The sequence below is a fragment of the Parvibaculum indicum genome, assembly GCF_011762095.1.
In the GTDB taxonomy this organism is placed as follows: Bacteria; Pseudomonadota; Alphaproteobacteria; order Parvibaculales; family Parvibaculaceae; genus Parvibaculum; species Parvibaculum indicum.
In genome coordinates, this window is sequence record NZ_JAASQO010000007.1 from 168,702 (window position 1) to 224,956 (window position 56,255).

The following is a 56,255-nucleotide window of genomic DNA, read 5'->3' on the forward strand; positions in this document are numbered from 1 at the left end:
AGGAAACCGGTCGAGAATTACGATGCCGAGTTCGGCGGGCTCATCGTGCCGCTGAAGTTCCGAAGCGAGGCGGGTACGCTTTCGTTCTTCAGTGCGACCACGGTCTTCACGACGGCCGTGGATATCACCTTTTCCGAACTGATCATCGAGACCTTTATGCCCGCCGACGATTTCACGGCAGCGGCGGTGCGCGAGATGGCGGAGCGCGCAGAGTGAGGCAAGGTCCGATTTCGCCTACGTAAACGCTCCCTTTGCCGATAAGCTCTTCCCAACAAGACAAGAGGGAGGAGAACATGTCGGACAGCAACACCGTCGATATTCAGGGAAATGTCGCGCCCGGCTTCGAGGCCGTGCGCGACGCCTTTGCAGCCAATTTTACCGAACGGGGCGATGTCGGCGCTTCCTTTGCGATCTGGAAGGATGGCGACTATCTGGTCGATCTGTGGGGCGGCCATTCAGACGCAGCGCGCACGAAACCCTGGCAGAGGGATACGCTGCCCAATGTCTGGTCGACGACCAAGGCCGTCGCCGCGCTCTGCCTCGCCCGTCTGGTGGAACGGGGAGAACTCTCCTATGACGACCCCATGGTCCGGTACTGGCCGGAATTCGGCACACATGGCAAGGACCGCCTTACCGTCGGACAGGCCATTTCGCATCAGGCCGGCCTTTCCACGCTGCGCGAGCCGCTCACGGCAGAAAACCTCTACGACCATGACGACATGGCTGCCCGCATGGCGGCGGCCGAGCCTCTCTGGGAGCCCGGCACGCGGTCCGGTTACCACGCACTCACTTATGCCTTTATCACCGGTGAACTCGTCAAGCGCATCACCGGCAAGACAATCGGCCAGTTTCTGCGGGACGAAATCGCCGGTCCTTGGGAGGTCGACTTCTTCATCGGCCTGCCGGAGAGCGAAGAACCCCGGATCGCCGAAATGATCGCCGCGCCGAACGCGCAACCGCTCGATGCCGCCAACCTCAACGACATACAGAAACTGACCTTCGCGAACCCTGCGCCTTCCGCGACCGCGCCCAATGAACGCGCCTGGCGGGCGGCCGAGATATCCTCCGCCAATGGACGGGGTACGGCGAGCGCGCTCGCGAAGCTGTTCGGCGCCGTCGCTGCCGGCGGCACGCTCAACGGCACGACGCTTGTCGGCAAGGAGACACTTGCCCGCATGTCCGCCGAGCAGATTTCCAACGAGGACCTTGTTCTGGGGCTTCAGGGAAGCTGGGGGGCGGGCGTCTTGCGCAATGCGGGCGGCATTCTCTATGGCCCCAATGAGCCGACAATCGGCCATTCCGGCTGGGGCGGTTCCTTCGTGGCCTGCGACCCTGTCGCCGGCATCGGTATTTCCTACGTCATGAACCAGATGGGGCCGGACCTTGCCGGGGATCCGCGCGCCATGTCGCTCCTGGCTGCATCCTACGACGCTCTTTGAAGGCGTCGGCGGCGCCGTGCTTCACGAGCGCCGCCGGACCTCCTATTCCGCCGCGGCGATGGATGCAGGCTTCCCCGTTTCCACGTTCCGGCCACCGGCGTCCAGCCGCGCCCTGGAATTGTACTCGGCGAAGTCGGGGTGCCGCGTCTCCCACCAGTAACGGAAGGTGTAGTTCGCCCAGTTGTTGGTGACCCGCCCGCTCTCGGTCTTGTACCAGCTGGTGCAGCCGCTGGCGAAAACGGAGTTCTCGTTGTCCGCCTGAACGCGGTCGTTATAGCGCTTCTGCGCCTCCGCTTTCACGTCCAGATAGACCAGGTCGTCTTCCTGCAGCTTTTCTACGAGCCGGGTGATGTAATTCGCCTGGCACTCGATCATGAAGATGATCGAGTTGTGCCCGAGATTGGTATTGGGTCCATAGAGCATGTAGAAGTTGGGAAAGCCTGACACGCCCATGCCGTAATGAGCCTGTGCCCCATCATGCCAGGCCTCCTTCAGATCGCGGCCGCCAAGCCCCGTTACCTTCATCGGCCCAAGGAAATGGGTCGTATCGAAGCCGGTGCCATAAACGATGGCATCGAGCGTGATCTCCGAGCCGTCCTTCAAGCGGATGCCGTTTTCGGTGATACGCTCGACGGGTTCCGTGATCACATCCACATTGTCGCGCGCCATGGCCGGCCACCACTCGTCGGAAAAGAGCACACGCTTGCAGCCCGGCTCATAGTCCGGCGTGAGCTTTGCCTGTTTTTCCGGGTCGGTGACGTGCTCCTTCATGGCCTCAATGGCGGCTTCCTTGATCTTTTCCGCGCCCTTGTGAAAGGTCAGCCACAGGAGTTCGCCCTGCCAGTAAACTTTCCAGCGCTGCAATTTCATCAGCGGCGGCATGACGCGGTAGAGCGCCTTTTCCCAACCGGCAAATTCGCGCTGCGGACGCGGCAGCACCCAGGCGGCGGAGCGCTGGAACATGCTTACCTTCCCGGCCGTCCTGGCGATTTCCGGCACGAACTGAATGGCGCTGGCCCCGGTGCCGATGACGCCGATATGTTTCCCGGCGAGATCGTAGTCATGGTTCCACTTCGCCGAGTGCCAGCTTTCTCCCTTGAAGTCCTCCCGGCCCGGAATATTCGGATAAAGGGGGTGATGGAGCTGCCCCGATCCGGCAACGAACACGTTGGCCTCGAACTCACGGTCGCCGCTCTTCAGGCGCCAGAGCCCCGCCCGCTCGTCGAAACGAGCCTCGTCGATTTCCGTATTGAGGCTCAGATGCGGGCGCAGGCCGAATTCATCCACCACACGTTCCAGATAGGTCTTGAGGTCGGTAGAGCGCACATATTTCTTTTCCCAGTCCGGCTCCATCGCAAAGGAGAACTGGTACATGTGCAAAGGCACGTCGCAGGAGCAACCGGGATAGGTGTTCTCCCGCCAGGTCCCGCCGATCTCGCCGGCCTTCTCATAGATGGTGAAGTCGTTGAAGCCTGCCTGCTTCAGCTTGATGCCCATACAGATGCCGGCCACACCGGCACCCAATATGGCGATACGCGGCGCAGGCGCCGCTTCGATCTTTTCCGCTACCGACATTTTCCCTCCCACCCGGCGCAGTGCCGGGGTCGTATGAAATGCAGGCAGGATATGGCCGCTTTTTCTTCGCGCCGCGGCCTATTCCGGCCGGTCTTCTGATATTAGTAGCAAAAAGCGTATCGCCTTTTGCGGTGAGCGCAACCGCGCAACTCCAGAAGCAGAGGACACCCCATGGCAACCGGCCCCGACGCAACGTCAGCACCCGCCACCACAGACCTTTCCGACGAGTTTTCCGACCGGCTTCAATATGCCGAACCGGTTTTTGCCGATTTCGGCGGCGTGCTGGCTTTTTGCGGCGAGATCGTCACGCTGGCCGCTTTCGAGGACAATACGAAAGTCCGCGAGGCCGTGGAAAGGGAAGGCAAGGGCCGTGTGCTCGTGGTGGATGGCGGCGGGTCCATGCGCTGCGCCCTTTTCGGCGGCAATCTCGGCGAGCTGGCGGAGCAAAACGGCTGGGCCGGGGTAATCGTCAATGGCTGCATACGCGACACCGCCGAGCTCGAAGACTGCGCGATCGGCATCAAGGCCCTGGCGGCGCATCCGCGCAAGAGCGAGAAGCGGGGCCTCGGCGAATTTGGAAAAGCGTTTCGGTTCGCGGGCGTGACTTTCCGCCCGGGCGCATGGGTCTATGCGGACGGAGACGGCATTGTCGTCGCCGACGAGAAGCTCGCCTGAGGCACCGGACTCCCGGCGGGCGTCAGAAAATCAGGTCTTTAAGCTTCCACAACGCCAGTACGACCGTCGCCGCCGAGAGCAGCATTCCGCCGCTGACGAATATCACGTCAACCGGCCGAAGAGGTTCCATCTCGTCGAAGTCGCCTTGCCCATCGCGCTGATCGAGACTTTTGACCGGCCGCACACCCATTTGCCGCATGTCACCCTATCCTCCGAAAACATCCCCACCCCCGGGGACATGCCCTACATCGTGCCAGAAGAAATGCGCAGGGACTTTATGACAGGAAAATAACATCCGGCATGGTTACCAATCCATTCGAATTGGTGTTCAAAGTAAAAAAAGGGCAAACAAGTGGGGCTCCCGCTATTCCGCACCGTGGCAGCCTGTCCCGGCGGAGGAATATTGCGGGCTCTTTCCGGGGACATTAAGGCGAATCACCCTCACACCCCGGTCTACTCAGCGGCCACCCGTAATCTTCGACACGTAACCCGGCAAAGCGAACGCCGCCTTGTGGACCTCGGGCGTGTAATATTGCGTCGAAAGCCCCGCGGCTTCATAGCGGTTGACGAGTTCCTCGACGGACACGTCCAGCAGGGACGCATTGTCGGTGCCCCAGCCCATCGCCATCGGCCCACCGACATAGGTCGGAATGGTCGCGAGATAGCAGGTGCCCATTGCAAAAATCCGGCGGAACTTTTCCATGGTGCCGGCCAGCTCTTCCGATTGCATGAAGGGCACGCCGTTCTGGGTGACGACGACGCCTCCTTCATTCATGCATCCGGCACAGGCCCGGTAGAATTCCTCACGAAACAGCACCTCGCCGGGACCGATCGGGTCCGTCGAATCCACGATGATGACGTCATAGCGGTCTTCGGTCTCTTCCACGAATTTCGCACCGTCGGCGAAAACGAGGTTGAGACGCGGGTCGTCGAATGCGCCGTTGGAGACTTCGGCCAGGTGCTTCTTTGCAAACTCCGTCACCGAAGGGTCGATCTCGACCATGGTGACGTGCTCGACCGTCTTGTGCCGCGTCACCTCGCGCAGGATACCGCCATCGCCGCCGCCGATGATGAGCACACGCTTTGCGCCGCCATGCGCAAGGATCGGCACATGGGTCATCATCTCGTGATAGATGAACTCGTCGCGCATGGTGAGCTGGGTTACGCCGTCAAGCGCCATCATCCGGCCGAACAAGGCATTCTCGAAGATCACCAGGGATTGCTGTCCCGTCGTTTCTTCATAAATGACCTTGTCCGCGCGAAAGGTGCAGACGAAACCCTCCTCTTCATAGAGGGTTTCGTCGATCCAGCGTCCGCCTTTGTCGTCCTTGAACGGCATCAGACCATATCCTGTCCGCGCAGGTGTTCGCCGACACGAATGTCGGACGGGCTGAAGGCTTCGCGCAGCACTTCGATGGCGTTGTGGGGCTCGGCTTCGCCGCACATGAACACGTCGAGCGCGGCATAATCCGCCTCGGGCCAGCTATGGATGGAGATATGGCTCTCCGACAGCACGGCCACGCCCGACACGCCGCCATTCGGCGTGAAGTGATGCAGATGGATATGCAGCAGCGTCGCCTTGGACACTTCCACGCAGCGCCTCAGCGCCTTCTCGATATGCTCGATGTCGTCCAGACGGCTCGCGCCGACCAGATCGATAATCAGATGCGTACCGGCATAGCGAACACCGTCGCGCTCGATAAAGAAATCGGTGCGCTCGTCGGACGACGTGTAGGGCCCGGCTTCGACGGTATCGGCCTTTTCGGCCTCTTCCGACGGCGCCTGAACAGGAAACTCGAGTACTTCCGCCTGGGTGCTGCTTGAATCGCGGTTCAAGTCGATCCCCAATTGGAAGAGGGCATTGGATTCGGTCATAGTGCCTCTCCCCAACCAGTAGATGGACCTTGGCTTGCCGGACGCCGCCCCACGCAACCATTGCCTGTATGGGATCGCCCGCCGGGGCCTTGGATAAATTATTACGATTTCGCGGATGAAACGCGCTCACGCCCCTCGCTCGGGGCTATGTCCGGGTGCGAGGCCGAATGCACCTCGCTTCAACAGTCATGAGCTTGTCGGAGTTTCCGAACGTATCGCCCTGACGGATGACCCGGTTGATCCGGGGCGTCAGCCCCTCGGTCTTGAACCGGCCATATGCAATCTCCCTCGAAACCCGGCGGGTGGCCCGAAACGGTCGGCGCCGCCGAAATTGTCCAAAGAGACGCGTACGCCGTTACTTAACCGTGTGGTGGCCAGTGGCACGTGCGATTGCGTTCGAGCGGAGAAATAATGGTCATGAACAGCGCTGTCAATCGGCGTTGCGCCCGGGAAGCGAAATTTCACAATGTGACACTCACACCCACCGCTTCAGCGCGGCAGCTGCCGCGTAACCTCCCGGGCGGCGCGAATGCCGGACTGAAGGGCGCCGTCCATGTAGCCGGCCCATTCGGTCGCCGTTTCGGTGCCCGCCCAGTGGAGGCGGCCGACAGGTGCGCGCAGCGCCTCGCCGAAGCGCGTCAACACGCCGGGCGCCATATGAGCGACATAGCACCCCCTGCTCCACTCCTCCGCCGTCCAGTCCTGGTCGACATAGTCGATGGGCTCGCGTGCCTCGGGGCCGAAATAGTCGGTGAGGGCCTTCACGACCTCGTTGCGACGGATGTTATCCCCCATCGAACTCATCGCGGTAGCATGGTCGCCATCGATGAAGCCGACCAGTATGCCGACAGATTCATCCTCCGGCGTCTGATCGAAAACGACATTGAAGGCATGAGCATCGCTGACCGCCATGCCTGCCAGGCCATTCTTGCGCCAGAAGGGTTTGTCATAGGCAACATGCACCTTGATAACCGAGCCCATGGGCATGCGTTGCATGAGCCCGTCGCGCAGCGAGGGCAGCGGCGCGTCGTAATGGATGCGGGAGGCGAGCGTCGGCGGGATGGCGATGATCGCGCGGGTGGCACGGAACGCCCCCTTGTCGGTCCGGAGTTCCACGCCGTCATCGTCCTGACGGATCGCGCGCACCGGCGTCTCGAATTGGACGGGCGATCTGAGACCGTCGGCCATTTTCCGGGCAATGGAGTGAGCGCCGCCAAGGAATTTCGCCTCCTGCGCGCCGCCTTTCACGCCGATCAAATCCTCGACGCCGTGACCGCCGCGCAAATATTCCAGGAAAAAGAGATAGGACATCTGCTCCGGCTCGGCGCAGAAGACGGCGCGGCAGACGATGCGGGCGAAGGTCCGCGCGCCTTCGGTCCGAATGTTCTTCCGGATCCAGCTCTCAAGCGTCTGTCCGTCCCAGTCCATGGCGTTGGGCGCCGTCCAGGGCGCGTCGGCGGGCAATGTCATCATTTCCCGGTCCCAGCGCTTCTGGACCAGGCCGAGTTCCAGCAGGGCGTGAAGCGGCAGAGCGGGGATATCGCCCGAATAGGTTCGGTGCTTGCCCTTGTAGTGCAGCACCTGCTTGCCCTTGTCGTACTGGAGATAGGTTTTCACGCCCTGGGCTTCGGCCTCGGCCAGAAGCAGCTTCTGGGTCGGACCGACCCATTGCCCGCCACGATCGATCGTCTGGCCGGCAATCTCGCCCGGCATGAGGCGTCCGCCGACACGGTCCCGCGCTTCCAGAACGATGACGGATCGCCCTTGCGCTTCCAGTTCCATCGCCGCCTTGAGGCCTGCCATGCCCGCCCCGACCACGATGACATCCGCGCTCTTGCTCTCACCCGTCATAGCCCCTCCTTCATTGCGCGGCCGCCGCCGCGAACCGGCTTGCAAATATTTTTATGAACGTGTTCAATTAATTCAAGCAGAAAATCGGTGACGATGCCAGCGACCCAGAAAACAAGCCGGGGCCGGCCCCGGAAAAGCGAGGCCGAAGAGGCCGCCCTCAGAGCGCGGGTGATCGAGGTGGCGCGCGATCTCTTTGCCCGTGGCGGCTATGAGGGTGTCTCGATGCGCCGCGTGGCGGAGGCCACGGGGTGCTCGGCGGGACAGCTTTACACGCTGTTCGGCGGCAAACGGGATCTGTTGCGCCATATCTGGGAGGACGCCTTTTCGGAACTCGCCGACAGGCTTCGCGAGGCCTCGGCCGAGCGCGATCCGCTGCGGCGCCTTCGCGCCCTGGGCGATGCATGGTGCCGCTACTGGCTTGCCAATCCCGATCACTATCGCTCGATCTTCCTGATCGAAGACCGTGTCAGCGAACCGGGCGAGCGCTATTTCGTGGAGACGAGCGAGAGCCTCGGCGCGCTGGACCTCATCGCCGAAGCCGTTTCCCAGAGTATGGAGGCCAGGCTGCTCGCGCCCGGCGATGAGGCACTGGTATCGCAGCTCTTCCTGTGCGGTTTGCAGGGCGTGGTGTTCAACCTCATCACGATTCCCGAGTTTCCCTGGACGGCGAAAGAGCAGATGGCCGCCCGCATGATTACGGCACTTATCGGCGGTCTTTCCCCGGATTGAGGCCGCAGGACCGGCCCGCGCGGGCGGTCGCATCGTTTCTTGTTGCGAGTCATTATCAGTTGCAATACGGTTTCCGGATCAGCCACCGCGTCATGCAGGAGCCCGGAATGAAGCCGCTGGACCGCCCTCTCCAACCTTCCCGCCAAAGCCGTCAGGCGCCGCCCTACCACGCTGCGCAATCGATGAACGATCTGGGGTTCTGCGAGCAATTCACGGTATGGGCCGTGCGGACGCAATGGCCGCATGGCGAGGCGGCCGAGGAAACGCGGCTGATCGACGATGCCTTCGCGGCGCTGGACCTGCCGGAAGGATGCCATCTCGTGGCGGACTTCACGAAGGCGCTGAGGCAAACGATCAGCCGGCCGCTCGGCATTCCCGATCCGACCACGCCCCGGCTGACGGATGACGAGGCGCAGATGCTTCGTTTTCTGGCGGGATTGCAGGGCCTTGCCCGCTGCGAAGGCTCGCCCTGCCTTGCCTCGCCGGCCTGGCGGCCCGCGCTGCGGCTCGTCATCGCGCTGAACGCGGCGGGCCTTCATTTCGGTGGACGCTGGTATGAGAGCGCCTCGTTCCCCGAGGCGCTCCCTCAATTGCACTGAGAAAGAACCATGGTTGGGGCAAGAAAGAACAGAGGTTCGGGCAAGATTCAACCGAAGGTGCGCGCAGACGCCATGGCCCCCATGCGGCCCGCGATCTCGAAGAACTCGGCGACGGTCTCCTCGATGATTTCCCCGGCCGATTTCACCTCCGAAATGAGTCCCGCGGTCTGACCGGCCAGACCGACGGCGGCCTCCATGTCGCCGCCGAAATAGAGATCGAGAATCCGCGTGAAGGTCTCGGGCGGCATCAGACCGTCTTCGTGAATCTTCGCCGTGCGTTCGGTCTTCAGGGCACGGATGCAGGGCGTGGATTTCTTGTTGAGGACATAGGTGCCCGTTTCCTTCGCCTCGACGATGGCGGTCTTGTAGTTCCGGTGGACGGGGCTTTCCTTCGCGCTCACGAAGCGGGTGCCCATCTGCACGGCTTCCGCGCCCAGCGCGAAGGCCGCCGCCATGCCCTTGCCGTCGCAGATGCCGCCCGCGGCGACGAGCGGAATATCCGTGCGCTGCCGGATCGCCTGCAGGAGGACCATGGTGCCGACTTCCTCGGGGTTCTTGAAGCCGCCGCCCTCCGAACCTTCGACGACGAGACCGTCGATACCCGCCTCGACGCATTTCATCGCGGCGTCGACGGTCGGGACCGCGTGATAGACGGTTATCCCCGCCTCATGCAGCGGGCCGATGAATTTCGCCGGACTGCCCGCCGAGGTGGTGACGAATTTCACGCCGGACTCCTCGCAGACGAAACGCATGATGGCGTCGTCCTTCAGGAAGCGGATCGGCAGATTGACGCCGAAGGGCGCGGCGGTGAGATCGCGCATCTTCAGGATCTCGGCCTTGCAGGCTTCCGTCTCGCCGGACGAGGTTTCGATGATGCCGAGCCCGCCGGCCTCGCAGACGGCAGCGGCGAGCTGCGAGCGGGCGATCCAGCCCATGGGCGCCTGGATGATCGGATATTTCGCGCCCGTATGGGCGAGTACGCGGTTCATGACTTCCTCCCTTTATTGAATTCGTTTGGGAGGAGTAAGCCCGATCGGGCCGCAAATGAAAAGCGGGACGCCCCTGGAGGAGCGCCCCGCCTTTGCCTGTCAGCGTTGCGACCGCTTATTTGAAGCGGCCATAGGCCCTGTTACTTGAAACGGCCATAGGCCTTGGATACGGCCTCGTAGAGATCCTTGGCCGCGCTTTCGACACCGCCACGCACATCGTCGAATGCGCCTTCGCCCTGCTGTGCGAGAACGCCGAGGCGCTTTTTCAGCCGGTCGCGGTCGACGCGGAGCTGCTTGAGCACCCGGCGATAATCGCGTTCGGTCTCCCTGAGTGCCCTGGCGGCATCCTTCTCCGCCTTGTCCACCTGTTTGGAGAGCTGCTGGACCTGCTTTTCGAGATCCTTTTTCAACTGCCGCTTTTCGACCGACAGGCTGGGCGCAGGCTTTTTCGCAGCGGTCTTGCGCGCCGCGGGCTTCTTCGCCGCGCTCTTCGCCTTGTTCGCAGCGGGCTTTTTTGCCGCGGTCGCCTTTGCCCCGGAAGCGGGCTTCTTTGCCGTCGACGCCTTTGCAGCGGCCGGTTTCTTCGCCGCAGGCTTCTTGGCCGCGGAGGTTTTCTTCGCCGCCGCGGTCTTGCCGGTGGCGGGCTTCTTGGCCGCCGTCGTCTTGCGGGCGGCCGCCGTGCGTGTCGTGGCGCTACGCCCCGACGTGCGCCGCGCAGCCGAAGTGCGGCCCGCCGTCGCCGCTCGCTTCCTTCGTGTATCCGTCATGAGTCCCTGCCTCTTGTCACTGATGTCCAGCCCGCAAGCGCACGCATTCCTTCCGCGTACACTCCGACGACAAGAGAGTGACGCGAATGCGAAACCCGTTCAAGCACGGACAACGAGCAAGGGCCACTTTTGCATATGGCAAAAGCGGCCCGATGCGACCGACGCCGCCAACAGGAAGCGAACGGAATGTCAGTCGGCGGCCAAAGCGGACGGCGCATGCTTTTCGCCGCGCACCAGACGGCCCGGCAGTTCGCCGGTCGCTTCGCCGTGCCGGTAGACGATCTTGCCGGAGACGATGGTGGCGTCATAGCCGTCCGCTTCCTGCATCAGGCGGCGCGCGCCGGACGGCAGGTCATAGACCATGCGGGGCTGGCGAAGCTGCAACCGGTCGAAATCGATGACGTTGAGATCCGCCTTGTAGCCGGGCGCGACGACGCCGCGATCCCTGAGCCCCACGGCTTCCGCCGTATCCTTCGTCTGGCTCCTGATGACGAAGGACAGGTCGAGCCGCTCGCCCCGGCTGCGGTCGCGGCACCAATGGGTGAGCATGTAGGTCGGCACGGAGACGTCGCAGATCGCCCCCACATGGGCACCGCCGTCGGACAGGCCGAAGATCGTGTTGGGGTTGCGGATCATGGTCAGGCAATTGTCGAGATTGCCTTCGGTGTAGTTGTGCATGGCGAAGAAGATGAGCGCCCGGCCGTCCTCCTCCATCATCATGTCGTAGACGATCTCGTCGGGATTGCGGCCCTCGCGCTTGGCCTGCGCGGCAATGCTCTTTTCCGGCCCGGGCTCGTAATCGGGCGGCGTGCCGAGCTCGAACATCTTGTGATAGGCGCCGGCAAGCGAGTTCACGAAGGGATGGCCCTTTTCCGGCGGCTCCGCGATGAGGCGCGCCCGGAAGGCCGGATCGCGCATGATCGCCACGCGCTCGTCGAGCGGCTTGTCGGCAATGGCCATATAGCTCGGGCGGGTGATGAAGGGATGCACCGAGCCCTGCAGGCCCATCATGATGCCCACCGGACGGCCCTGAACCTGCGCCTTGATCGGCAGGCCGCGCCCGGCCGCGGCATCGAGGCGCGTCATCAACTGACGCCACTGGTCCGGGATCACATCCGCCTGCACCATGGAAAAGCTCAAGGGACGGCCCGACACCTCGATCAGCTTCTCGACCAGCGAGAATTCGTGATCCATCTGCTGGAAGTCGGACACCCATTGCAGGACGCCGCTGCCCGCATCGCGCAGGCCCTCGGCAATGGCGATCATCTCGGCGTCGGCCGCGCCGACGGTCGGCGTCAGGTCGCCATCCGCCGTCCGGTGCACCATGGTCCGGGTGGTGGAGAAGCCCAGCGCGCCGGCCCGGATCGCGTCCGCGGTCAGTTCCTTCATGCGCGCGATCTCTTCCGCGGTCGCCGGCTCGCGATGCGCGCCCCGCTCGCCCATCACATAGACGCGCAACGCGCCATGCGGCAATTGCGCGGCCACGTCGATGTCGTGCGGCAGGCGCTCGATGGCGTCCATATAGTCGCCGAAACTTTCCCACTCCCAGGAAAGACCTTCATGCAGCGCCGCGCCGGGAATGTCCTCGACGCCTTCCATGAGGCGGATCAGCGTTTCATGGTCGCTCTTGCGCACCGGCGCGAAGCCGACGCCGCAATTGCCCATCACCACCGTGGTGGACCCGTGATAAGCGGAGGGCGTTACGCGGCTTTCCCAGGTGACCTGACCGTCGTAATGCGTGTGCACATCGACCCAGCCCGGCGTGACGATGCGGCCCTTCGCATCGATTTCCTCCGCGCCCGAGGCGCTCACCTCGCCGACTTCGGTAATCACCCCGTCGCTGACGGCAATGTCGGCCTCACGGGGATTGCCGCCCGTACCGTCGAACAGAACTCCGCCGCGAATAACCAGATCCGGCCGCGTCATGACATCCTCCCTCATATGTTTTTTCGGGAGTCTAGGTCCGGGGTCTTCCGGGGGCAAGGCAGAGCGCGGGCGCGGCGGAAACGGCCGGGTTTCGAGGGATGCCGGTTTCGAGCTGTGCGTTTCAGGGCGCAGGTTTCACGGGCGCCGCGCGACCAGATGCACCGCGACGGCGCCCATGCTCATCAGCAGGATCACCGCCGCCATCGGCCATGCCGTCCCGTCGTTCAGGGCGCTGACGAGCGCGCCGGCAAGCCCGGCCAGCGAGAACTGGATGATGCCGGTCAGGGCGGCGCCCGCCCCGATATAACCGCCGGCCCGGGCCATGGCGATGGCCGTTGCGTTGGAAATGATGAAGCCGAGGCTCGCGATCATGCAGAAGAGCGGCACCATCAGCCCGGCCAGACCGCCGAGGGAAAACCAGACGCACAGGGCCAGCGCGAGCGATGTCGCCAGATGAACGCGCAGGGCGACGCGCAGCAGATCGCGCGGCGCAAAACGCGACAGAAGGAACGCATTCGCCTGCGACGCGGCGATGATCCCGGCGGCATTCATCGCGAATATGAGGCTGAAGGTTTCCGGCGACACGCCCACCAGATCGATGAAGACGAATGGCGAGCCGGCGATATAGGCGAACATTGCCGACATGGCGAGGCCGCCAACCAGCGAAAACCCGGTAAACTGCCGGTCGAGCGCCAGCGACTGAAAGCCCCGCAGGACATAGACGAAGCCGCCCGAGGAACGGTCTTCCTCCGCCAGCGTCTCTCCCAGGCCGAACAGCACGGCCAGAAAGCAAGCGACGCCGAAACTGGCGAGGAACCAGAAAATCGCCTGCCAGCCCCATGCCGCGACGAGGAAACCGCCGCCGACCGGCGCCAGTATGGGCGCGACGCCCATGACCAGCATCAGCATGGAATAGACCCTGGCGGATTCGCGCTCGTCGAAAAGATCCCGCACCATGGCGCGTGCGACGACCACGCCCGCGCAGCCGCCCAGCGCCTGCACGAAGCGGGCGGCCGTCAGCATTTCGATGCTGTCCGCCTGCGCGGCGACCAGCGACGCGGCGATGTAGACGGCAATGCCGCCCAGAAGGGGTTTCAGCCGCCCGTAGCGGTCGGAAAGCGGCCCCAGCACGGGCTGCCCCACCGCCATGCCCAGGAAGAAGACCGCCAATGTGCGCTGGACGGCGCCGGCGGTGGTTTGCAGGTCGTCCTTGATCGCCGGAAAGGCCGGCAGATACATGTCGATCGACAGCGCGCCGAATGCCGTCAGGGCGCCGAGGATGACGACGAAAAGCAGCATGTTATGCCGGGCGTCGGGGCCGCTCATGCGCGGCGCTCATTTTCGGGAGGGGTCATTCGGGACAACGCATTTGCTGAACACAAAGGGCATGACGGAAAACCGCCATGCCCTTTCATAATGCAGATGAGGCGTCGAAGCGACTGCCGGGACCGATATTCCCCGGATCCCTAGATCTTCTTGGCGCCCTGCCAGTAGCCGTCGCGGATGACGCGGCGGAGTACCTTGCCGGAGGGCATGCGGGGCAGCTCTTCCACGAAGTCGATGCTGCGCGGGCGCTTGTAGCCGGGGAGGTTCTCGGCGGCGAAGGCGAGGAGTTCGGCGCGCATCGCATCGTCGGCGGCGAAGCCTTCATTGAGCTGGACGACGGCTTTCACCTCTTCGCCCCATTCCTCGTTCGGCGCGCCGACCACGGCGGCGTCCGCGATTGCCGCGTGTTTCAGCAGTTCCTGGTCGATTTCGGCCGGGTAGATGTTCACGCCGCCGGAAATGATGACCTCCGCGCTGCGGCCGGTGAGGAAGAGATAGCCGTCGCTGTCGAAATAGCCCATATCGCCCATGGTGTAGTAATTGCCGCGATAGGCGCTGTCGGTCTTTTCGGGCGCCTTGAAATATTCGAAGCGGCCGTCCTCCGGCGCCTTGAAATAGACGGTGCCCACTTCATCCGCCGGCAGAGGATTTCCGTCCTCGTCCTGGATCTGCACCTCGACGCCGGGCAGCGGCCGCCCGCAGGACCCTTTCCGTTCGAGCCATTCTTCCGACGCGATGAAGATGCCGCCGCCTTCCGTCGCCGCGTAATATTCAAAGACGACCGGACCGAACCAGTCGATCGCGCCTTCCTTCACATGGACCGGGCATGGCGCCGCGCCGTGCAGGATCCAGCGCAGGGAGGAGGTATCGTATTTCGCCTTCGCCTCGTCGGGCAGTTGCAACATGCGGTGAAGCATGGTGGGCACGACATGGGTGTGGGTGATGCGATGTTCCTGGATGAGGCGCAGCGTTTCCTCCGCGTCCCATTTGTCCATCAGCACGACGCCGATGCCGTTATTGAGCGGAAAGCTCATGTTCAGGGCCAGCGGCGCGGCGTGATAGAGCGGGCCGGTGACGAGCGCCATGTCGCCTTCCGGGCGGAAGGCCGCCGTCTCCGTCAGCTTGACGACCAGAGGCGCCGCGCCCGGGGCCTGCCGCCGGTAGACGCCTTTGGGATGGCCGGTCGTGCCGGAGGTGTAGAGCATCTGGGAGCCGAGGACGGGGTCTTCGATGTCGTGACCGTCTTCCGCCGCGAGCGCCGCGTCATAGGCGTCGAAGCCCTCGACGGGGCCGCCCACCGCGAGCTTTGCGACCAGCATGGACGACATGGCCGCCGCTTCCTGCGCGCTGCCGGCAAAGCGCGTATCGGCGATGAAGGCCTTCGCCTCGCAGTTTTCCACGATGTAACCGACCTCGCCGCCGGACAGGTGCCAGTTGATGGGCGTGACGCGGAAGCCGCCGCGCTGGCAGGCCACCATGACCTCGATGAATTCCGGGCGGTTGGAACAGAGCAGCGCGACCGCGTCGCCCGCTCCGAGGCCGGCCCGCCGCAGCGCGCGGACGAGCCGGTTCGCCTGTGCGTTCAGCTCGCCGAATGTACGGCTTCCCATTTCGGAGACGACCGCCATCCGGTCGGGCGCCTGCGCCGCGTGCCAGGCAACGACCATCCCGTTCGCCGCCGCTTCCTCGCGCGACGGCACGGTTTGCGTCATATTCATGTCCCATTCCTCCCGTTTATCCCCGTGGCGATTGTCGCCACTATTCTTGGTTTTGGTTTTGCTTGAGGGTATTGGACAGGCGGCCTTGCCGTTAGGTCAAGCCGTTTTGCGTAACCCTTGTCCGTAATTGTAACCGGAGCGTTCGATGCGCCTTTCCGTTCTCGCCAGCCTTGTCCTTGCCGCCCTGGCCGGCGCACAGGCTCTTCCGGCCCGCGCCGCCGAAGACAACGGGTTCGTTTCCTTTCAGTCGGACAATGATTTCTATCTCTTCATCGGCAGCGACAGGCACTATACGAACGGCGTTCGGGCTTCCTGGCTGTCGGCGCCGCGCCGCGACCTGCCGAACTGGCTGAAAGGCGTTTCCGCGCCGCCGGTCATCCATGGGGAAGTGGATACCGAAAAGACGCGCCACCGCGTCGGGATCGGGCTCAGCCAGGCAATCTTCACGCCGGAAGACACCGAAACGGCGCTGCCCGTGCCCAATGACCGGCCCTATGCGGGCTGGCTGCACCTGACCTTCCTGCTGCAGAGCGAGCGAACCATGAAGAACGACCGCCATGAGGCGTTCCAGGATCGCTGGCAGCTCGACCTCGGCGTGGTCGGCCCGGCCGCGTTCGGCGAGGCGGTACAAAACGGCTGGCACAGGGCGTTCGGCTTCCGCCATATCAATGGCTGGGGCAACCAGCTCAAGAACGAACCCGGCGTGAACCTGACCTTCGAGCGCGCCTGGCGTTCGCCGCTGCTTTCCACGCCGCGCGTGATCGGCTTTGCGACGGACCTCATCCCCTATGGCACGCTGGCGCTCGGCAATGTCAGCACCTATGCCGGCGCCGGGGCGACCTTCCGCATCGGGCCGACGCTGCCCGACGATTTCGGCCCGACGGGCATCTATCCCAATGACGGCGGATCGGACTGGTTCGAGAGCAGCGCACCCGGCATTTTCGACTGGTATCTCTTCGCAGGCGGCAATGTGCGCGCCGTCGGCCACAATATCTTTCTCGACGGCAACAGCTTCCAGGACAGCCTGAGCGTGGACAAGAAGCCGGTGGTGGCCGACCTCAAGGTGGGGGCGGTGGCGGTGTTTCAGGGCGTCCGGATCAGCCTGACCAATGTCTATCGCACGAAGGAATTCTACGGCCAGCGCAAGGCGGACCAGTTCGGCTCGCTTTCGGTGACATTCGGCCTCTGAAGGAAACGCGCACCCCCCGCGCACATGACGCCGCGCCCCGATGGTGCTAGTCAGGTAGCGGAGTGCTTACCGGGGGATCGTCATGTCATTGCCGCTTATTTCAGCCGACAACACATTCGGCCTGCTTTTCGTCTTTCTGGGGCTTGCCGCTTTCGGCTTCTGGGCGGAGAAGACGCGGCTCGGGCAATGGATCTCGGGCGTCATCCTGACGATCCTGGCCGGCATGGCGCTTTCCAATCTGCGCATCGTGCCGTTCGGCTCGCCGGTTCACGACGCGGTGTGGGGCATCGTGGTGCCGATGGCGATCCCGCTGCTGCTCTTTCGGGCCGACCTCAAACGCATTCTGCCGGAAGCGGGACATCTCACCATCGCCTTCGCGATCTGCGTGCTGGCGACGGTGGCGGGCGTCTTCGCAGGCTTTGCGCTCATCGATATGGGACCGCAGGGTAATCTCGTCGCCGCATCGCTGGGCGCAAGCTGGATCGGCGGCTCGATGAATTTCGCCGCCGTCTCGCAGGCCACCGGCCTTTCGCAGAACGGCGCGCTGACGGCGGCCTCCGCCGCCGCCGACAATGTGGTGGCCACGCTCTTCATCACACTGCTGCTCGTCCTGCCGGGCTGGCACTGGCTGGTGCGGCGCATCCCCTCCAAGATCATCGAGGCGGAAGAGTATGAGGAAGAGCATGAGGAGGAAACGAAGCGGCCCGAACTCGACATGGGTGCGCTTTCCATACAGCTCTTCATCGCCGCGGCCTGCTGTTTCGTCGGCTTCCAGACGGCGGCGCTTCTGGGCATCGCGCAATATGGCGTGCTCTTCGTCACCATCAATGCGCTCCTCGTCGCCAATCTCTTTTCCGGGCCGATGCACAGGCTGGAAGGCGGCTTCGATCTCGGCATGTTCTTCATGTATCTCTTTTTCGGCATTATCGGGTCGGGCGCCGATGTGATGCTGATGATCGAGACGGCGCTGCCCATCTTCGCCTTCGTGGTCGTCATGGCGGGCGTGCATCTCGCCATCGTGCTGGCGGGCGCAAAGCTCCTGCGGATCGACCTGGCGGAAATGCTGGTGATTTCCAACGCGGTGACGCTGGGTCCAGCGACCGCGGCGGCCATGGCGGCGGGACGGCGCTGGCGGCAGCTCGTCATGCCCGGCGTGATGCTGGGCGTACTCGGCTATGCGGTGGCGAATTTCATCGGCGTCGGGCTCGCCGGCATATTGGGCTAGCTTCGTTGCCCGTCCGATAGCGCGCTGCTACACAGGCGGGAACCAGAAACACATTCGAGGGAGAACCCCATGTCCGAGCCCGTCATTCTCGTCGAGAAGGAAGGCGAAACCGCCATCGTCACGCTGAACCGCCCCAATGCGATGAACGCGCTGTCGCGGGAGCTGCGCGAGGCCATCGCCGAGACCTTCGAGAAGCTGGAAGCGGACCCGGAGGTCCGGGTCGCCATCCTGACCGGCGCGGGCAAGGCGTTCTGCGCGGGCCTCGACCTCAAGGAACTGGGCGGCGAAGGCGGAGAAGGCGGCGTCAACGCGACCGTCAACGACAAGGACCCGGTGACCTCCATCGGCAAGTTCTCCGGCCCCGTGATCGGCGCCATCAACGGCGTGGCGATCACCGGCGGCTTCGAGCTGGCACTGGCCTGCGACGTGCTGGTCTGCTCCAGCAATGCGCGCTTTGCCGACACCCATGCCCGCGTCGGCATCCTGCCGGGCTGGGGCCTCAGCCAGAAGCTGTCGCGCGCCATCGGCATCTACCGCGCGAAGGAACTCTCTCTCACCGGCAATTTCCTCTCCGCCGAACAGGCCGATGAATGGGGGCTCATCAACCGCGTCGTGGCGCCGGAAGAATTGCTGCCAGTTTGCAAGCAATTGGCCTCGGACATGCTCTCCGTCGTGCCGGAATGCCTGTCGGGCTACAAGGCGTTGATCGACCAGGGCTTCGGCGAACCCTTCGCCGACGCGCTGAAGACGGAGCGGAAAGTCTCCTCCGCCGCCAACAAGTCGGTCGGCGCGGACGCCATCGCCGAGCGCCGCAAGGGCATCCAGGAGCGCGGGAAACAGCAGACAAGCTGAGGTTTTCCCGTCCCCTTTTCCCTCCCCTTTTTCTTTTGGGGCCCGTTTCCGCTACACTTCCTCCCAACAAGAACATTCTTTTTGGGAGGAAAGAGGCCATGCACGATCTCGTGATCAGGAATGGCACCGTCTATGACGGGCTGGGCGGCAAGCCCTTCGAGGGCGACGTCGCCATCGACAATGGCGTCATCACCGAAGTCGGTACGGTGAGCAATAGCGGGCGCGAGGAAGTCGACGCGCGCGGCAAGATCGTCACGCCGGGCTTTGTGGACATTCACACCCATTATGACGGCCAGGTCACCTGGGACCCCTATCTCCAGCCCTCCACCTTTCACGGCGTGACCACCGCCGTGCTCGGCAATTGCGGCGTGGGCTTCGCGCCCTGCAAGGCGGAGCGGCATGACTGGCTGATCGGCCTGATGGAAGGCGTGGAAGATATTCCGGGTACAGCGCTTGTCGAAGGCATCAAGTGGAACTGGGAGAGCTTTCCCGACTACATGGATGCCGTGGAAGCCTCGCCGCTGGCGCTCGATGTGGGCCTGCAGGTGCCGCATGCGGCGCTGCGCGCCTATGTGATGGGCGAGCGGGCGGCGCGGCTCGAACCCGCCATGCCCGACGACATCGAGGCGATGGCCAAACTCGCCGCCGACGCCATCGAGGCGGGCGCGCTCGGCTTTTCCACCTCGCGCACCGTGAAACACAAGGACCGCAACGGCGCCAACACGCCGACGCTGAAAGCCGAGGAGGACGAACTTCACGGCATCGCCCGCGCCATCGGCGCGACGGGCAAGGGCGTGTTGCAGCTCATCGCCGATTTCGAGGATGTCGACCGGGAATTCGCGATGATCCGCGGCATGTCGGAAGTCTCCGGCCGTCCGCTGTCGCTCACCATCGAGCAGGACGACCGCTGGCCGCATCGCTGGGAGCGCGTGCTGGAGCTGATTTCAGCGGCCAATGCGGAGGGCGTGACCATGCGCGGCCAGGTGCCGCCCCGCCCGACCGGCGTGCTGCTGGGGCTCACCTCCTCGCTCAACCCCTTCATCATGCACCAGACCTTCCGCCAGATCTGGGGGGCGCCGGTGAACGAACAGGTGAAGGCGCTGAACGATCACGAGTTCCGCCAGAAGCTGCTGGCCGAAACGCCGGAATATCCGGTAGGCGAGATCGTGACCATGCTGTGCACGGATTACCACAAGATGTTCCGGCTCGGCGATCCGGCCAATTACGAACCCGCGCCCGAGGACAGCGCCGCGGCGGTGGCGGCCCGCGAAGGCAAGGAGCCGCGCGAGGTGCTGCTCGACTGGATGCTGGAAAAGGGCGGCCATGCGCTGATGTATTTCCCGCTGATGAACTATCACTGCGGGAGCCTGGACGACGTCTACAAGATGATGACGCATCCCAACAGCGCCTTCGGGCTGGGCGACGGCGGCGCGCATTGCGGCATTCTCTGCGATGCGAGCTTTCCTTCCACCATCCTGACCCATTGGGGACGGGACCGGACGCGCGGACCGAAGCTGCCGCTGGAATGGCTGATCGCCAAGCAGACGCGGAACAATGCCGAAGTGGTCGGCCTTCACGACCGCGGGGCGCTGCTGCCGGGCCTCAAGGCGGATGTGAACGTCATCGATTTCGACGGCCTGACGCTTCACTCGCCCGAAATCGTGCATGACCTGCCCGCGGGCGGCAAACGGCTCATTCAGCGGGCGGACGGCTATACGGCGAGCATCGTTTCCGGCCAGATCGCTTTCCGCGAAGGCGAGCCGACCGGCGTCCTCAACGGCCGGATGGTGCGCGGCGCGCAAGGCCTGCCGGCAGGCGTTTCCATGACCCGCGCCGCGGACTGACGACATGCCCGGAAGGAGGCGCGCGCCCTCTTTCCGGACATCCTTCAATAGCCATTTCCATGCCATAATTCCGCCACCGGAAGGCTGGATACAAACAAGCGACAGGGAGTAGCGTCCAGTACGCTGCTCCCTTGCCTTATCCGGCGCGGGCGCCGGAGGCGGGGGGCCCTCCCTGCTTGCTTTCCTTTTGTTTTCCGGGTCGGGTGTACATGGCGAAAGATCCTTCCGAAACGAATCCGCGCAGTTGGCGTCAATCCGTTTTCGTCAGGCAGACGGCTTTCGTGTTTCTGGTTCTGCCGCTGGTCATCGTCGCCAATCTCGCCGTATGGGCGGCGCTCAACCAGCCCTATCAGGCCGAATCCTGGACCGGGGAAATCGTCGGGCTCTCCTACAGCCCGTTCCACGACAATCGCGAGCCGACCAAGGACGTGCAGGCGACGGCGCCGGAGATCGACAAGGACATGAAAGTCCTGTCCAACACGGTGCAGGCGATCCGTACCTATTCGGTGGCGCAGGGACAGGACCAAATTCCCGACATCGCCGGCAAATACGGCATCTCCGTCGCGCTCGGCGCGTGGATCGGCACGGACGACGAATCGAACCTCAAGCAGATCGAGCGGGCGACGGAACTGGCGCTGAGGCGCAATGTGGTCCGCGTCGTGGTGGGGAACGAGGCGCTGCTGCGCGGCGACGTGACGGTGGAGGAGATGATCCGCTATCTGAAAATCGCCAACAGCAAGATATGGAAGCCGGTTTCCACCGCCGAGCCCTGGCATGTCTGGCTCGAACATCCCGAACTCGCCAAGCATGTGGATTACATCGCGGTTCATATCCTGCCCTATTGGGAAGGCGTCCCCATCGACCAGGCGGTCGATTACGTGTTCGACCGGCTGGACGACCTGCATGAAGCTTTCCCCGACAAGCAGATCGTCATTACCGAAGTGGGCTGGCCGAGCCGCGGCAAGGTGCTGCCGCGCGTGGCCTATCCCGGTATGCCCGAGGCCGAAAGGGGCGGCGAGGCGACGCCCTCCATCGTCAATCAGGCCCGCTTCCTGCGCGCCTTCCTGAACCGGGCCAAGGACCACGACCTCACCTATTACGTGATCGAGGCGTTCGACCAGCCCTGGAAAGGCGCCGACGAAGGCGCGGCGGGCTCCTATTGGGGCATCTTCAACGCTGAGCGCGCGCCGAAATTTCCCATGGCGGGCAGCATTTCCGAACAGCCGGGCTGGCGCGTCTGGGCCGCCATCGCGGCGGGCCTGTCGCTCGTGCCGGCCATGCTCTTCATCCTGCGCCAGCGCCATGTCCGCGTGGCGGGCATCATCACCTTCGCCCTGCTGACGCAGATCGCCGGATCGGCCGTCGCCTGGGCCGGGCTGTCGGTGGCCGGGCTCTATTTCACTTGGGCGGGCGCCATTGTCTGGAGTTTCCTGTTCTTTGCGCAAGGGCTGCTGCTCATCGTGCTGATGGCCGAAGCGATCGAGTTCGTGGAAGTCATCTGGACGCGGCGCGGCGAGCGGCATTTCGAGCCTTTCGAGCCGTCGCATCCGACGCCTTCGCACAAGGTCTCGATTCATGTGCCGATCCACAACGAGCCGCCGGAGATGGTGCGCGAGACGCTGGACGCCCTGTCGCGGCTGAACTACGAGAACTATGAAGTTCTCGTGCTCGACAACAACACGACGGACCCGGATATCTGGCAGCCCGTCTGGGAGCATTGCCAGAAGCTCGGCCCGAAATTCCGTTTCTTCCATCTGGAAAACTGGCCGGGCTTCAAGGCAGGGGCGCTGAATTTCGGTCTGGAAAAGACCGCGCCGGACGCCGACATCATCGCCGTCATCGACAGCGACTATCAGGTGTCGCCGGATTGGCTGAAGCGCATGGTGCCCTATTTCGACAAGCACGATGTGGGCTTCGTGCAGGCGCCGCAGGACTATCGCGACGCGCATGAAAGCGTGTTCAAGGATATGTCCTATTGGGAATATGCGGGCTTCTTCCATATCGGCATGGTGCAGCGGAACAATTTCAACGCGGTCATTCAGCACGGCACGATGACGCTGGTGCGCAAGGACGCGCTGAAGAAAGTCGGCGGCTGGGCGGAATGGTGCATCTGCGAGGACGCCGAACTCGGCATCAAGCTCTACCGGCACGGCTATGACAGCGTTTACGTGAACCATTCCTTCGGCAAGGGCCTCACGCCGGACACGCTGGCGGGCTATATCTCGCAGCGCTTCCGCTGGGCCTATGGCGCGGTGCAGATCGTGAAACATCACTGGGACGCGCTGGCGCCCTGGTCGCGCAAGGGCGGGCTTACGCCCGCGCAGCGCTATTATTTCCTCGCGGGCTGGCTGCCCTGGTTCGCGGACGGGCTGGCGCTGATGTTCACGCTGGCGGCGATCGTGCTGTCGGCCTGGGCGCTCTACAACCCGGCATCCGTGGTGCTGCCCGTGGCGGCCTTCCTCATTCCGACCATCGGCAGCTTCGCGTTCAAGTTCATCCGCTCGCTCTGGCTCTATGCCGTGCGCGTGCGCGATTGCAGCTTCATCGAAAGCGTCGGCGCCGGCGTGGCGGCCCTTGCGCTGACCCACACGGTCGCCAAGGCGATGCTGAACGGCATGATCACGACCAGCAAACCGTTCATCCGCACGCCGAAATGCGAGGACAAGCCCGCGCTCGCGGCCGCCTTCATTCAGGTGCGGGAAGAAGCGATCATTCTCGCGCTTCTCTGGGGCCTGACGGCGGCGCTCTTTTTCAACCCGCATTTCGCGGACAGCCATTCGAGGCTGTGGCTCGCCGTGCTGCTGGTGCAGTCCGTTCCCTATGCCAGCGCGGTGCTGTTCTCCTTCATCAATGTGATGCCGTCCCTTTTCCGGCGCGCGAAAGAGGACCAGGCCGCGCTGATGTCGGCGGATTGACCTCACTTGCCATAATCGCAACACATTGCAGCCACGCCTGCGGCCCGGATGGGGTCATTTGTTGATCCCGCCGCTTTCTCCTTGCCCGTGCGCGTCAGACCGTTAGGCTTTTCATATCCGGATCGGGAAATAACTCCCCATACGGATCGATTGAAACAAACGCAGGAGACAGACATGGTCATTCGCAGTGCGCTGATCGCGGCTTCCCTAATCATCGCCGCGCCCCTTCTGGCGGCATGCGACGATGACGGCCCGGCCGAACAGGCGGGCGAGAAGGTCGACAACGCGATCAATGACAGCAACGACACCATGGAAGAAGCCGGCGAGAGCATGGACAATGCCATGGACGACATGCATGACGGCATGGAAGACGCCACCGGCAATCAGTAAAGGCTGCGCTTGAAGCCCAGCGCATTCTTCCTTCAGTAACTCCACGAGCCAATGAAAGGACATGACATGCTTGGATGGGCACTGACGTTTCTGGTCGTTGCGATCATCGCCGCCGTGTTCGGTTTTGGCGGCATCGCCGCCGCCTCGGCCTCGATCGCGAAGATCATCTTCTTCATCTTCCTGGCGCTGTTCGTCATCAGCCTGATCGCCGGCGCCGTACGCGGTCGGCGACCGCCGCTCTAATCGATGAGCGGAGCAGGAACGAAAAAGGGCGGTCCCATGGGACCGCCCTTCCTTTTGTGGATATCGCGAGGGCTCAGCCCTCGCCCTCCGCGTATTTCTTCATGTCCTCGCGCAGTTCCGTCTTGAGGATCTTGCCGTTGGGATTGCGCGGCAGCGGGTCGTGCCGCAGCTCGATCTTCTTGGGCACCTTGAAGGCGGCGAGCAGCTTTCCGACATGCTGGCGCAGCTCGTCTTCCGTCACCTGCTTGCCGGGCGCGACCTGCACCACGGCGCCGACTTCCTCGCCCAGCACCTTGTGGGGAATGGCGACGACGGCGGCGTCCATCACAGCCGGATGAGCGTAGAGCGCGTCTTCGACCTCGACGCAGTAGATGTTCTCGCCGCCGCGGATCAGCATGTCCTTGGCGCGGTCGAGGATGTAGACGAAGCCTTCCTCATCCATGCGGACGAGGTCGCCGGATTTGAACCAGCCGTTCTCGAAGGACTTTTCCGTCGCTTCGGGCTTGTTCCAGTAGCCCTTCACGATGTTCGGGCCCTTGATCCAGAGCTCGCCCACCTGGCCGGGGGGCACGTCCTTGCCGTCCTCGTCGACCACCCGCAGGTCGCAGGTCGGCACGGCGGGGCCGGCGCTGTCGGGTTTCGCCACATAGTCCTCGGCGAGGTTCTGCGTGGTGATGGAGGAGGTTTCGGTCAGGCCATAGCCGTTGGAGGGATGGACCTTGGGAAACTGCTGCTTGATGCGCTTTACCAGGTCCGGCGCGGAGGGCGCGCCGCCATAGCCGATGGCCTCCACCGAGGAGGTGTCGAACTTGTCGAACATCGGGCTTTCCAGCACCTGCCAGACCATGGCGGGCACACCGCCGAAGGTGGTGACGCGCTCGCGGTCGATCAGCTCCAGCGCGTGTTCGGGGTTCCATTTGTGAATGATGACGAGCTTGCCGCCGGAGAAATAGTTCGGCACCAGGATGGAATGGCAGCCCGTGGCATGGAAGAGCGGCACGGAGAGCAGCATGACCCGCTGCGGCCCGTTCGGGTCGGGCGCGGGCGGCATTTCACCCCGGCGCAGGAAGGAGCGCGCCTGACCGGCGGCGGCGTTGAGCAGATTGTTGCAGATGTTGCGATGGGTGCCGAGCGCGCCCTTCGGCTTGCCGGTAGTGCCGGAGGTGTAGAAGATCGTCGCATTGTCCTCCGGCTCGATCTGCGGATCGGGCAGCGTCTCGTCGGGCAGCTTCGCATAGTCGCCCGGCTTGCCGATGATGTCTTCCAGCGCCTCGGCCACGCCGAGTTCGTCGGCGGGGGTGCGGGTGGCGATCAGCCCTTCGAGGCTGAGGCTCTTCACATGCGGGCGCAGGCGGTCCAGCCGTTCGTGATCGACGACCACGACCTTTGAGCCGCTGTCGGAAATCGCATATTCGAGTTCCGGGCCGGTGCCCCAGGCATTGATCGGCACGATGACGGCGCCGATGGCGGTGGCGGCCCAGAAGACCAGCGACCATTCGGGGAAATTGCGCATGATGAGCGCGACGCGGTCGCCCTTCTTCACGCCGTATTTTTCCATGAAGGCGCGGCCCAGCGCGGTCGCCGCGCGGTAATGGTCGGCATAGGTCAGCCGCTCGTCCTCATAGACGATGAATTCGCGGTCGCCCCATTGCTTGCCCTGATCGAAAACGAAGCGGAGGTTCGGGGGCGTCTGCTTGTAGACGCGGGTCGGCACGCCGGCGATGTCGACCGTCGTCATTTCGAGCGGCGAGCCGGAGCCGGTCAGCAGCTTGTGGGCGTCGTCGATACTCATGGCCGGCCAGCCGGGGGCGGCAGCAGCGTTGTCGGACATTTCGTTACTCTCCCTTGGGAGCCCCCCTTTTTACCCAGGGGGCGGAACCGTTTTACTTGTTTTGCCTTCTGATACCGTTTTTGCCCGGGATTTTGAAGAAGGCAGACGCAAAATGGCCCGGCGACGGGTGCGTCACCGGGCCATGAGTGCAAATTGAGGGTGTCTCTGCCTAAAAACCGAGCGCTTTCAGGATGCCGCCCTCTTCCTCGACGCAGGCCGCGAAGGAGGGCCGCCCCTTGATGCCCGCGAGATAGCGGGTCAGTTCGGGATAGGCGGCGGCCTCCGGCGCCACGCCCGCATGGGCCAGATTGCAGAACTGAGTGGCGATGGAGATGTCGGCAATGGAAAAGGCGTCGCCGGCGGCAAAGTCGCGACCCGCCAGCTCCATTTCCAGATAGTCGAAGAAGCGCGGCAGCTTTTCGGCAACCGTCTTGTCCGCGGTCTCGCGGTCCGGCTCCTTGCCCATCAGCTTGTTCACCACGAGGGGGCGGAAGACGCCCATGCCCGCCGTGGCGGCCATCTCGCTGTCGCAATATTCCTCCAGCCAGAGCGCGCGGCCATAATCACGCGGGTCCGCCGGATAGAGGGAGGGACCGCCCTCTTTCTTTTCCAGATAGGCGCAGATGACGGAGCTGTCGGGGAATGTGACGTTCTGCCCGTCGCTCTCGTCGCGCAGCACGGGAATGCGCTTCAGCGGCGAGATTTCGGCAAACCAGTCCGGCGCGGGGAAGATGTTCACCTGCTCCAGCGTGTAATCGAGCCCCTTTTCGGCCATGAAGACGCGCACCTTGCGCACGAAAGGCGAAAGCGCCGCGCCATAGACGGTATAGGTCATGAATTTCCTCCCCAAATTTCCGTTGGGGCGAAGGTAAGCACCGCCGGGCCGCCGGATGCAACGCAAATCGCACCCGGCAAGCTCCCATCCGCGCTTATTTTGGCACTCAGGGCGTCACAATATTGAAATTGGGCGCGGGGGCCTCGACCATGCCGGTGAGCTTTTCATAGAGCGTGGCATCGCCCCCGATGGAGATGCCGGCGAATTGCGAGATGGGCATGCCCGCCAGCAGGGTTAGCACAAGCTCCATCCAGGCGAGCTTCACCGTCGCACCCGCGGACTTGTCCTCGATACCGGCCTCATGGATGAGGACGCCGTTCGCCACGGTGACGAGGTGAGTCTCCTTGCGGTCCGTCAACTCGATATTGATGCTGAAATTCGCCGCCGAGGCCTTGTCCGGATTGGTGCGGACGGCCGCGATGTCGAGCAGCATGGGCGTCGTCATCGCCATGAGCACGTCGGCGTTCGGCGCGGCGGGCATGAGATCGGCCACACCGTCCGTCAGTTCCTGCGCGCCGGTGAGATACATGTTGCGCCAGGTACCCGCCTCGGCCTCAAAGCCGAGTTTGGTGTAGACGCTTGCGAGCTGCGCACGCGCCTGCCCGTTTTCGGCATCGGCGAAGACGGCATGGTTGAGCAGCGTCGCCGCCCAGCGCAGTTCGCCCTCTCCTTCCGCGTCCGCCGCGAGCTTCAGGACGGCGTCCATGCCGCCCATCGCCTCGACATAGCGTTTGCCCGCGGGCTCCGGCGGCAGCGGGTTGAGATTGGCGGGGTTGCCGTCATACCAACCGATATAGCGCTGATAGATGGCCTTGGAATTGTGGCTGACCGTGCCGTAATAGCCGCGATTATACCATTGCTTCGCCAGCACATCCGGCAGCTTCAGCACTTCGGCGATTTCGGTCGGCGTGAGGCCGGTATTCATCAGCCGGATCGTCTGGTCGTGCAGGAACTTGTAGGCGTCGCGGTGCTTCATCAGGAAGTCCACGATCTCCTCCGTGCCGAAACGCGGAATGCCATGGGCGGCGAACATGACATCGCTCTTCACCGCGAAGAGGCGGATCGACTCGGTGAGGTAATCGGCCCATGCCTTCGAGTCGCGCACCAGCGCGCCGCGCGCGGGCAGAAGATTGTGCATGCAGAGATTGGCGTTCTCGGCCATGAAGACGGCGCGGAATTCCGGCAGGTAGAAGTTCATCTCCGCAGGCGCTTCCGTGCCCGGCGTGAGCTGGAAGACCATTTTGATGTTGCCGACGGTGATCTCCTGCCCGGTATGGGTGACGTCGACGGTGGGCGCGATGAGCGAAATCTGGCCGAGCGACGGGCGGGGGCCGAGGCCGCAGGTCGTCTCGCCGCAGGGTCCGTGCTCCAGCGTGAGGCCGAACTGGTAGCGCGCGCGGCGCAGCATCGCGGGACCGGCGATGATGTTTTCCGAGACCGCTTCCTCGAGGAAGCCGAGCGGGGCGATGACCGACACCTTGCCCGCCGCGACATCTTCCGGCGTCGTGACGCCGCCCACGCCGCCATAATGGTCGGCATGGCTGTGGGAGTAGATGACGGAGAGGACGGGCTTTTCGCCCAGATGTTCGGTAACGAGCTCGAAGGCCGCGCGGGCCGCCTCGATGCTGGTGAGGGGGTCCACCACGATCCAGCCCTCGCCCGCATCGATGAAGGTGACGGTGGAGGTGTCGAAGCCGCGCACCTGATAGATGCGGTCCATCACCTTGAAGAGGCCGTGTTTGGTGAGGATCTTCGCGTGGCGCCAAAGGCTGGGGTTCACCGTGTCGGCGGCGTCGCCGTCCAGAAATTCGTAAGCCGACAGGTCGTAGGCGTTCCCTTCCGCGCTGTCGCGGGGGATGACCGGGTCCTTGCGGGTCGCGATGAAGCCGCGCTCGGCGAATTCGAAATCCCGGCGGTCGTCATTGGCGACCAGACGGCGTGCTTCGTCCAAAGAACTCATTGCTGCCTCCCTTGATGCCCTCGAAGGGGCGTTATGGGGGCAGATGCTAGCCGCCGGCCGAGGCAAAACTGTTACCTGGGTAACAATCTGGATTTCCCGGCAAATGCTCGGAAATGTCGCTCGAAAGCGGTCTCTCCGGCGGGGCGACTATCGGGATGTTCAAAAGGGGGGAGATGGTACAGCCACCCCGGTTCGAACGGGGGACCTCTAGATCCACAATCTAGCGCTCTAACCAACTGAGCTATGGCTGCACAGGTCCGCGGGCGGGCTTTCCCCGGACGGGACGCCGCTTTCCGCGAGTGGCCGGGAACTTAATTCCGCAACGCGCGGATGACAAGACCTTCGGCGCGGTCTTGTGGGGTTTTACCCAGCTTTTCCCGCGATTTAGCGGGACGCCCCCTCAGGCGAGCCCGTTGGCCACGAAAATCGAGACGACGCCCAGCGGCGCCATATAGCGGATGAGGAAGCGCCACCAGCGGAACCAGGCCGCATCCGGATCGGCATTCAGCGCCTCCGCCGTGGCCTCCGCGCTCAGCGCCCAGCCCGCGAAGAGCGCGATGAGCAGGCCGACCGTCGGCATGACGAGGCTGGTCGATGTGAGGTCCAGCGCATCGAAGATGGTCTTGTCCGCGAAAATGTCGATGCCCGAGAACGGGTGGAAATCCGACCAGATATTGAAGGAGAAGGCGCTGCCGAGCCCGACGAACCAGGCCGCCGCGCCCATCGCCGCCGCCGACACCTTGCGCTTCACGCCGAGACTTTCCTCCGCCCAGGAGACGACCGGCTCCAGCAGCGAAATGGCGGAGGTGACGGCAGCGACCATGAGAAGCAGGAAAAAGGCCGCGCCGAGTTCGATGCCGGTGCCGAGCTTGCCCAGCGTGATGGGCAGCGTGACGAAGATGAGGCCGGGACCGGAGCCGGCTTCCAGCCCGTAGGAAAAGACGAGCGGGAAGATGACGAGCCCTGCGAGAATCGCGACCATCGTATCGGCGATTGCGATGATGATACCCGAACGTGCGATGTTCTCGCTCTTATCGAGATAGGCGCCATAGGTCATCATCGCGCCCAGCGCCACGCTGACGGAGAAGAAGCCCTGCCCGATCGCGGTCAGGAAGGTGAGGGGCGTCACCTTGCCGAAGTCGAAATGGAAGAGGAAGGTCACGGCCTTCTCGAAGCCGGGCGTGGTCGAGGAATAGATCGCCATGCCGACCAGCAGGATGAAAAGCAGCGGCATCAGCACCGTCACCGCCTTTTCGATGCCGGCATGCAGGCCCCAGATGACGATGCCCACATTGATGCCGATGAAAAACGTGTGCCAGAGCACGACCTGACCGGCATCGGCGGTGAAGGTCTGGAACAATGCAAGCGAGGCATCGTTGTCCATGCCGGTGAAGGTGCCGGAGACGGCATAGAAGAAATAGCGGATGGCCCAGCCGCCGATCACCGAATAATAGGAGAGCACCACGAAGGCCCCGAGCGTGGAGCCGATACCGATGACGACCCAGAATTTGCTGCGGCCCGCCTTCTGCGCCACGGCGCGCATGGCGTTGATCGGGCTTTGCTGCCCCATGCGGCCCAGCATGACCTCCGCGATCAGGATGGGCAGCGCGATCAGCGCCGTGGTCACCAGATAGATGAGGATGAAGGCGCCGCCGCCATTCTCGCCGGTGATGAAGGGAAAACGCCAGATATTGCCGAGACCGACGGCGCTGCCGATCGCCGCCATGAGAAACGCAAAACGCGACGACCAATGTTCATGCCGGACCTGAGCGGCCATGTTCTCCCCCGATCTTCTGTGCAATCCACCCCTTGGGTGACAAAACTCTACGCAATCGCGACGGGTTTGTCAGCGCCCGGCCCTTGAACTGCCCCGGGGGAAAGACGCAGATAACCATGTTAAATTCTGTTCAGGGAATCGAGCCGAGGCGGGAGAGGAACATGACCGACGAGATTCAAACGGCATTCGTGGAGGCGAACGGGCTCAACTTCGAGACCGATATGTGCGGCAAGGGAGAAAAGCTCGCCCTGCTGCTGCATGGCTTTCCCGAAAGCAAGTTCAGCTGGCGCCACCAGCTTCCCGTCTTCGCCGCGCATGGATATACGGCCTGGGCGCCCAATCTGCGCGGCTACGGGCAAAGCTCGCGCCCGCTCGGCAAGGAGAATTATACGCTCGACCACCTGACAGACGATGTGGCGGCGCTGATCGACGCGGCGCGGGCGCGCGGCGTGACGGGGCCGGTGACGCTGGTCGCGCATGACTGGGGCGGCGCCATCGCCTGGCAGTTCGTTTTGCAGAAGAAGCGGCCGCTCGAACGCTTCATCGTGATGAACCTTCCGCACCCGTCCCTCTTCATCAAGGGCGCGCGGACATGGCAGCAGATGAAGAAGTCCTGGTACATTCTCTTCTTCCAGCTTCCCTGGCTGCCGGAGAAGGTGACGCTTGCCGGCCGGGCGCGCGCCATCGGCGAGGCCTTTTCAGGCATGGCCATCGACAAGAGCCGTTTCCCGAAGGACGTGCTGGAACATTACCGGCGGAATGCGCTCATTCCCGGCGCGATGACGGCGATGATGAACTATTACCGCGCCAATTTCGGCGGCAGCCCGCCCGCGGAATGGAAAGACCCGCCCAAGGTGGACGTCCCTACGCTGATGATCTGGGGCGAGGCGGATACCGCGCTCGGCAAGGAGCTGACCTACGGGACCGACAAGCTGGTGACGGATTTCACGCTGCGCTACCTTCCGGAGGTCTCGCACTGGGTGCAGCAGGAGGCGCCGGAAAAGGTCAACGCCATGATCGCGGCCTGGCTCGAAGGCAAGCCGGTGCCGGAGGCCGGCGAGATCGAGGTGAAGCGCGCGGCGTGAGGGAAGACGTGGATGGCCCGGACAAGCCGGGCCATGACGCATATGGAATACGACCATGTCATCCCGGCACTTGTTGCCGGGATCCATTAGCGCATCGGCAAATACGAAATGCGAGTGGGTCCCGGGGATTGGCCTCGTCCTTCGAGACGGACCTATGGTCCTCCTCAGGATGAGGCGCGAACGCCATCCGCACTCGTCATTCCGGGCCTGACCCGGAATCCATATGACCGTCCGGCTTCCCGCAAAGGCAGAATGGACCCCGGCTCAAGGCCCGGGTGACGTGACAAGTAGTCGGGAAATCACTCTCTACTGCTGCAACTGCGGCAAATCCTTGTAGAGGTCCAGCGCTTCGGGGTTTGCCAGCGCTTCCTTGTTCTTGATCGCGCGGCCATGCACCACGTCGCGCACGGCGAGTTCGGTGATCTTGCCGGATTTGGTGCGCGGAATGTCCTTCACCTGCACGATGCGGGCGGGGACATGGCGCGGGCTGGCGCCTTCGCGGATGCGGGTGCGGATCTTCTTTTCCAGCGCCTCGTCGAGCGTAACGCCGTCGGCAAGGGTCACGAACAGCACCACGCGCACATCGCCATCCCATTCCTGACCGATGGCGATGGCCTCCGTCACTTCCGGCAGGCGCTCCACCTGCGCATAGATTTCCGCCGTGCCGATGCGCACGCCGCCGGGGTTCAGCGTCGCATCGGACCGGCCATGGATGACGAGGCCGCCATGCGCGGTGATTTCCGCGAAGTCGCCATGGCACCAGACGCCGGGAAAGCGCCCGAAATAGGCACCGGCGTATTTCTCGCCATCGGGATCGTTCCAGAAGCCGACGGGCATGGAGGGGAACGGCTTCACGCAGACGAGTTCGCCCTTGCTCGCCTCGCCCTGCCCGGGCTCGAGCGGTTTTCCGTCCTCGTCCCAGACATCGACGGCCATGCCGAGGCCCTTGCACTGGATCTCGCCGCGCCAGACGGGAAGGATGGGCGAGCCCAGCACGAAGCAGGAGACGATGTCGGTGCCGCCGGAGATGGAGCAGAGCGCCACATCCTGCTTGATGTCGCGATAGACGAAATCGAAGCTCTCCGGCACCAGCGGCGAGCCGGTGGAGAGGATCATGCGCAGCGACGACAGGTCGTGCGTCTCGCGCGGCTTCAGACCCGATTTCTTCACCGCATCGATGAATTTGGCCGAGGTGCCGAAGACGTCGATCTTTTCCGCGTCGATATAGTCGAAGAGGACGCGCTCGTCGGGCGCGAAGGGCGAGCCGTCGAAGAGGCAGAGCGTCGCTTCCGCCGCGAGGCCGGAGACGAGCCAGTTCCACATCATCCAGCCGCAGGTGGTGAAGTAGAAGAGCCGCTCGCCGGGCTTCAGATCGCAATGGAGCTTGTGCTCCTTCAGATGCTGAAGCAGCGTGCCACCCGCCGAATGGACGATGCATTTGGGCACGCCCGTCGTGCCGCTGGAAAACATGATGTAGAGGGGATGACCGAAAGGCAGGCGCGTGAAGGAAAGCGCCGGATCGCCCGCTCCTTTCAACAGCTCGGACCAGTTTTCCGCCCTGGGGACATCGGGCATCCCGTCGCCGAGGAAGGGCACGATGACGGCATGTTCGAGCGTGGGAAGCCCGGCCACGATCTCTTTCAGCTTGTCGCCGCTCGGCAGTTCCTTGCCGGCATAGCGGTAGCCATTGCAGGCCACCAGCACTTTGGGCTCGATCTGGCCGAACCGGTCCAGCACGCCCTTCACGCCGAAATCGGGCGAGCAGGAGGAGAAGACCGCGCCGAGGGAGGCGGTCGCCAGCATGGCGATAATGGTTTCCGGACAGTTGGGCATGAAGGCGGCCACGCGGTCGCCCGGTTCCACGCCCCAGCCTTTCAGCACGGCGGCGAAGCGGGCGACATCGGCACGCAGTTCGTCCCATGAAAGAGGGGCGCGCGTGACGCCTTCATTGTTGAAGAGGATGGCGGGCTCGCCGCCCGCCCGCCGCAGCAGGTTTTCGGCGAAATTCAGCCGCGCATCGGGAAAGAAGCGCGCGCCGGGCATCAACTCGCCCTGCTCCAGCACCGTCCCGCCCTTTTCGCCGACGACGCCCGCGAAGTCCCAGATCTCGTTCCAGAAGGTCGCGATATTCTCGATCGACCAGTCATGCAGCTCGTCATATCCGGTCAGATGAACGGCGTGGCGCTCGCCGAGCCGGTCCATGAAGGCGCGCAGATTGCTTGCCGCCACGGCGTCGGGCGAGGGGGTCCAGATCGGCGTCGCGCCGGCGGAGCTGTCGGTCATGGTCATCCTGAAACTCAAAAAGGTTACGGGAAGGGGCGGAAGGGGCCGCCTTCGCATTCGCAGCAAGCCTAGACCGATTTCCGGGCGGGAGAAAAGAACGCACCCGCTCATAAAACCGGACGGCCCGGCGGCCCCGCCGGATTTGCCTCACGCGCTCCCGGTATTTTCCGGCACGGCATCGCGGATGCCGGCGAGCTGGACGGCATGAAGCGCGCGGAAGCGGCCGCCCTTGCGGGCCATCAGCGCCGCATGGCTGCCCTCCTCCACGATCCCGCCATCCTCGAAGACCAGAATGCGGTCCATGCGGCGGATGGTGGAGAAGCGGTGCGCGACCACGATGGTCGTGCGGCCTTCCATCAGCCGGTCCATGGCGTCCTGGATCAGCTCCTCCGTTTCGCTGTCGAGGCTCGAGGTCGCCTCGTCCAGCACCAGGATCGGCGCATCGGCCAGGAACGCCCGCGCGATGGCGATGCGCTGGCGCTCGCCGCCGGACAGTTTCACGCCGCGCTCGCCCACCAGCGTGGCATAGCCCTGAGGCATCTTTTCGATGAACTCATGGGCATTGGCCAGACGCGCGGCCTCCTCGATGTCGGCGGCGGTTGCGTCGGGTTTGGCATAGGCGATGTTTTCCGCCAGCGAGCGGTGGAACAGCATCGGCTCCTGCGGGACGAGCGCGATCGCCCGGCGCAGGCTTTCGCGGGTGACGCCCGCAATGTCCTGTCCGTCGATCAGGATGCGACCGCCGTCGAGATCGTAGAGCCGCTGCATCAGCTTGACGAAGGTCGTCTTGCCGCTGCCGGAACGGCCGACCAGCGCGATCTTCTCGCCGGGCTTCACATGCGTTTCGAGGCCGCGATAGACCGCGCCCTTGCCGTTCGGATAGGCAAAGGAGACATGCTCGAAGCGGATATCCCCGCCCCGCACCGCAAGCGGCGCGGCATGGGGGCCGGCGGGCTCGGCCGGTTCGTTCTCGGCAAAGCGGATCACGTCCTCGATCTCGTTGGCCGCGCGCTGCAGGTTCTGCACATGAAAGCCGACATCGCGCATATAGCCGGAGATGAGGAGATAGCTCGTCATCGCATAGGCGACATCGCCCGGCGTCGCCACGCCTTCCACCCAGTAGCGGATGACGAGACCCAGCAGGCCGAGCTGGAGCAGGATGAGCACGCCCATCTGCGCCATCATCACGAAATCCATAGTGCGCCAGGCATACATGGCCTTGAGCGACCAGTCGCGGGAGAGGGTTCCGAGCCTTGCATCCTCGCGGGTTTCCGTGCCGAAGGACTTCACCACCGCGTTGCAGGTGACGGCATCGGCAATGGCGCCGCCCACGGCGGAATCGGCGGCCACGCTCAAGCGGTTGCGCGGCACGACGAAACGCCTCAGCAGCAGGATGGTGACGAGCACATAGGCCGCCGTCCCGGCCAGCACATAAAGCCCCACCAGCGGCCAGTGGAACATGAGGCTCGCCGTGACGCCGACCATGACGAGGGCCGTGGGCAGGAAGCCCATGAAGAGCGTGTCGGCCAGCGCGTCATAGGCCCACATGCCGCGCGTGATCTTGCGCACGGTGGCGCCCGCGAAATTGCTGGAATGCCAGTCGGTGCTGTAGCGCTGTACGCGGTGGAACGCCTCGTCGACGATGGCGCGCATGACGCGGGTGGCGAGCATGCCCCAGAACACCATGGAGGTGCGGCGGCAAATCTGGAAACCGACCGTCTGGCCGACGAAAAGGGCCAGCGCGATCCAGGCGGCCCGCATCTCGGCCGCGGCCGGCGGGAACCCGGCCTTCGCCACCGCGTCGACCAGCCGGCCCGAAACGATGGGAAAAAGCACGTCGAACACGACGGAGGCCAGCATCAGGCCCAGCGTGGTGAGCGCAACCAGCGGAAAACGGCGCCAATAAGACCAGAGGAAAGCTGCGATGCGGACGGCCCCGACACCCTTTGCGGCACCGAGGGGCTCGTTCATTTGAATGGTCATGTCGTTCGACCGCCGGCGGGCAAGCAGGCGGTCTCCTTTTGAAGACGGAATCGAATCCGGCGGCACGAGGCCGCGCGTGTCGGCAATACCGGGAGAGAATCAGAGAACGATTTTCGATATTCGCGGCCAGATATGGCGGCCGGTACGAAGGAAAATCGCGGGGAGAGACGCCCGGTAGGAACCCGGGCGGAGCGGAAAGCTCAGCGCGCGCCCGGGAGCATCATCGGCTCAATGCATACATCCGCGTATTTCATTTGCTGCTCCCTTCTTTGTCCGGTGTGTGACCGGTTCATCGAAACGCTGCGCTGCAACCGTGGAGACGATTGCATATTCTTACGAATACACATTCCCCGCGCCATTTGGAAGCGCGGACACGCATTATCTTCCGCACTGTGACAAATATTTCACGGGCTATTGCACAAAGAGCTTATGTACCGCCGCGCGGCGGCGCGGTGTTTCGCAGCGGGACGCGGCTTGCTATGGTTTCGCGCCGGATTTTTCCGCCTCCCGCCGGAGGCGTCAGCCAGGAGCTTTTCAATGTCCCGTGTGATCGCGATTCTCGCAGGCATCATCGTCATCCTCATCGCCGTGGTCGTCGCCGTGCCGATGTTCATTCCGATGGAAACCTACAAGGCGCAGATCCAGAAGATCGCGCAGCAGCAGACGGGACGCGACCTCAAGATCGACGGGGATATGTCGCTCTCCTTCTTTCCGAGCATCGGGGTGGAGGTGAACGACGTCGCCTTCGCCAATGCCGCATGGGGCAAGGCCCCCGAAATGGCGACGATGAAGTCGATGCATGTGTCGCTGAAACTCCTGCCGCTCTTTTCCGGCAATGTGGAGGTGGACAGTTTCACGCTGAAGGACCCGGTCATCAATCTGGAGGTCCGCAAGGACGGCACGCCCAACTGGCAGTTCGAAACCGCGGCGGCGCCTGTGCCCGCCGAGGCCGCGCCGGAGGCGACGGGCGATGCGGGCGGCGGGGCGAGCCTCAACCAGGTGAAGCTGGGCGAGGTCTCGATCAGCGGCGGCACGGCCAATTACACCAATGCGCAGACCGGCGCGGCCTACAGCTTCAAGGACGTGAACCTCGACCTTTCGCTGCCGAGCCTGGACGATCCGTTCGAGGCGGAGGGGTCGGTCGTGTGGAACGGGGACAAGATCGACGTCGATCTGGCCGCGGCGCGCCCGCGCGCGCTGACCGATGGCGGCGAGACGCCGGTTTCGCTCTCGGTCTCCTCGCCCAAACTCGACACCAGCTATGAAGGATCCTTCAAGCTCATCGACGGGCTCGCCTTCGGCGGCGACGTCTCGCTCGACGTGCCGTCCGTGCGCGAGCTTGCCGCATGGGCGGGCAATCCGATGCCCGCCGGAAACGGGTTCGGCAAACTCTCCATCACCGGCAAGGCGACCGGCGCCCAGGACCGCTACAGCTTCAAGAACGCCAAGATCGCCTTCGACGGCATGAACGCGGAAGGCAATCTCGACGTGCGGACCGGCGGCGCGCGGCCCCGGATCGGCGGCGACCTTTCCGTCGACAAGATCGATGTGAATACCTATTCGGCAGGCGGCGCCGGCAGCGGCGGGGCCTCATCGGGCGGCGCCTCTTCCGGCGGCGGCGGCGATGCGGGCTGGAGCACCGCGCCCATGGATTTCTCCGCGCTCAAATCCGTCGATGCGGATCTCGACCTCAAGGCCGGCAAGATTCTCGTTCAGGCCATCGAAATCGGCGAAAGCGCGGTGAATGTGAAGCTGAACAACGGCGTGCTCAACGCCAATCTCACCCGGCTTGCGCTTTACGGCGGCGCGGGCAACGGCACGCTGAAGGTGAACGGCGCCAGCTCGACGCCGCAGATCGGCGCGAATTTCAATATTTCCGGCGTTCAGGCCCAGCCCCTTCTGCAGGCGGCGGCGGGCTTCAACCGGCTCACCGGCAGCACGGCCATGGATATTGCCGTGACGACGGCGGGCAAGAGCCAAAAGGCCATGGTGAGCGCACTGAACGGCAAGGGCGCTTTCAAATTCACGGACGGCAAGGTCAAGGGCGTCGATCTCGCCAATCTCGTCCGCACGGTACTCTCCGCCACCAAATCCGGCTGGGACGCGGGCGGCAGCCAGGATACCGACTTCTCCGAACTCAGCGGCAGCTACACCATCACCAGAGGCATTCTGAAAAACGACGATTTGCGGCTGATGAGCCCGCTGATCCGCGTGACGGGCGCGGGCACGGTGGATATGCCCGCCAAGACGCTCAACTACCGCGTCCAGCCGAAACTGGTCGGCACGCTGGAGGGACAGGGCGGCACGACGGACGCCAAGGGTATCGAGGTGCCGATCCTCATTCGCGGGCCCTGGTCCAGGCCGAGCTTCACGCCCGACCTTGCCTCCATGCTTTCCAATCCGGAGCAGACCAAGGAGACGATCGACACGATCCGCAAGGAAGGCATCAAGGGCGTTCTGAAACAGTTCGGCGGCGGCTCCGGCGGCGACGCGGCGAACGACAACGGCTCGTCGGATAGCGGCACGACGGAGGAGAAGAAGGTGAGCCCGAAGGATGCGCTGAAGAGCCTGTTCGGGAACTAGGCCTAGACCTTCCGGAGGTCGTCCAGCCGGGCGACTTCCTTCACCCCGTCGGCCCGGGTCATTCTGAGGCCCGCCTTCGGATAGGTGCAGATGTCGACGGGCGCGCGCGTGCCGCCCATGAGATAGACGAGATCCTCGCCCGCCCCTTCCGGCACATGCATGACATGGGCGGGCGAGTTTTTCGGGAAGGCCATCACATCGCCCGGCCCGACCTCGATCCGGTCGTCGCCGATTTCGGCGATGCCCCGACCGGAGAGGATCATCAGGAATTCCTCATCCTGTCCGTGGAAATGGAATTCCGTGCTCTCGCGCCCCGGCTCCAGCCGGACGATATGGAGGCCCATATCCTCCAGCCCCGCCGGATCGCCCAGGGTGCGGGTCATGCGGACGGCATTTTCGTTGAACTGATGCCGGTGAAGGCGCTCCGGCATGGCGGCGATTTCGGCCGCCGAAAAGTAATATTGGCGGGTATTTTCATCTTTTCCGCTCATTTCCATCCCTTTCCAGCGTGCCTGTGTCCGCCCCGGCCTTTGTGTGAAAGCGCTTGCGCGACTAAACTGCCCAAGACCCGATTCCCCGGGGGGTTATCGATCGGCACATGCTTTACAATGCGCTGTCAACACTCGCCAAGTTCGTGATCGCCGCCGTCGCCGTCGGCGCGCTGCTGAATGCGTTCGACATTTCGGCGCAGGAGGTGCTGGGCGATCTCGGGGTCACGCCGGATGCGATCATCGCATTCGTGCAGGACGGGATCGACTGGGCGCTGCCCAATTTCCTGCTCGGCGCGATGGTGCTGGTGCCGATCTGGGTCGTGATCTTCCTGCTGAAGCCCCCGAAAATCGGCCGCTGACGGCCATTTCGACAGGGTGTCGCCCCGCCTGCCCGATGGCTAGACTTGGCGCCATCAAAATCACGATTCGGGAGACGAACGCATGGGCAGGCTCACAGGCAAGAAAGCCATTATCACGGGCGCGGGCAGCGGCATCGGCCGGGCAAGCGCCCTGCTGTTTGCACGGGAGGGCGCCTCGCTCGTCATCATGGACAGGGCGGAAGACGCCGTGGACAAGACGGCAACGCTGGTCCGCGACGAGGTGAAGGGCGCCGACATCATCTCCGTCGCCGGGGACGCAGGCAATGAAGACGACGTGTCGGCGCTGATCGCCCATTGCGTCGAAAAGCTGGGCGGCGTGGATGCGATCTATGCCAATGCGGGGATCAGCGGCGGCATGGTTCCGCTGCCCGAACAGACCGCGGATTACTGGCAGGAAATCCTGCGGATCAACCTGATCGGCCCTTTTCTGGCGATCAAGCATGTGACGCCGCATATGACGAAACAGGGCAAAGGCTCCATCGTCTGCACGGCCTCGGTCGCGGGCTTGCGCGCCAATGCGGGCGGCCTGCCCTACTCCGCCAGCAAGGCGGGCGTCATCAGCCTCGTCCAGACCTCGGCCAATGCGCTTTACGGCACGGGGGTGCGCGTCAATGCAATCTGCCCCGGCCTCATCGAGACGGGCATGACGAAGCCGATTTTCGACGGCGCGCGGGCGCGGGGCTCGGAAGACAAGATCGGCCAGCTCAACCCCACGGCGCGCTATGGCCATCCGGAAGAGATCGCGCAGATGGCGCTCTTCCTGGCCAGCGACGACGCCTCCTATGTGAACGGGCAGGCCTATGCGGTGGATGGCGGGCTTTCCAGCACGCATCCCTTCGCGCCGAGCCGACGGGGCGCCTGAGCCCGCCGGGCTAGACGACCGCGCTCACGCTGGTTGAAGCGGAGGCGTTGGCGAGCGTTGCGCGAAGCCTGCACGGGCCCAGCGCGAAACCGCCAACGCCTTTTTCATGCATCACGACCTGCTCGCCCAGCGCAAACCAGTTTTCGCCATCGGGGCTTGCCTCCAGCGAGACGGAGGCCCCGTCGAAATCGCCCCATACCCAGAAAGCGCCCGAGCCGCCCTGCCAGTCGATCGGCGTGGAACTCATATCCGCCGCCGCCCCGGCCAGAAGTTTCGTCATGTCGTTCTCCCATAAGGCTGTTTCAACCGCGCGGGACAAGCTCCCGTGCACGGACAGTATGGAGAGAGATGGAAAGGCGGGGATAAATGGCGCCTATTCGCTCCGCAGGCGCCATATGCCGGCGATGGCGGCGACGCAGCCATGCCCGGCTTCTTCCGCCGCCCGGATGAAAGGCTCCTCCGGCGCCACCGCCGCGGCCTCGCCCAGCGCAGCGAGGAGGCGCTGCTCGGTACGGGCGCACATATCGAACAGGACGGCCTCTTCATCCGTGCCGAGCGTCATGCCCGCGAAGAGCGCGATCCGGCGCAGCGTTTCCGCATCCTCGTCGGGCGTCGCGGGCAGAATATCCCTGTCCCTCAGATTGCCGTTCCACGCCTTGGAGGCGGCGGCCAGCGCATCCGCCCTTTCGTTGAGAAAGGCGCGCAGATCGCCATGCGATACCTCGCGGGCATGTTCGTAAAAGGTCGCCGCCGCTTCCAGCGCGACGCCGAGGCTCGTCAGGGCCGTTTCCTCGGGGCTGCGAAACAGGTTGTTCATGGGGCGGCGAACTCCTTCGATGCCAGAACCTTCAGCGCCCGGTGTTTTACCTCGAAGGTGACGGGCGTTTGCGTCAGCCTTTCACCATCGGCGTGAACCGGCAAGGGGCGGCGGGTGTCGAGCCGGAAGCCCGTTCCCGAGGCGACGACGGCCTCCGGCGACAAATCCACGCGGCCCAGCCCGATCAGGGGTCCGTGCAGGATCAGGGCGAAGGTCGAGGCCGGTTTCAGCGCATAGAGATAGATCCTGCCGTCGTCGATGCGCGTTTCGTGATGAACGACCATCCCGCCGCCGAAATAGCGGCCATTGCCTGCGAGAAGCTGCACGCAGCGCATCTTCAGCGATTTCGCGCCGGGCTCGTCGAGATTGAAAACCTCCGCCCGGAACGGCCGGGTGAGGCGCACCGCCTTCAACGCGCTCACAATGTAGCTGACGGCACCGAATCGGCTCTTTTGTTCCGGCGTCTGATATTTCGTGACCTGCGCCGTCAGTCCGACGCTGGCCGCGTTCACGAAGGGCTTGCCGTTTGCGAAGCTCACATCGACATCCGCCAGAATGCCGGTGTCGAGCAGCGAGAGGGCGTCGTCTCCTTCCAGCGGGATGCCGAGAGAGCGCGCAAAATCGTTTCCCGTGCCGCGCGGCACGACCAGCGAGGGCACGGACGCCTCCATCAGGCAGGACAGGAGGCCGTTGACCGATCCATCCCCGCCCGCGACGACGATGAGATCGACATCGCCCGATTTTTTACGCACGACCGCGCAGGCTTCCTCGATGGACGAGGTGTCGGGGGCGACGACCTCGCGGCCCGTATCGCGGAGGCGGTGCGCGATGCCGCTTTCGCTTGCCCCGCCCGCCTTCCGGTTTTCCAGAAGCAGCAGACGGGGAAAGGCCAGCGCGCCGGCGGAGGCCGGTATGTCTTTCGTCGCATCATCCATGAACGCGAGTATGGCAGGCGAAACCGGCCGCGAATATTGCGAAAACCCGGCGAAAGCGTGGCACCGGCTCAGCCGTTCATGCGAATGACCGGCTTGCCGACGCTTTTGCGCTCCAGAAGGGATTGAAGCACCGTGCCTGCTTCTTCCAGCGGGAAGGTGGCCGTGGGTTCGGGGTGGATCTTTCCGTCCACGGCCCATTGCGTCAGCGTCTTCATCAGCGGCAGGTTAGCGGCGGGGTTCGCGCGGATTTCGCCGCCCCAATCAACACCGACCAGCGAGGCGCGTTTGAGAAGCGCCAGATTGAGCGGCAGTTTCGGAATGTCGCCGGCCGCGAAACCGACCACGAGATGACGGCCGCCGGGCGCCAGGCAGCGGAAGGCGGTTTCGGAGAAGGCGCCGCCGACGGGATCGTAGACGACATCGACCGCGCTCTTGCCGATCATCTCGTCGAGCGATTTACGCCAGTCTTCTTTCGAATAGTCGAGCGCCATGTCCGCGCCATGGGCGATGGCGGCTTGGCGCTTTTCCTCCGTCGAAGCGGCGGCGATGACTTTCGCGCCCATGGCCTTCGCGACGTCGATGGCGGCCATGCCGACGCCGCCCGCCGCGCCGAGGACGAGAACGGTTTCGCCCGGCTGGAGATGTCCGCAATTCTCCAGCCCGTAAAGCGCGGTGCAGTAGGAGATGAGGAACCCGGCGGCGGCTTCCGACGTCATATTGTCGGGCAACGGGTTGCAGACCGCCGCTGGAAGCGCGATCTTCTCCGCCAGCGCGCCGCGCGGGGAGAGCGCCATGACGCGGGTGCCGACGAGTTTTTCCGGCACGCCCTCGCCCACCGCCTCGACACGGCCTGCGACTTCCGACCCGGGGATGAAGGGGAGCGGCGTCTTCACCTGATAGGCGCCCTGCACGAGAAGCGCATCGACATAGCCGAGACCGGCGGCCTCCACGGCGAGGAGGTATTCGCCCTTGCCCGGCGCGGGCGCCGGCAGGTCTTCGACTTTCAACGCTTTGGGGCTTCCATATTCGGCAACACGCATGGCGCGCATTTTCGTTCTCCCTGATGAGGTTTCTCGTTGGCGGAAGCTTATCGCGGGGGATGCCTGTTGACGAACCCGGCGGCGGGTGACGGAGCGGCGGCGCGGCCTAGCCGGGCAGGATGCCGAGCGGGCCGAGCACGACCGGGTCCGGATCGGGCAATCGGGGCGCTTTGCTGTCGGCGGGGGCCGGGGCTTCCAGAAGGGCCGTGAGGGTGACGGCGAGATGGGTGAGCGTTTCGTCCGCGCTCCAGGTCGGGTGCTGGCGCGAGGCGTCCGACAGGGCGGCTTCGCGGGCGGAAATCACGCTGCCGAGATAGGCGCCCATGAAAACGAAACGCTGATTGAGCGCACTCGGCGTGAGGGTCGTCTCCAGCCGGCGCAGATGATCGAGACAGCGCAGATAGCCCGAGTTCCATTTCCCGTCGAGCGTCTCCATGAAGAAGTCGCGATGGGTCATGCCCAGCATGGTGACGAAGCGGTTGTAGCTGTTTTCGAGCTGCGACCCTTCCAGCGCGCGGACGGAGCTGCGGATCAGCACTTCGACCACCTCGCGCACGGTCGACGGGCCGCCCTGCGCCTCCAGCGCGTCGAGCAGGGCGTTGCGGTATTCGTCGATCAGGATGGCGCCGTCGAGGACGATCTCCCGGATGAGGGCTTCCTTGGAGCCGAAATGATAGCCGACGGCGGCGTGGTTCTTCTGGCCCGCCGCCTCGGCGATTTCGCGCACGGTGACGCCGTCGACGCCGCGTTCGGCAAAGAGCCGGCAGGCGATCTGCTTGAGATGCTGCGCGGCCTCGCTGCGCGGTTTGGGTTCCAGTCTGACCATGGGCGTCAGAATCCCATTGCATCGCCGGATCGTCAACTGCATTATCCATTTGACTTAAAAATACAGAAACGGGTGCCGATGTGGAGGAGACGACAGAAGTGCCGGGCGTGGATCTCAATGCGCTTCGCGGCTGGATGGACGGCCGGGGGCTGGGCGAGGGACCGCTCGAGAATGTCGAGACGCTGGCGGGGGGCACGCAGAACATCCTGCTGAAGTTTTCCCGCGCGGGGCAGACTTACGTGCTGCGGCGGCCGCCGGAGCATCTGCGCGCCAACTCCAACGAGACGATGCGGCGCGAGGCGCGCGTGCTGGCGGCGATCGCGGATACGGATGTGCCCCACCCCCCCCTCATCGCGGCCTGCCCGGAAGAGGATGTAATCGGCGCGTCCTTCTATCTCATGGAGCCGGTAAACGGCTTCAACCCGACGACGGGGCTTCCCGACTATCACGCGGGCTCGGAAGCGGTGCGCCACCGGATGGGGCTGTCGCTGGTCGAAGGGATCGCGGCGCTCGGCGCGCTCGACTACAAGGCGCTGGGGCTCGACGGGCTCGGCAAGCCGGAAAACTATCTCGAACGGCAGGTGGCGCGCTGGAAGGCGCAGCTAGAAAGCTATCGCGAACTCGACGGCTGGACGGGACCTGCGGAAATTCCCGGCGTGGAGAAAGTCGCGGCATGGCTCGATAGTCACCGCCCTGCCGACTTCCAGCCCGGCATCATTCATGGCGACTACCACCTCGCCAATGTGATGTACCGGTATGACAGCCCGGAACTCGCGGCCATCGTGGACTGGGAACTGACGACCATCGGCGATCCGCTGCTCGATCTCGGCTGGCTGCTTGCCACCTGGCCGGAAGGCAGCGGCAGCGGGGCGTCCGCCGTGGCGGTGACGCCGTGGAAGGGCTTTCCGAGCGCGGAAGAACTCGTCGCGCATTACCGACCGCGCACCACGCGCAATGTGGACGCCATCGAGTGGTATGCGGTGCTCGCCTGCTACAAGCTCGGCATCATCCTCGAAGGCACGCATGCCCGCGCCTGCGCCGGACGCGCGCCGAAGGAAACGGGCGACATGCTTCACAACCAGACCATCGGCCTCTTCGAGCGAGCACTGCGCTGGATCGGCTGAACGCATTCAAAACCAGAACAGATGAGGGAGGATCTCATGACGGATACGGATTTCAGCGGCAAGACGGTGCTTGTCGTCGGCGGCTCCAGCGGCATCGGCAACGGCATTGCGCATGCCTTTCGGACACGCGGCGCGGAGGTGCATGTCTGGGGCACGCGCAAAAGCGCGGACGACTACAAGGGCGTGGAGGGCTCCGACATGACGGGGCTTCACTACGCGCATATGGATGTGTCCGACTTCGACGCCATCGAAGCCTATGCCCCGCCCTTCAAATCGCTCGACGTGCTGGTGCTGTGCCAGGGCACGGTCATCTACAAGAAGGGCGAGTTCAAGATGGACGGCTTCCAGAAGGTGATGGACGTCAATCTGAACAGCCTGATGGCCTGCGCGATCAAGTTCCATGACATGCTGGCCACCAGCAAAGGCTCGCTCATCACGATCAGCTCCACCGCCGCCTATCACGCGACGCGCGGCAACCCGGCCTATAACGCCTCCAAGACCGGCGCGGTGGGTCTCACGCGCACGCTGGCGCAGGCCTGGGCGAAGGACGGCATTCGCGTGAACGGCGTCGCGCCGGGCCTCGTCGACACGAAGCTCACCAAGGTGACGACGGACAATCCCGACCGCCTCAACGCCTCGCTGCAGGGCATTCCCATGCATCGCCTCGGCACGCCGTCGGACATGGCGGGCGTCACGCTTTTCCTCGCCTCGCCGCTGGCGGCCTATGTGCTCGGCCAGACCATTCCGGTCGATGGCGGGATCACGCTCTGAACTCAAAAATCAAAACACGACAAACAGGACGGCATCATGAATTTCGATCATACGGACAAGGTGAAGGAGCTGATCGCCAAGCTCGAAGCCTTCATGGACAAGCACATCTATCCGGCCGAGGAAGAACATTATGAGTGGGTGACGGACCCGGCCAATCTGTGGAAGCACTGGCCGGGCCTCGAAGCGCTGAAGGAGAAGGCCCGCGCGGAAGGCTTGTGGAACCTCTTCCTGCCGGAAGAATATGGCGATCTGAGCCCGGGGCTGACCAATCTGGAATATGCGCCGCTGGCCGAGATCATGGGCCGCGTGCCGTGGTCGTCGGAAGTCTTCAACTGCGCCGCGCCGGACACGGGCAATATGGAAGTGCTGGCGAAATACGGCAGCCCCGACCAGCAGAAGCGCTGGCTGCAGCCGCTGCTCGACGGCAAGATCCGCTCCGCCTATGTGATGACGGAACCGCAGGTCGCGTCCTCCGATGCGACCAATCTCGAGACCACCATCTTTCCCGATGGCGACGACTACGTCATCAACGGGCGCAAATGGTGGATCTCCGGCATCATGGACGAACGCTGCGAAGTGATGCTCGTCATGGGCAAGACGCTGATGGACAATCCGCGCCACCAGCAGCACTCCACCATCATCGTGCCGCGCGATACGCCGGGCTGGAAGATCGTGCGCAACCTGAAAGTGTTCGGATCCAAGAACTCGCCCGGCGGCGAAGCGGAACTGCTGTTCGAGAATTGCCGCGTGCCGAAGGAGAACCTCATTCTCGGCGAGGGGCGCGGCTTCGAGATTGCGCAAGGCCGCCTCGGCCCGGGGCGCATCCACCATTGCATGCGGTCCATCGGCCAGGCGCAGCGGGCGCTCGAAATCATGGCGCGGCGCGTGGAGAACCGCGTCGCCTTCGGCAAGAAGATCGCCGACCAGAGCAGCATCCGGCAGGATGTCGCCCGCTCCTTCTGCGAGATCGAGCAGGCCCGCCTGCTGACGCTGAAGGCCGCCGACAGCATGGACAAATACGGCAACAAGATCGCGAAGGACCTGATCGCCGCGATCAAGATCGTCGCGCCGCAAATGGCGCAGAACGTGACCGACCGCGCCATCCAGGCGCATGGCGGCATGGGCGTCAGCGACGATACGCCGATTGCCGGTTTCTTCACGCTGAACCGCTTCGTGCGCATCGCGGACGGGCCGGACGAGGTGCACATGTCGCAGCTCGGCAAGCAGAAGATCAAGGAATACAACGAGGCATGAGCCCGACGCGGGCGCTCCCGCCGGAGCGCCCGTTTCCATTTTGAGGGAAGGAGACGAGCATGGCGGTGCAAACGCCCGCCGGGCGCCTTGTCGAGGCGTTCGGCGATGTGGAGAAGATGTCGGCGCTTTATGCCGACGAGATCAACTGGAGCCTTTCGGCCTCGCTGCCCTATCCGCGCCCCATGACGGGACGCGAGGCGGTGATCGCCTTCAACCGCTCCGTCTGGGAGGATATCTATTTTCCCGACTGCACGGTCGAGATTCTGGACGAGCTGGGCGACGAGAAACTAAGCGCGGTGCGCTTCATCTATCGTGCGCGCTACCGCGACAGCGGATTGCCTTACGAAAACGAATATACGCTCTTTGTACGCGGCGGGCCGGACGGCATTTCCGAAGTCTTCGAAGCGCTCGACACGCTGGCGGTCTTCGACCAGATGCGTGGCGAGGAAAAAGGCACCGCCTTCGCCCGCGCCAGCGGTGCCTGAGCCATCACATCAAGGGAGGAAACGATGACGGAATTGAGCCGGTCGGTGAAAGGGCTGACGGTGCTGGTGACCGGCGCCGCAAGCGGCATGGGCCGCGCGACGGCGGAAGTCTTTGCCGCCGAGGACGCCAACGTGGCGGTGACGGATTACAATGGCGAGGGCGCGGCGAAAGTCGCGGAAGGCATCGCCGCGAAAGGCGGCAGTGCGAAAGCCTGGACCTTCGATGTCGGCAACAAGGACGAGATCGCGCGGGTCGTCGGCGAAGTGGCCGACCATTTCGGCGGGATCGATGCGGTGGTGAACAATGCCGGGATCGCGGGCTTCCTGCCCATCGACGACGAGGGCTATGACGCGCTTTTCGAGCGGATGCTGACTGTGTGCCTGACGGCGCATCAGCGCATCATCCGGGCGGCGCTGCCTCACCTGCGGAAATCCTCCGCGCCGCGCATCGTGAACATCGCGTCGACCGAAGCACTCGGCGCGACGGCGCTGGACAGCCCCTATTCCGCCGCCAAGGCGGGCGTGACCGGGCTTACCCGCGCGCTGGCGGTGGAACTCGGCAAGGAAGGCATCACGGTCAATTGCATCTGCCCCGGCCCGATCTCCACCGGCATGACGGAAGCGATCCCGGACGATCAGAAGCAGGTCTATGCCAAGCGCCGCACGGCGATGCGCCGCTACGGCCTGCCGGAAGAGGTGGCGCATATGACGCTGAGCCTCTGCCTGCCAGCGGCCTCCTACATTACCGGCGTCACCATTCCGGTGGATGGCGGGCTTATGGCCAGAAACGCCTGAGCGCAATGCCTGAGCCCGGCGCAACATAAAAACAGGGCGGCGCGCCTATGAGCAAAACGCGCCGCCCGGCCCCCCAATCCGATCCGCTATTCGCGGGTGTAATGCGCCGGGATCTCCGGGTTCTCCCCGCCCTTGCGCCACAGCACGATCTCGTTGCCCCAGGGATCGCGGAAGGAATGGTTCAGACCGTTGAACTCCTTCCAGTAATGATCGCGCCAGAGGATTTCCGCGCCGCGCTTTTCCGCATCCGCCAGAATGCGCTCCGGGCTGTCGTCGTCGCTGACGAGGATCCAGAGGCGCGGCTTGCGACCCTCGCCCGCCACCATACGCGGCTCCACGCCATCCGGGTCGGGATGGGGGCGCGCATTGGCGGCATTATGGATACCGATATGGAAATTGCCGATCTGGCTTTCCGACCCGTCCGGGTTCAGGGCATTGCCGCCCGGCACCATGCGGTGGAAGACGCCATAGGGGCGGGGGTCGTTCTCCCAGCCGAACACATCGGCATAGAATGCGGCGCAGGCCGCCGGGTCGTCGGAGGAAAGGTCAAAAAAGATAAGCGTATTGGGATAAGGCAAGGTCGGCGTCCCCGTCGTCAAAACAAGCAAGCGCCGTCATGACGCTTTCACGGGAGTCTCGCCGCCCTCGCCGATTATTGTCTTGTCCCAAAACGCCCTATTGCTGGACGCGCTTTTGCGGAGGGCTACGCCTCAGGCGACTTCCACGCCCGGCATGGGGCCCGAGGTCCAGCCGAGGATACGCGGCTCGCCGTCGCCCTTCATCCAGTCCGACGCCTGTTTGACCAGGGCCACCGCCTCTTCCTGGCCGAAGGCGGCAAGCGCGTGCTCCCGCGAGGGCGCGAGGACGAGACAGATGTCGAGGGACTGGTCCGTTTCTTCGTGCTTCAGATGCAACTCATACAGTTTCATGAGAGTCATGATCCTCTCCCTGTTTTCTTCTTACTTTTTCAAAGTTCGAAAGGAGTTGCCGAGGGCGTCTTCCGACGTCCTATCGTAGAAAGAGGCTAGACGCTTTTCCATGCAGTTTTATGAATTCGGTTAGTATTATGGATCCTTTACGGAATAATTTTTCGCCATGTCGTGCTGCAATGCAGAATCCACCCAATAACAGCGTATTCACTTTGGAACACCCAAAGTAATGGGTCCCTGCATTTTGATTTGAATCAAATGTTCATAACCCAGTGAGACAGCGCATCACATCCGTATCTTCGAGTTGACGAAAATCGCCGCAGAACTGGCCCACCGCTTGTCAGGATGAGGTGCGCGGCCGCGGCCTTATGAGATATCTGCCATAAACAATGGCGAAACCGAGAAAGGCGGCGGTCCAGAAAACGCCCGACACTTCGAAGAAACGCAGCATGAAAGCGGGCCAGAGCGATGCCGCAATGCGAAAGAAAGCTGCGATAAAAAGCGCGGCGTAGATGAGGCAGGTCGCGCGGTCTGCCATAAGCGTCCTGCCCGTGTGACCGAGTGTCGCCCGCGTCATGACGGCCACGGTCATGGTGCCGATGGCGCCCGCGGCGAAGGCATGGATTGCGGCCGCCGGCGGCAGCAGGGCCGGCCAGACAACACTGCCGGCCAGAAGCGCGAAGCCGAGCGGCAACCAGAGATAGGCAGCGTGGAGGACGAGGACGAGCGGTTCGGGCCCCGTGCGCCAGCCCTGCCAGCGCGACAGACGCACAAGTTGAAGAAGGGCCGCGAGCGCGGCAAGGATGGCAAGCATGGCGGAGGCCGGGGCAAGCACGAAGACCAACGCGGCAAGCCCGGTCGCGCCGAGCGCCAGACGGTCCACCGTACCGAAGCCTGCGGGCAGCGCGGCCGAACCGCGCTTCACCAGCCAGTTGCGCGTGAAGCTCGGCACGATGCGCCCGCCGATGAGCGAGATGAGCATGACCATGACGCCGAGGCCGAGCCGCGCGCCCGCGCCGCCGAACCGGCCGGAAAGCGACGTCCACCCGGCGGCCTCCAGATGCATCAGCGCATTGCCGAGCGTCAGAGCGAGCAAGGCGGCGACCATGGGGAGATTGCGCCAATTGCGGCCCGAGACGATCTCGCGCAGCACGATGGCGACAAAGACAAGCGGGAAAGCAAGATCGACAAGCGCGGCGGGCAGGGCGCCGATATATGCGGAGGACGACACCGCCACGCGGCCCGCCAGCCACAGGCATACCAGCCCCGCCAGAGGCAGGCCCTGAAGCGGCATGCGGCCAGTCCAGTTGGGGATCGCCGTCAGCAGGAAGCCCGCGACCACGGCCATGACGAAGCCATAGAGCATTTCATGGGCATGCCAGCCTATCGGGCCGAAAAGCGTCGGCGGCAGGCCGCCCGCCAGCAGCATATGCAGCCAGCCCGACATGGCGATGGCGGCATAAAGCGCGGCAAACAGGAAAAAGGGACGGAAGCCCTGATCGAGGATCGCGGGGCCGGATTGCCGCCTGTAGCGGGGGATGGGGGTATGGCCGGGTTTTACCATCTGCCGCTCACCTTTCCCGTTCGGGAATGCAGGCGGCCACGACGTCGCGCTTCAGCGTTTCGGCATCGACGCCGTATTCGCGGGCCGCGTCATGGATCGTCATGAAGGGAGCGAGAAGGCAGCCGGGACATTTCATCCTGTAATCGATGAAGACACGGGCCGCCCAGGGCCAGCGCCGAAGCAGATCGGCGATCGTCGTGGTCGCAAAATCGACATCCAGCATTTCATCCTCCAGCGTTCAGCTACCGGAGAGACACTAGAGGAGATACAGGGAATCCCATTTGCGGGAGCGCAAATAAAGCTCATACAGGCTGTCATGCATGTTCGGCAATCTCCGCCAGGCGGTGCGGACGGCGGATGACGAGGTGGCTGGAGCGGCGGGACTCGACGATGCCCTCACTGTCCCAGGCAGAGAGCGTGCGACTGACCGTGTGCAAGGTGGTCGCGGTCATTTCGGCGAGATCCTGACGCGACAGCGCGAAGGGGATCTCGATGCCGTCTTCCACCTTGCGGCCGGACTGGTTGGCCAGGCGCAGGAGCGTCGCAGCGATGCGCTGTTCCACGCGCTGCGTGGCGACTTCCTGCAGGCGGCGCTGCAATTCCTCCACCCTGCCGCCGACGACATCGATGGCGTTGAGCGCGATGGGCGGGAAGCGGTTCATCAGCTCGGCGAAACGGCCGGCGCTCCAGCTCAGCGCGAGGCCGTCTTCCAGCGCGACGGGCGTCGCGGGAAAGGGAATGCGCCGGAGGACGGCGACAATGCCGATCATGTCGCCGGGGCCCATATGCCGCAGCACGACGTTCTGCCCCTCGGGCGTGACCTTGTCGAGCCGGATGCGGCCCCACCCCACCACAAACCCGTGCGTCGCGTCGTCGCCCTGCGAAAACAGCGTCTCGTCCCTTGAAAAGGGCTGTTCGCGCGCGGCTTCCGCGACGGCGGCGAGATCTTCCCGCTCCAGCCCGCGAAACAATCCGACCGAGCGCAGCAGTTCCGTACGGCTACCGATATCCATCCCTCTCGCTCGCCCCTCCGTAGGAATACGTATCCAAAAACCCGCCGGGAATTGTCGCAGCGCAAATCGCAAAGCGCCATCCCCTCCTAGGTTCCTTCCCGAACATCACCCCAAGCGTCAAGGAGAACGCAAATGAAGACGTTCAAAGAAGCGCTCGCGAGCACTGCAAGCGCCGTTGCCATCGCAACCGCGCTGACCCTTGGCGCCGGCCTCGCTATCGCCTATCCGGCTTTCGCCGCCGACGCCGATGCCCCCGCCAAACCGGAAAGCATTTCGCTCGATCCGACCGATCTGCCCGCGCCCATCACGCGGAACCATCCGGCCACGGTGAAGGTCGTGCTCGACACGATCGAGAAGGAAGGGACGCTCGCCAACGGGACCAGCTTTCGCTACTGGACCTTCAACGGCCATGTGCCCGGCCCCTTCGTGCGCGCCAGAGTGGGCGATACGATCGACGTCACGCTCAAGAACGACAAGAACAGCATGCTGATGCATTCGGTCGACATGCATGCGGTGACAGGCCCCGGTGGCGGCGCGGTCGCGACACAGACGGCGCCGGGCGAGGAAAACCATTTCAGCTTCAAGGCGATGAAGCCTGGCCTTTATGTCTACCACTGCGCGACGCCGATGGTGGCCGACCACATCCAGGCGGGCATGTACGGGCTCGTTCTCGTACAGCCGAAAGACGGCCTGCCGAAGGTGGACAAGGAACTCTACGTCATGCAGGGCGAGGTCTATACGGACGCCAAATACGGCACGACCGGAGAGGCATACACCGATTACGACAAGCTCCTCGACGAGAAGCCGGAATATTACGTCTTCAACGGCGCAGTCGGTTCTCTTAGCGGAGAGCATGCCATCAAGGCCCATACGGGCGAGACAGTACGCATCTTCTTCGGCGTGGGCGGCCCGAACAAGACGTCGAGCTTCCACATCATCGGCGAGATCATGGACAAGGTCTATTCCTACGGCTCGCTGAAAAGCCTGGCCACCGAGGACGTGCAGACCGTGACCGTGGCGCCCGGCGGGACGACGGTCGCCGAAGTGACCTTCGACGTGCCCGGCGAATACCTGATCGTGGATCATGCGCTCTCCCGTCTCGAACGGGGGCTCGTCGCCCAGATCGTGGTGGACGGCCCGGCCAAGAGCGCGATCTTCGATACGGGCCGGAAAGATGTGAGTCTGGCGGACTGACCGCCGTATGCAAGATGAGGGCGGACAGAGCATGTCCGCCCTTCTCCCCTCCCCGACCCAATCTCCCCAAGTTCAAGGAACGGACAGATGAAACTCCATATGCATATCGCGCTCGCAGTGCTCGGCCTGAGCCTCGCGCTGCCGGCACTGCCCGCCCGCGCGGCGGACCATGAAGTCAAAATGCTCAATCGCAGCGAGAGCGGCATGATGGTCTTCGAGCCCGCCTATCTCGACATCGCACCCGGCGACAGCGTGACCTTCGTCTCCACCGACCCCGGGCACAACGCCCAGAGCATCAAGGGCATGGTTCCGGAAGGCGCAAAACCTTTCCAGGGCCAGATGAGCAAGTCGCTCACCGTGACCTTCGAGAAGGAAGGCATCTACGGCTACAAATGCATGCCGCACTACCCGATGGGCATGGTGGGCGTAATCCATGTCGGCAAGGGCGCACCCAATCTCGCCGCGGCGGAAAAGGTGAAACAACCCGGCATGGCGAAAGCGAGGATGGCAAAGCTTCTGAAGCAGGCCGAAACGGAACTCGCCGCCGCCAAGTAAATTGCGTTCATGGATGGCCCGGTAGCGGGTGGAACAGCGCAGGGGAGAAGCACGGTGCTTCTCCCCGTTTTTCTGCCGTCCTTGTGCCCGATTGCGGGCAGCTCACTTTCTAATGGTTTACATTAAATTCGGAGCGAACTAGCCTTTCTCCAAAAGCCGTTGATGAGGAGGAGGCGACAATGAGCTACCGGCATCCCGCGGAACCGGATTTCGAAGGCGAGATCGGCAAGACGGTTCAGGACTCGCAACCGGCCTGGCCGGCGGCCTCGTCCGCCATCGGCAAGCCCAGTGTGGTGATGATCGTGCTCGACGATACGGGCTTTGCGCATCTGGGCTGCTATGGCTCCACCATCGCGACGCCGAATATCGACCGGCTGGCGGGCGAAGGGCTGAAATTCACCGGCTTCCACACGACCGCTTTGTGTTCGTCTTCCCGCGCCTGCCTGCTGACGGGGCGCAACCACCATGCCGTCGGCATGCGCGCGGTCTCCAACATGGATACGGGCTATCCGAACATGCGCGGGGCGGTGACGAAATCCGCCGCGACCATTGCCGAGATATTGCGTGAGGACGGCTTCACCACCTTTGCGACCGGCAAATGGCATCTGGCGCCCATGGCCGAATGCACGGCGGCGGGGCCTTATCGCAACTGGCCGCTGCAACGCGGCTTCGACCGCTATTACGGCTTCCTGCAGGGCGAGACGGACCAGTTCCACCCCGAACTCACCCATGACAATCACTTCATCGACCAGCCCGCTTCGCCGGAAGAAGGTTATCACGTGTCGGAAGACATTGTGGACAAGTCCATCTCCTTCATCCGCGATACGGTGTCGGTAGTGCCGGAGCGGCCCTTCTTCCTCTATCTCGCTTTCGGCGCGATGCATGCGCCGCATCAGGCGCCCGACGAGTATCTCGAGAAATATCGCGGCAAGTTCGACGAGGGCTGGGACGTGGCGCGCGAACAATGGTTCGCGCGGCAGAAGCAGATGGGCGTCATCCCGGAAAACACGGCGCTCGCACCGCGCAATCCCGGCGTGAAACCGTGGAACGACCTCAGCGAAAATGAAAAGCGCTTCGCCGCGCGGCTGCAGGAAGCCTTTGCGGCCATGCTCGACCATACGGACCAGCAGATCGGCCGGCTGATGGCGGCGCTGGAAGAACTCGGCCTCGACGAGAACACGATCTTCCTGCTCGTTTCCGACAATGGCGCGAGCCAGGAAGGCGGGCCGACCGGCGTTTTCGACGAGATGAAATATTTCAACATGATGCCGGAGGATGTCGATAAGGCCGTGGCGCGGCTCGACGATATCGGCACACTCAACAGCCACAGCAATATTCCCTGGGGCTGGGCGCAGGCCGGCAATACGCCGCTTAAATGGTACAAGCAGAATACGCATGGCGGCGGCGTGCGCGATCCGCTGATCGTGCGCTGGCCTGCAAAGCTGGGCAAGACGGGCGAGACCCGCCGCCAGTTCTGCCATGCCATCGACATTGCGCCGACGCTGATGGACCTTCTCGATATCGAGCCGCCGGAGACGGTGGCGGGCGTACCGCAAATGCCGATCCACGGGGCGAGCCTCAAGGAGATCCTGTTCGACGGTTCCGCCGCACCGTCCCGTTCCACGCAATATTTCGAGATGGGCGGCGACCGGGGCATCTGGGTCGACGGATGGAAGGCGGTGACGCATCACCAGCGCGGCGTGCCCTTCGAGGACGACAAGTGGGAGCTTTATCATCTCGATACGGATTTTTCCGAATATCGCGACCTGGCCGAGACCGAGCCCGCGCGGCTGAAAGAGATGGTGGAAGCCTGGTGGCGCGAAGCCGAGCAACACGGCGTGCTGCCGCTGGACGACCGGGGCGCGTTCGACCTCTTCCGCGCCTCGCGCCGCCCCGGCATGCCGACCTCGCGCAGCCGCTTCGTCTATTATCCGCCGCTTTCGCATATCGTGGCCGATGCCTGCCCGCCGGTGTTTCGCGGCTGGCGGATGACGGTTGCGCTCGACCATCCGAAGGGGAATGGCGACGGCGTGCTGGTGGCGCGCGGCAACATCAACAGCGGCTATGCGCTCTATATCGAGGGCGGCTATCTGCATTTCGACTATAACTGCTTCCACGACCACACACTGGTGAGGTCCACCGCGCCAGTGCCGGACGGTGTGCATGACGTCACGGCGGATATTGCGCGCGGGGCGGATGGCGGCGGCGTTGTCAGCCTGCGTTACGACGGCGAGGAGGTCGGAAGCGGCGCGATCCCGCAAATGCTCTTCATGATTTCCAGCATCGGCATGGATTTCTGCCGCAGCACCGCGCCGGTGAGCCATGCCTATTCGGCGCCTTTCGCCTATCCGGGCCGTATCTCCCGCGTGATATTCGACCTGCCGCCGCGAAAGCGCGACAGGGAGGACCGGGAGGCCGCCGACAAGGCCGACGAGGCGCAGGTGCGCGCCGCGCTTTCCCGCCAGTAGCGGCAGCCTTTCCGCCTCTCGGAGAAGCGGCGCACCCTAAACGAAAAAGCCCCTCGCCTTTCGGCGAGGGGCTTTGCGTTCGTTGCCTTATCCCGCGGCTCAGTTGCGCTTCGGGATCACCACCTTCATGGACTCATAGCCCTTCACGAAGGTCGAATAGACGCGCCTGGGCTCTTCCACCAGAACGACTTCCGGGAAGCGCTTCAGGATTTCTTCCCAGATGATGGTGAGCTGCAGCTCGGCGAGGCGATTGCCCACGCAACGGTGGATGCCGAAGCCGAAAGAGAT

52 protein-coding genes and 1 tRNA gene (2 of these 53 cut by a window edge) are annotated in these 56,255 nt (G+C 63.8%); 24 read left to right on the plus strand and 29 right to left on the minus strand.

Annotated elements, in window-relative coordinates:
- Both FHS78_RS10605 and FHS78_RS10610 read left to right on the plus strand, forming a co-directional pair.
- Nucleotides 1-216, plus strand: partial view of a helix-turn-helix domain-containing protein gene (locus tag FHS78_RS10605; protein WP_167093992.1) — the 3' portion only. Its footprint begins 585 nt before the window's first position; 216 of the gene's 801 nt are visible here — the last part of the coding sequence; its start codon lies off the left edge, out of view; it ends in the stop codon at nt 214-216.
- Nucleotides 217-293: 77 nt separating this feature from the next.
- Entirely contained in the window at nt 294-1,439 is a 1,146-nt protein-coding gene (locus FHS78_RS10610) for a serine hydrolase domain-containing protein (RefSeq protein ID WP_167093994.1), read from the plus strand.
- 42 nt (nt 1,440-1,481) lie between these two features.
- On the opposite strand, the gene FHS78_RS10615 is transcribed toward FHS78_RS10610, so the two are convergent.
- Nucleotides 1,482-3,014, minus strand: a complete 1,533-nt coding sequence (locus tag FHS78_RS10615) for a flavin-containing monooxygenase (protein WP_167093996.1) — start codon at nt 3,012-3,014, stop codon at nt 1,482-1,484.
- A gap of 171 nt (nt 3,015-3,185) precedes the next feature.
- Here FHS78_RS10615 and rraA point away from each other — a divergent pair, with 171 nt between their 5' ends.
- Nucleotides 3,186-3,689, plus strand: a complete 504-nt coding sequence (gene rraA / locus FHS78_RS10620; RefSeq protein ID WP_167093998.1) for a ribonuclease E activity regulator RraA — start codon at nt 3,186-3,188, stop codon at nt 3,687-3,689.
- Nucleotides 3,690-3,711: 22 nt separating this feature from the next.
- Here rraA and FHS78_RS10625 read toward each other — a convergent pair whose 3' ends face one another.
- The 4 genes from FHS78_RS10625 to FHS78_RS10640 form a co-directional block, all read right to left on the minus strand.
- Nucleotides 3,712-3,888, minus strand: a complete 177-nt coding sequence (locus FHS78_RS10625) for a hypothetical protein (RefSeq protein WP_167094000.1) — start codon at nt 3,886-3,888, stop codon at nt 3,712-3,714.
- Between the two features lie 258 nt (nt 3,889-4,146).
- Nucleotides 4,147-5,028, minus strand: a complete 882-nt coding sequence (speE, locus tag FHS78_RS10630; RefSeq protein ID WP_167094002.1) for a polyamine aminopropyltransferase — start codon at nt 5,026-5,028, stop codon at nt 4,147-4,149.
- A complete protein-coding gene (gene speD / locus FHS78_RS19775; protein WP_425500299.1) occupies nt 5,028-5,354 on the minus strand; it encodes an adenosylmethionine decarboxylase in 327 nt (108 codons plus the stop codon). The genes speE and speD overlap by 1 nt, the downstream gene beginning before the upstream one ends.
- A 699-nt stretch (nt 5,355-6,053) precedes the next feature.
- Nucleotides 6,054-7,415, minus strand: a complete 1,362-nt coding sequence (locus FHS78_RS10640; RefSeq protein ID WP_167094006.1) for a flavin monoamine oxidase family protein — start codon at nt 7,413-7,415, stop codon at nt 6,054-6,056.
- A 93-nt stretch (nt 7,416-7,508) separates the two neighbouring features.
- Here FHS78_RS10640 and FHS78_RS10645 point away from each other — a divergent pair, with 93 nt between their 5' ends.
- Both FHS78_RS10645 and FHS78_RS10650 read left to right on the plus strand, forming a co-directional pair.
- Nucleotides 7,509-8,144, plus strand: a complete 636-nt coding sequence (locus FHS78_RS10645; RefSeq protein WP_246220452.1) for a TetR/AcrR family transcriptional regulator — start codon at nt 7,509-7,511, stop codon at nt 8,142-8,144.
- Nucleotides 8,145-8,251: 107 nt separating this feature from the next.
- Nucleotides 8,252-8,743: a hypothetical protein gene (locus tag FHS78_RS10650; protein ID WP_167094010.1), complete on the plus strand. Its 492-nt coding sequence runs from the start codon at nt 8,252-8,254 to the stop codon at nt 8,741-8,743.
- Between the two features lie 47 nt (nt 8,744-8,790).
- Here the strand turns inward: FHS78_RS10650 and FHS78_RS10655 are convergent, their stop codons facing one another.
- The 5 genes from FHS78_RS10655 to FHS78_RS10675 all read right to left on the minus strand — a co-directional run bounded on the left by FHS78_RS10655 (nt 8,791) and on the right by FHS78_RS10675 (nt 15,469).
- Entirely contained in the window at nt 8,791-9,732 is a 942-nt protein-coding gene (locus tag FHS78_RS10655) for an NAD(P)H-dependent flavin oxidoreductase (protein ID WP_167094012.1), read from the minus strand.
- A gap of 140 nt (nt 9,733-9,872) precedes the next feature.
- Nucleotides 9,873-10,499, minus strand: a complete 627-nt coding sequence (locus FHS78_RS10660) for a sll1863 family stress response protein (RefSeq protein WP_167094014.1) — start codon at nt 10,497-10,499, stop codon at nt 9,873-9,875.
- Nucleotides 10,500-10,688: 189 nt separating this feature from the next.
- Nucleotides 10,689-12,425, minus strand: a complete 1,737-nt coding sequence (locus FHS78_RS10665) for an N-acyl-D-amino-acid deacylase family protein (protein WP_167094016.1) — start codon at nt 12,423-12,425, stop codon at nt 10,689-10,691.
- 135 nt (nt 12,426-12,560) lie between these two features.
- Complete coding sequence (locus FHS78_RS10670; protein WP_205305277.1) at nt 12,561-13,751, minus strand: multidrug effflux MFS transporter; 1,191 nt, start codon at nt 13,749-13,751, stop codon at nt 12,561-12,563.
- Nucleotides 13,752-13,891: 140 nt separating this feature from the next.
- Nucleotides 13,892-15,469 carry an AMP-binding protein gene (locus tag FHS78_RS10675; protein ID WP_167094018.1) on the minus strand — a complete coding sequence of 526 codons (1,578 nt, stop codon included), beginning with the start codon at nt 15,467-15,469 and terminating at the stop codon, nt 13,892-13,894.
- 145 nt (nt 15,470-15,614) lie between these two features.
- On the opposite strand from FHS78_RS10675, the gene FHS78_RS10680 reads away from it, so the two are divergent.
- The 7 genes from FHS78_RS10680 (at nt 15,615) to FHS78_RS10710 (ending at nt 24,127) form a co-directional block, all read left to right on the plus strand.
- Nucleotides 15,615-16,658, plus strand: coding sequence for a lipid A deacylase LpxR family protein (locus tag FHS78_RS10680; RefSeq protein WP_167094020.1), 1,044 nt, complete (start codon nt 15,615-15,617; stop codon nt 16,656-16,658).
- Nucleotides 16,659-16,740: 82 nt separating this feature from the next.
- The gene (locus tag FHS78_RS10685; protein ID WP_167094022.1) at nt 16,741-17,883 is read left to right on the plus strand and encodes a DUF819 family protein; all 1,143 of its coding nucleotides are present in this window, start codon (nt 16,741-16,743) and stop codon (nt 17,881-17,883) included.
- Nucleotides 17,884-17,952: 69 nt separating this feature from the next.
- On the plus strand, nt 17,953-18,735 hold the full coding sequence (locus FHS78_RS10690) for an enoyl-CoA hydratase (RefSeq protein ID WP_167094024.1): 783 nt from the start codon (nt 17,953-17,955) through the stop codon (nt 18,733-18,735).
- 98 nt (nt 18,736-18,833) lie between these two features.
- Complete coding sequence (locus FHS78_RS10695) at nt 18,834-20,579, plus strand: N-acyl-D-amino-acid deacylase family protein (RefSeq protein WP_167094026.1); 1,746 nt, start codon at nt 18,834-18,836, stop codon at nt 20,577-20,579.
- A 209-nt stretch (nt 20,580-20,788) separates the two neighbouring features.
- On the plus strand, nt 20,789-23,494 hold the full coding sequence (locus FHS78_RS10700) for a glycosyltransferase (protein ID WP_167094028.1): 2,706 nt from the start codon (nt 20,789-20,791) through the stop codon (nt 23,492-23,494).
- A 174-nt stretch (nt 23,495-23,668) separates the two neighbouring features.
- The gene (locus tag FHS78_RS10705) at nt 23,669-23,884 is read left to right on the plus strand and encodes a hypothetical protein (RefSeq protein WP_167094031.1); all 216 of its coding nucleotides are present in this window, start codon (nt 23,669-23,671) and stop codon (nt 23,882-23,884) included.
- Between the two features lie 66 nt (nt 23,885-23,950).
- Complete coding sequence (locus FHS78_RS10710) at nt 23,951-24,127, plus strand: DUF1328 domain-containing protein (RefSeq protein WP_167094033.1); 177 nt, start codon at nt 23,951-23,953, stop codon at nt 24,125-24,127.
- Between the two features lie 73 nt (nt 24,128-24,200).
- On the opposite strand, the gene FHS78_RS10715 is transcribed toward FHS78_RS10710, so the two are convergent.
- From FHS78_RS10715 to FHS78_RS10735, 5 genes are all read right to left on the minus strand, one after another.
- Nucleotides 24,201-25,958 (minus strand): class I adenylate-forming enzyme family protein, encoded by a 1,758-nt coding sequence (locus FHS78_RS10715; protein WP_167094035.1) that lies wholly within the window; start codon nt 25,956-25,958, stop codon nt 24,201-24,203.
- Between the two features lie 169 nt (nt 25,959-26,127).
- Nucleotides 26,128-26,793, minus strand: a complete 666-nt coding sequence (locus FHS78_RS10720) for a glutathione S-transferase family protein (RefSeq protein ID WP_167094037.1) — start codon at nt 26,791-26,793, stop codon at nt 26,128-26,130.
- Nucleotides 26,794-26,899: 106 nt separating this feature from the next.
- Nucleotides 26,900-28,753, minus strand: a complete 1,854-nt coding sequence (locus FHS78_RS10725) for an alkyl/aryl-sulfatase (protein ID WP_167094039.1) — start codon at nt 28,751-28,753, stop codon at nt 26,900-26,902.
- A gap of 174 nt (nt 28,754-28,927) precedes the next feature.
- Nucleotides 28,928-29,004, minus strand: a tRNA-His gene (locus tag FHS78_RS10730).
- A gap of 149 nt (nt 29,005-29,153) precedes the next feature.
- Nucleotides 29,154-30,530: a sodium-dependent transporter gene (locus FHS78_RS10735; RefSeq protein WP_167094041.1), complete on the minus strand. Its 1,377-nt coding sequence runs from the start codon at nt 30,528-30,530 to the stop codon at nt 29,154-29,156.
- 161 nt (nt 30,531-30,691) lie between these two features.
- Between FHS78_RS10735 and FHS78_RS10740 the strand changes: the two genes are divergently transcribed.
- Nucleotides 30,692-31,615: an alpha/beta fold hydrolase gene (locus FHS78_RS10740; RefSeq protein ID WP_167094043.1), complete on the plus strand. Its 924-nt coding sequence runs from the start codon at nt 30,692-30,694 to the stop codon at nt 31,613-31,615.
- A 306-nt stretch (nt 31,616-31,921) separates the two neighbouring features.
- Here the strand turns inward: FHS78_RS10740 and FHS78_RS10745 are convergent, their stop codons facing one another.
- Together FHS78_RS10745 and FHS78_RS10750 are read right to left on the minus strand one after the other, a co-directional pair.
- Nucleotides 31,922-33,898 (minus strand): acetoacetate--CoA ligase, encoded by a 1,977-nt coding sequence (locus FHS78_RS10745; RefSeq protein WP_425500297.1) that lies wholly within the window; start codon nt 33,896-33,898, stop codon nt 31,922-31,924.
- Nucleotides 33,899-34,045: 147 nt separating this feature from the next.
- A complete protein-coding gene (locus FHS78_RS10750) occupies nt 34,046-35,881 on the minus strand; it encodes an ABC transporter ATP-binding protein (RefSeq protein ID WP_167094047.1) in 1,836 nt (611 codons plus the stop codon).
- 537 nt (nt 35,882-36,418) lie between these two features.
- Between FHS78_RS10750 and FHS78_RS10755 the strand changes: the two genes are divergently transcribed.
- A complete protein-coding gene (locus tag FHS78_RS10755; RefSeq protein WP_167094048.1) occupies nt 36,419-38,464 on the plus strand; it encodes an AsmA family protein in 2,046 nt (681 codons plus the stop codon).
- A gap of 2 nt (nt 38,465-38,466) precedes the next feature.
- On the opposite strand, the gene FHS78_RS10760 is transcribed toward FHS78_RS10755, so the two are convergent.
- On the minus strand, nt 38,467-38,955 hold the full coding sequence (locus tag FHS78_RS10760) for a cupin domain-containing protein (protein ID WP_246220446.1): 489 nt from the start codon (nt 38,953-38,955) through the stop codon (nt 38,467-38,469).
- Between the two features lie 107 nt (nt 38,956-39,062).
- Here FHS78_RS10760 and FHS78_RS10765 point away from each other — a divergent pair, with 107 nt between their 5' ends.
- Nucleotides 39,063-39,314, plus strand: a complete 252-nt coding sequence (locus tag FHS78_RS10765) for a DUF6460 domain-containing protein (RefSeq protein WP_167094052.1) — start codon at nt 39,063-39,065, stop codon at nt 39,312-39,314.
- 82 nt (nt 39,315-39,396) lie between these two features.
- On the plus strand, nt 39,397-40,197 hold the full coding sequence (locus FHS78_RS10770) for an SDR family NAD(P)-dependent oxidoreductase (protein ID WP_167094054.1): 801 nt from the start codon (nt 39,397-39,399) through the stop codon (nt 40,195-40,197).
- Between the two features lie 10 nt (nt 40,198-40,207).
- On the opposite strand, the gene FHS78_RS10775 is transcribed toward FHS78_RS10770, so the two are convergent.
- From FHS78_RS10775 to FHS78_RS10795, 5 genes are all read right to left on the minus strand, one after another.
- On the minus strand, nt 40,208-40,477 hold the full coding sequence (locus tag FHS78_RS10775) for a hypothetical protein (protein WP_167094056.1): 270 nt from the start codon (nt 40,475-40,477) through the stop codon (nt 40,208-40,210).
- A gap of 93 nt (nt 40,478-40,570) precedes the next feature.
- A complete protein-coding gene (locus FHS78_RS10780) occupies nt 40,571-41,014 on the minus strand; it encodes a hypothetical protein (protein ID WP_167094058.1) in 444 nt (147 codons plus the stop codon).
- A complete protein-coding gene (locus FHS78_RS10785) occupies nt 41,011-41,949 on the minus strand; it encodes a diacylglycerol kinase family protein (RefSeq protein ID WP_167094060.1) in 939 nt (312 codons plus the stop codon). Before FHS78_RS10785 ends, FHS78_RS10780 begins: the two co-directional genes overlap by 4 nt.
- A 68-nt stretch (nt 41,950-42,017) precedes the next feature.
- Nucleotides 42,018-42,998 carry an NADPH:quinone oxidoreductase family protein gene (locus FHS78_RS10790; protein WP_167094062.1) on the minus strand — a complete coding sequence of 327 codons (981 nt, stop codon included), beginning with the start codon at nt 42,996-42,998 and terminating at the stop codon, nt 42,018-42,020.
- A gap of 97 nt (nt 42,999-43,095) precedes the next feature.
- Nucleotides 43,096-43,815, minus strand: coding sequence for a TetR/AcrR family transcriptional regulator (locus FHS78_RS10795; protein WP_167094064.1), 720 nt, complete (start codon nt 43,813-43,815; stop codon nt 43,096-43,098).
- 80 nt (nt 43,816-43,895) lie between these two features.
- Here FHS78_RS10795 and FHS78_RS10800 point away from each other — a divergent pair, with 80 nt between their 5' ends.
- The 5 genes from FHS78_RS10800 to FHS78_RS10820 are packed head-to-tail and all read left to right on the plus strand — an operon-like array spanning nt 43,896 to nt 48,244.
- Nucleotides 43,896-44,939: a phosphotransferase family protein gene (locus FHS78_RS10800; RefSeq protein WP_343041961.1), complete on the plus strand. Its 1,044-nt coding sequence runs from the start codon at nt 43,896-43,898 to the stop codon at nt 44,937-44,939.
- A 36-nt stretch (nt 44,940-44,975) separates the two neighbouring features.
- Nucleotides 44,976-45,710, plus strand: a complete 735-nt coding sequence (locus tag FHS78_RS10805; protein WP_167094066.1) for an SDR family NAD(P)-dependent oxidoreductase — start codon at nt 44,976-44,978, stop codon at nt 45,708-45,710.
- A 36-nt stretch (nt 45,711-45,746) separates the two neighbouring features.
- Entirely contained in the window at nt 45,747-46,964 is a 1,218-nt protein-coding gene (locus FHS78_RS10810; RefSeq protein ID WP_167094068.1) for an acyl-CoA dehydrogenase family protein, read from the plus strand.
- Nucleotides 46,965-47,023: 59 nt separating this feature from the next.
- A complete protein-coding gene (locus FHS78_RS10815; protein ID WP_167094070.1) occupies nt 47,024-47,449 on the plus strand; it encodes a nuclear transport factor 2 family protein in 426 nt (141 codons plus the stop codon).
- 24 nt (nt 47,450-47,473) lie between these two features.
- Nucleotides 47,474-48,244, plus strand: a complete 771-nt coding sequence (locus tag FHS78_RS10820; protein ID WP_167094072.1) for an SDR family NAD(P)-dependent oxidoreductase — start codon at nt 47,474-47,476, stop codon at nt 48,242-48,244.
- Between the two features lie 86 nt (nt 48,245-48,330).
- Here the strand turns inward: FHS78_RS10820 and FHS78_RS10825 are convergent, their stop codons facing one another.
- The 5 genes from FHS78_RS10825 to FHS78_RS10845 all read right to left on the minus strand — a co-directional run bounded on the left by FHS78_RS10825 (nt 48,331) and on the right by FHS78_RS10845 (nt 51,750).
- Nucleotides 48,331-48,822, minus strand: coding sequence for a VOC family protein (locus tag FHS78_RS10825; protein WP_167094074.1), 492 nt, complete (start codon nt 48,820-48,822; stop codon nt 48,331-48,333).
- Between the two features lie 132 nt (nt 48,823-48,954).
- The gene (locus FHS78_RS10830; RefSeq protein WP_167094076.1) at nt 48,955-49,182 is read right to left on the minus strand and encodes a hypothetical protein; all 228 of its coding nucleotides are present in this window, start codon (nt 49,180-49,182) and stop codon (nt 48,955-48,957) included.
- A gap of 331 nt (nt 49,183-49,513) precedes the next feature.
- Nucleotides 49,514-50,737 (minus strand): NnrS family protein, encoded by a 1,224-nt coding sequence (locus FHS78_RS10835; protein ID WP_167094078.1) that lies wholly within the window; start codon nt 50,735-50,737, stop codon nt 49,514-49,516.
- 7 nt (nt 50,738-50,744) lie between these two features.
- Nucleotides 50,745-50,960: a DUF1858 domain-containing protein gene (locus FHS78_RS10840; RefSeq protein ID WP_167094080.1), complete on the minus strand. Its 216-nt coding sequence runs from the start codon at nt 50,958-50,960 to the stop codon at nt 50,745-50,747.
- A 91-nt stretch (nt 50,961-51,051) separates the two neighbouring features.
- Nucleotides 51,052-51,750 carry a Crp/Fnr family transcriptional regulator gene (locus FHS78_RS10845; RefSeq protein ID WP_167094082.1) on the minus strand — a complete coding sequence of 233 codons (699 nt, stop codon included), beginning with the start codon at nt 51,748-51,750 and terminating at the stop codon, nt 51,052-51,054.
- A 132-nt stretch (nt 51,751-51,882) separates the two neighbouring features.
- On the opposite strand from FHS78_RS10845, the gene nirK reads away from it, so the two are divergent.
- The 3 genes from nirK to FHS78_RS10860 all read left to right on the plus strand — a co-directional run bounded on the left by nirK (nt 51,883) and on the right by FHS78_RS10860 (nt 55,967).
- Complete coding sequence (nirK, locus tag FHS78_RS10850; protein ID WP_167094084.1) at nt 51,883-52,944, plus strand: copper-containing nitrite reductase; 1,062 nt, start codon at nt 51,883-51,885, stop codon at nt 52,942-52,944.
- A gap of 87 nt (nt 52,945-53,031) precedes the next feature.
- On the plus strand, nt 53,032-53,499 hold the full coding sequence (locus tag FHS78_RS10855) for a pseudoazurin (RefSeq protein ID WP_167094086.1): 468 nt from the start codon (nt 53,032-53,034) through the stop codon (nt 53,497-53,499).
- A gap of 179 nt (nt 53,500-53,678) precedes the next feature.
- Nucleotides 53,679-55,967 (plus strand): arylsulfatase, encoded by a 2,289-nt coding sequence (locus FHS78_RS10860; protein ID WP_167094088.1) that lies wholly within the window; start codon nt 53,679-53,681, stop codon nt 55,965-55,967.
- 99 nt (nt 55,968-56,066) lie between these two features.
- On the opposite strand, the gene FHS78_RS10865 is transcribed toward FHS78_RS10860, so the two are convergent.
- On the minus strand, nt 56,067-56,255 hold the 3' end of the coding sequence (locus FHS78_RS10865) for a cytochrome P450 (protein WP_167094090.1). The gene runs 1,077 nt beyond the window's last position; the window shows 189 of its 1,266 coding nt (coding positions 1,078-1,266); the start codon falls outside the window, past its right edge; the stop codon is at nt 56,067-56,069.

What these genes read in the sequence shown, in the direction of transcription:
- FHS78_RS10690 (WP_167094024.1), top strand. Translation starts at nt 17,953, where the DNA reads ATGTCCGAGCCCGTCATTCTCGTCGAGAAGGAAGGCGAAACCGCCATC.
- FHS78_RS10670 (WP_205305277.1), bottom strand. Translation starts at nt 13,751, where the DNA reads ATGAGCGGCCCCGACGCCCGGCATAACATGCTGCTTTTCGTCGTCATC.
- FHS78_RS10780 (WP_167094058.1), bottom strand. Translation starts at nt 41,014, where the DNA reads ATGAACAACCTGTTTCGCAGCCCCGAGGAAACGGCCCTGACGAGCCTC.
- FHS78_RS10740 (WP_167094043.1), top strand. Translation starts at nt 30,692, where the DNA reads ATGACCGACGAGATTCAAACGGCATTCGTGGAGGCGAACGGGCTCAAC.
- FHS78_RS10760 (WP_246220446.1), bottom strand. Translation starts at nt 38,955, where the DNA reads ATGAGCGGAAAAGATGAAAATACCCGCCAATATTACTTTTCGGCGGCC.
- FHS78_RS10715 (WP_167094035.1), bottom strand. Translation starts at nt 25,958, where the DNA reads ATGTCCGACAACGCTGCTGCCGCCCCCGGCTGGCCGGCCATGAGTATC.
- FHS78_RS10625 (WP_167094000.1), bottom strand. Translation starts at nt 3,888, where the DNA reads ATGCGGCAAATGGGTGTGCGGCCGGTCAAAAGTCTCGATCAGCGCGAT.
- FHS78_RS10615 (WP_167093996.1), bottom strand. Translation starts at nt 3,014, where the DNA reads ATGTCGGTAGCGGAAAAGATCGAAGCGGCGCCTGCGCCGCGTATCGCC.
- FHS78_RS10795 (WP_167094064.1), bottom strand. Translation starts at nt 43,815, where the DNA reads ATGGTCAGACTGGAACCCAAACCGCGCAGCGAGGCCGCGCAGCATCTC.
- FHS78_RS10675 (WP_167094018.1), bottom strand. Translation starts at nt 15,469, where the DNA reads ATGAATATGACGCAAACCGTGCCGTCGCGCGAGGAAGCGGCGGCGAAC.
- FHS78_RS10720 (WP_167094037.1), bottom strand. Translation starts at nt 26,793, where the DNA reads ATGACCTATACCGTCTATGGCGCGGCGCTTTCGCCTTTCGTGCGCAAG.
- FHS78_RS10775 (WP_167094056.1), bottom strand. Translation starts at nt 40,477, where the DNA reads ATGACGAAACTTCTGGCCGGGGCGGCGGCGGATATGAGTTCCACGCCG.
- FHS78_RS10665 (WP_167094016.1), bottom strand. Translation starts at nt 12,425, where the DNA reads ATGACGCGGCCGGATCTGGTTATTCGCGGCGGAGTTCTGTTCGACGGT.
- speE (WP_167094002.1), bottom strand. Translation starts at nt 5,028, where the DNA reads ATGCCGTTCAAGGACGACAAAGGCGGACGCTGGATCGACGAAACCCTC.
- FHS78_RS10755 (WP_167094048.1), top strand. Translation starts at nt 36,419, where the DNA reads ATGTCCCGTGTGATCGCGATTCTCGCAGGCATCATCGTCATCCTCATC.
- FHS78_RS10765 (WP_167094052.1), top strand. Translation starts at nt 39,063, where the DNA reads ATGCTTTACAATGCGCTGTCAACACTCGCCAAGTTCGTGATCGCCGCC.
- FHS78_RS10650 (WP_167094010.1), top strand. Translation starts at nt 8,252, where the DNA reads ATGAAGCCGCTGGACCGCCCTCTCCAACCTTCCCGCCAAAGCCGTCAG.
- FHS78_RS10815 (WP_167094070.1), top strand. Translation starts at nt 47,024, where the DNA reads ATGGCGGTGCAAACGCCCGCCGGGCGCCTTGTCGAGGCGTTCGGCGAT.
- FHS78_RS10855 (WP_167094086.1), top strand. Translation starts at nt 53,032, where the DNA reads ATGAAACTCCATATGCATATCGCGCTCGCAGTGCTCGGCCTGAGCCTC.
- FHS78_RS10710 (WP_167094033.1), top strand. Translation starts at nt 23,951, where the DNA reads ATGCTTGGATGGGCACTGACGTTTCTGGTCGTTGCGATCATCGCCGCC.
- FHS78_RS10840 (WP_167094080.1), bottom strand. Translation starts at nt 50,960, where the DNA reads ATGCTGGATGTCGATTTTGCGACCACGACGATCGCCGATCTGCTTCGG.
- FHS78_RS10835 (WP_167094078.1), bottom strand. Translation starts at nt 50,737, where the DNA reads ATGGTAAAACCCGGCCATACCCCCATCCCCCGCTACAGGCGGCAATCC.
- FHS78_RS10735 (WP_167094041.1), bottom strand. Translation starts at nt 30,530, where the DNA reads ATGGCCGCTCAGGTCCGGCATGAACATTGGTCGTCGCGTTTTGCGTTT.
- rraA (WP_167093998.1), top strand. Translation starts at nt 3,186, where the DNA reads ATGGCAACCGGCCCCGACGCAACGTCAGCACCCGCCACCACAGACCTT.
- FHS78_RS10770 (WP_167094054.1), top strand. Translation starts at nt 39,397, where the DNA reads ATGGGCAGGCTCACAGGCAAGAAAGCCATTATCACGGGCGCGGGCAGC.
- FHS78_RS10790 (WP_167094062.1), bottom strand. Translation starts at nt 42,998, where the DNA reads ATGCGCGCCATGCGTGTTGCCGAATATGGAAGCCCCAAAGCGTTGAAA.
- FHS78_RS10695 (WP_167094026.1), top strand. Translation starts at nt 18,834, where the DNA reads ATGCACGATCTCGTGATCAGGAATGGCACCGTCTATGACGGGCTGGGC.
- nirK (WP_167094084.1), top strand. Translation starts at nt 51,883, where the DNA reads ATGAAGACGTTCAAAGAAGCGCTCGCGAGCACTGCAAGCGCCGTTGCC.
- FHS78_RS10785 (WP_167094060.1), bottom strand. Translation starts at nt 41,949, where the DNA reads ATGGATGATGCGACGAAAGACATACCGGCCTCCGCCGGCGCGCTGGCC.
- FHS78_RS10645 (WP_246220452.1), top strand. Translation starts at nt 7,509, where the DNA reads ATGCCAGCGACCCAGAAAACAAGCCGGGGCCGGCCCCGGAAAAGCGAG.
- FHS78_RS10640 (WP_167094006.1), bottom strand. Translation starts at nt 7,415, where the DNA reads ATGACGGGTGAGAGCAAGAGCGCGGATGTCATCGTGGTCGGGGCGGGC.
- FHS78_RS10725 (WP_167094039.1), bottom strand. Translation starts at nt 28,753, where the DNA reads ATGAGTTCTTTGGACGAAGCACGCCGTCTGGTCGCCAATGACGACCGC.
- FHS78_RS10745 (WP_425500297.1), bottom strand. Translation starts at nt 33,898, where the DNA reads ATGACCGACAGCTCCGCCGGCGCGACGCCGATCTGGACCCCCTCGCCC.
- FHS78_RS10685 (WP_167094022.1), top strand. Translation starts at nt 16,741, where the DNA reads ATGTCATTGCCGCTTATTTCAGCCGACAACACATTCGGCCTGCTTTTC.
- FHS78_RS10610 (WP_167093994.1), top strand. Translation starts at nt 294, where the DNA reads ATGTCGGACAGCAACACCGTCGATATTCAGGGAAATGTCGCGCCCGGC.
- FHS78_RS10750 (WP_167094047.1), bottom strand. Translation starts at nt 35,881, where the DNA reads ATGACCATTCAAATGAACGAGCCCCTCGGTGCCGCAAAGGGTGTCGGG.
- FHS78_RS10700 (WP_167094028.1), top strand. Translation starts at nt 20,789, where the DNA reads ATGGCGAAAGATCCTTCCGAAACGAATCCGCGCAGTTGGCGTCAATCC.
- FHS78_RS10705 (WP_167094031.1), top strand. Translation starts at nt 23,669, where the DNA reads ATGGTCATTCGCAGTGCGCTGATCGCGGCTTCCCTAATCATCGCCGCG.
- FHS78_RS10830 (WP_167094076.1), bottom strand. Translation starts at nt 49,182, where the DNA reads ATGACTCTCATGAAACTGTATGAGTTGCATCTGAAGCACGAAGAAACG.
- FHS78_RS10860 (WP_167094088.1), top strand. Translation starts at nt 53,679, where the DNA reads ATGAGCTACCGGCATCCCGCGGAACCGGATTTCGAAGGCGAGATCGGC.
- FHS78_RS10810 (WP_167094068.1), top strand. Translation starts at nt 45,747, where the DNA reads ATGAATTTCGATCATACGGACAAGGTGAAGGAGCTGATCGCCAAGCTC.
- FHS78_RS10655 (WP_167094012.1), bottom strand. Translation starts at nt 9,732, where the DNA reads ATGAACCGCGTACTCGCCCATACGGGCGCGAAATATCCGATCATCCAG.
- FHS78_RS10820 (WP_167094072.1), top strand. Translation starts at nt 47,474, where the DNA reads ATGACGGAATTGAGCCGGTCGGTGAAAGGGCTGACGGTGCTGGTGACC.
- FHS78_RS10805 (WP_167094066.1), top strand. Translation starts at nt 44,976, where the DNA reads ATGACGGATACGGATTTCAGCGGCAAGACGGTGCTTGTCGTCGGCGGC.
- FHS78_RS10660 (WP_167094014.1), bottom strand. Translation starts at nt 10,499, where the DNA reads ATGACGGATACACGAAGGAAGCGAGCGGCGACGGCGGGCCGCACTTCG.
- FHS78_RS10845 (WP_167094082.1), bottom strand. Translation starts at nt 51,750, where the DNA reads ATGGATATCGGTAGCCGTACGGAACTGCTGCGCTCGGTCGGATTGTTT.
- FHS78_RS10680 (WP_167094020.1), top strand. Translation starts at nt 15,615, where the DNA reads ATGCGCCTTTCCGTTCTCGCCAGCCTTGTCCTTGCCGCCCTGGCCGGC.